The sequence below is a fragment of the Nostoc paludosum FACHB-159 genome, assembly GCF_014698835.1.
Taxonomy (GTDB): Bacteria; Cyanobacteriota; Cyanobacteriia; order Cyanobacteriales; family Nostocaceae; genus Nostoc; species Nostoc paludosum.
The window spans coordinates 1-57,671 of record NZ_JACJTU010000037.1; the positions used below are offsets into that span (position 1 = coordinate 1).

The 57,671-nt window shown below is 39.4% G+C and carries 43 protein-coding genes (1 of these 43 running past the window's edge); 10 read left to right on the top strand and 33 right to left on the bottom strand.

The window, feature by feature from the left end:
• The first annotated feature begins 153 nt into the window (after nucleotides 1–153).
• A complete protein-coding gene (locus H6H03_RS27970; RefSeq protein ID WP_190958322.1) occupies nucleotides 154–1,869 on the top strand; it encodes a serine/threonine protein kinase in 1,716 nt (571 codons plus the stop codon).
• A gap of 423 nt (nucleotides 1,870–2,292) precedes the next feature.
• Here the strand turns inward: H6H03_RS27970 and H6H03_RS27975 are convergent, their stop codons facing one another.
• From H6H03_RS27975 to H6H03_RS27985, 3 genes are all read right to left on the bottom strand, one after another.
• Nucleotides 2,293–3,243: a Tll0287-like domain-containing protein gene (locus H6H03_RS27975; RefSeq protein WP_190958323.1), complete on the bottom strand. Its 951-nt coding sequence runs from the start codon at nucleotides 3,241–3,243 to the stop codon at nucleotides 2,293–2,295.
• Nucleotides 3,244–3,399: 156 nt separating this feature from the next.
• Nucleotides 3,400–5,586, bottom strand: coding sequence for a COG1470 family protein (locus tag H6H03_RS27980; RefSeq protein ID WP_190958324.1), 2,187 nt, complete (start codon nucleotides 5,584–5,586; stop codon nucleotides 3,400–3,402).
• A gap of 18 nt (nucleotides 5,587–5,604) precedes the next feature.
• The gene (locus H6H03_RS27985) at nucleotides 5,605–7,797 is read right to left on the bottom strand and encodes a hypothetical protein (RefSeq protein ID WP_190958325.1); all 2,193 of its coding nucleotides are present in this window, start codon (nucleotides 7,795–7,797) and stop codon (nucleotides 5,605–5,607) included.
• A gap of 250 nt (nucleotides 7,798–8,047) precedes the next feature.
• Between H6H03_RS27985 and H6H03_RS27990 the strand changes: the two genes are divergently transcribed.
• Nucleotides 8,048–8,677, top strand: coding sequence for a DUF4255 domain-containing protein (locus tag H6H03_RS27990; protein ID WP_190958326.1), 630 nt, complete (start codon nucleotides 8,048–8,050; stop codon nucleotides 8,675–8,677).
• Nucleotides 8,678–8,915: 238 nt separating this feature from the next.
• On the opposite strand, the gene H6H03_RS27995 is transcribed toward H6H03_RS27990, so the two are convergent.
• Nucleotides 8,916–10,922 carry an ATP-binding protein gene (locus tag H6H03_RS27995; protein ID WP_190958327.1) on the bottom strand — a complete coding sequence of 669 codons (2,007 nt, stop codon included), beginning with the start codon at nucleotides 10,920–10,922 and terminating at the stop codon, nucleotides 8,916–8,918.
• Nucleotides 10,923–10,985: 63 nt separating this feature from the next.
• Nucleotides 10,986–11,957: an FHA domain-containing protein gene (locus tag H6H03_RS28000; RefSeq protein ID WP_190958328.1), complete on the bottom strand. Its 972-nt coding sequence runs from the start codon at nucleotides 11,955–11,957 to the stop codon at nucleotides 10,986–10,988.
• Between the two features lie 282 nt (nucleotides 11,958–12,239).
• Between H6H03_RS28000 and H6H03_RS28005 the strand changes: the two genes are divergently transcribed.
• Together H6H03_RS28005 and H6H03_RS28010 are read left to right on the top strand one after the other, a co-directional pair.
• Nucleotides 12,240–14,192, top strand: a complete 1,953-nt coding sequence (locus H6H03_RS28005) for a hypothetical protein (protein ID WP_190958329.1) — start codon at nucleotides 12,240–12,242, stop codon at nucleotides 14,190–14,192.
• Nucleotides 14,193–14,214: 22 nt separating this feature from the next.
• Nucleotides 14,215–14,688: a YbjN domain-containing protein gene (locus H6H03_RS28010; protein WP_190958330.1), complete on the top strand. Its 474-nt coding sequence runs from the start codon at nucleotides 14,215–14,217 to the stop codon at nucleotides 14,686–14,688.
• 203 nt (nucleotides 14,689–14,891) lie between these two features.
• Here the strand turns inward: H6H03_RS28010 and H6H03_RS41490 are convergent, their stop codons facing one another.
• Together H6H03_RS41490 and H6H03_RS28015 are read right to left on the bottom strand one after the other, a co-directional pair.
• A complete protein-coding gene (locus H6H03_RS41490; protein WP_277926188.1) occupies nucleotides 14,892–15,014 on the bottom strand; it encodes a hypothetical protein in 123 nt (40 codons plus the stop codon).
• 14 nt (nucleotides 15,015–15,028) lie between these two features.
• Nucleotides 15,029–15,898: a lipase family protein gene (locus H6H03_RS28015; protein ID WP_190958331.1), complete on the bottom strand. Its 870-nt coding sequence runs from the start codon at nucleotides 15,896–15,898 to the stop codon at nucleotides 15,029–15,031.
• A 625-nt stretch (nucleotides 15,899–16,523) separates the two neighbouring features.
• Here H6H03_RS28015 and H6H03_RS28020 point away from each other — a divergent pair.
• Nucleotides 16,524–18,179, top strand: a complete 1,656-nt coding sequence (locus tag H6H03_RS28020) for an eCIS core domain-containing protein (RefSeq protein ID WP_190958332.1) — start codon at nucleotides 16,524–16,526, stop codon at nucleotides 18,177–18,179.
• Between the two features lie 155 nt (nucleotides 18,180–18,334).
• On the opposite strand, the gene H6H03_RS28025 is transcribed toward H6H03_RS28020, so the two are convergent.
• The 13 genes from H6H03_RS28025 to H6H03_RS28085 all read right to left on the bottom strand — a co-directional run bounded on the left by H6H03_RS28025 (nucleotide 18,335) and on the right by H6H03_RS28085 (nucleotide 35,653).
• A complete protein-coding gene (locus H6H03_RS28025) occupies nucleotides 18,335–19,537 on the bottom strand; it encodes a DUF4159 domain-containing protein (protein ID WP_190958333.1) in 1,203 nt (400 codons plus the stop codon).
• A gap of 82 nt (nucleotides 19,538–19,619) precedes the next feature.
• Complete coding sequence (locus tag H6H03_RS28030) at nucleotides 19,620–20,657, bottom strand: phage tail protein (RefSeq protein ID WP_190958334.1); 1,038 nt, start codon at nucleotides 20,655–20,657, stop codon at nucleotides 19,620–19,622.
• 157 nt (nucleotides 20,658–20,814) lie between these two features.
• The gene (locus tag H6H03_RS28035; protein WP_190958335.1) at nucleotides 20,815–23,016 is read right to left on the bottom strand and encodes a putative baseplate assembly protein; all 2,202 of its coding nucleotides are present in this window, start codon (nucleotides 23,014–23,016) and stop codon (nucleotides 20,815–20,817) included.
• A gap of 2 nt (nucleotides 23,017–23,018) precedes the next feature.
• On the bottom strand, nucleotides 23,019–23,426 hold the full coding sequence (locus H6H03_RS28040; protein WP_190958336.1) for a GPW/gp25 family protein: 408 nt from the start codon (nucleotides 23,424–23,426) through the stop codon (nucleotides 23,019–23,021).
• 165 nt (nucleotides 23,427–23,591) lie between these two features.
• Entirely contained in the window at nucleotides 23,592–25,580 is a 1,989-nt protein-coding gene (locus H6H03_RS28045) for a VgrG-related protein (protein WP_190958337.1), read from the bottom strand.
• Nucleotides 25,581–25,611: 31 nt separating this feature from the next.
• Nucleotides 25,612–26,187, bottom strand: coding sequence for a CIS tube protein (locus H6H03_RS28050; protein WP_190958338.1), 576 nt, complete (start codon nucleotides 26,185–26,187; stop codon nucleotides 25,612–25,614).
• A 36-nt stretch (nucleotides 26,188–26,223) separates the two neighbouring features.
• Nucleotides 26,224–29,976, bottom strand: coding sequence for a hypothetical protein (locus H6H03_RS28055; RefSeq protein ID WP_190958339.1), 3,753 nt, complete (start codon nucleotides 29,974–29,976; stop codon nucleotides 26,224–26,226).
• Between the two features lie 196 nt (nucleotides 29,977–30,172).
• The gene (locus H6H03_RS28060) at nucleotides 30,173–30,700 is read right to left on the bottom strand and encodes a phage tail protein (RefSeq protein WP_190958340.1); all 528 of its coding nucleotides are present in this window, start codon (nucleotides 30,698–30,700) and stop codon (nucleotides 30,173–30,175) included.
• Nucleotides 30,700–30,870, bottom strand: a complete 171-nt coding sequence (locus H6H03_RS28065) for a hypothetical protein (protein WP_190958341.1) — start codon at nucleotides 30,868–30,870, stop codon at nucleotides 30,700–30,702. The genes H6H03_RS28060 and H6H03_RS28065 overlap by 1 nt, the downstream gene beginning before the upstream one ends.
• Nucleotides 30,871–30,999: 129 nt before the next feature.
• Nucleotides 31,000–31,461 carry an FHA domain-containing protein gene (locus H6H03_RS28070; protein ID WP_242058020.1) on the bottom strand — a complete coding sequence of 154 codons (462 nt, stop codon included), beginning with the start codon at nucleotides 31,459–31,461 and terminating at the stop codon, nucleotides 31,000–31,002.
• A 55-nt stretch (nucleotides 31,462–31,516) separates the two neighbouring features.
• Complete coding sequence (locus tag H6H03_RS41830; protein WP_190958343.1) at nucleotides 31,517–33,631, bottom strand: substrate-binding domain-containing protein; 2,115 nt, start codon at nucleotides 33,629–33,631, stop codon at nucleotides 31,517–31,519.
• 149 nt (nucleotides 33,632–33,780) lie between these two features.
• Complete coding sequence (locus H6H03_RS28080) at nucleotides 33,781–34,458, bottom strand: LuxR C-terminal-related transcriptional regulator (RefSeq protein ID WP_190958344.1); 678 nt, start codon at nucleotides 34,456–34,458, stop codon at nucleotides 33,781–33,783.
• Between the two features lie 55 nt (nucleotides 34,459–34,513).
• Entirely contained in the window at nucleotides 34,514–35,653 is a 1,140-nt protein-coding gene (locus H6H03_RS28085) for a sensor histidine kinase (RefSeq protein ID WP_190958345.1), read from the bottom strand.
• A gap of 718 nt (nucleotides 35,654–36,371) precedes the next feature.
• On the opposite strand from H6H03_RS28085, the gene H6H03_RS28090 reads away from it, so the two are divergent.
• Nucleotides 36,372–37,697, top strand: a complete 1,326-nt coding sequence (locus H6H03_RS28090) for an ABC transporter ATP-binding protein (RefSeq protein WP_190958346.1) — start codon at nucleotides 36,372–36,374, stop codon at nucleotides 37,695–37,697.
• An 80-nt stretch (nucleotides 37,698–37,777) separates the two neighbouring features.
• Nucleotides 37,778–39,517, top strand: a complete 1,740-nt coding sequence (locus tag H6H03_RS28095; protein WP_190958347.1) for an ABC transporter permease — start codon at nucleotides 37,778–37,780, stop codon at nucleotides 39,515–39,517.
• 280 nt (nucleotides 39,518–39,797) lie between these two features.
• On the opposite strand, the gene H6H03_RS28100 is transcribed toward H6H03_RS28095, so the two are convergent.
• The 10 genes from H6H03_RS28100 to H6H03_RS28145 all read right to left on the bottom strand — a co-directional run bounded on the left by H6H03_RS28100 (nucleotide 39,798) and on the right by H6H03_RS28145 (nucleotide 52,852).
• Nucleotides 39,798–42,884: an ATP-binding protein gene (locus H6H03_RS28100; RefSeq protein WP_190958348.1), complete on the bottom strand. Its 3,087-nt coding sequence runs from the start codon at nucleotides 42,882–42,884 to the stop codon at nucleotides 39,798–39,800.
• Nucleotides 42,881–46,516 carry a WD40 domain-containing protein gene (locus H6H03_RS28105; protein ID WP_190958349.1) on the bottom strand — a complete coding sequence of 1,212 codons (3,636 nt, stop codon included), beginning with the start codon at nucleotides 46,514–46,516 and terminating at the stop codon, nucleotides 42,881–42,883. Before H6H03_RS28105 ends, H6H03_RS28100 begins: the two co-directional genes overlap by 4 nt.
• An 85-nt stretch (nucleotides 46,517–46,601) precedes the next feature.
• Nucleotides 46,602–46,985, bottom strand: a complete 384-nt coding sequence (locus H6H03_RS28110; protein ID WP_190958350.1) for a DUF1634 domain-containing protein — start codon at nucleotides 46,983–46,985, stop codon at nucleotides 46,602–46,604.
• A gap of 1 nt (nucleotide 46,986) precedes the next feature.
• Nucleotides 46,987–47,823 carry a sulfite exporter TauE/SafE family protein gene (locus H6H03_RS28115; RefSeq protein WP_190958351.1) on the bottom strand — a complete coding sequence of 279 codons (837 nt, stop codon included), beginning with the start codon at nucleotides 47,821–47,823 and terminating at the stop codon, nucleotides 46,987–46,989.
• A gap of 81 nt (nucleotides 47,824–47,904) precedes the next feature.
• The gene (locus H6H03_RS28120) at nucleotides 47,905–48,282 is read right to left on the bottom strand and encodes a sulfite exporter TauE/SafE family protein (RefSeq protein WP_190958352.1); all 378 of its coding nucleotides are present in this window, start codon (nucleotides 48,280–48,282) and stop codon (nucleotides 47,905–47,907) included.
• A gap of 17 nt (nucleotides 48,283–48,299) precedes the next feature.
• Nucleotides 48,300–49,298: an RpoD/SigA family RNA polymerase sigma factor gene (locus H6H03_RS28125; protein ID WP_190958353.1), complete on the bottom strand. Its 999-nt coding sequence runs from the start codon at nucleotides 49,296–49,298 to the stop codon at nucleotides 48,300–48,302.
• Between the two features lie 176 nt (nucleotides 49,299–49,474).
• A complete protein-coding gene (gene lepB / locus H6H03_RS28130; RefSeq protein WP_190958354.1) occupies nucleotides 49,475–50,068 on the bottom strand; it encodes a signal peptidase I in 594 nt (197 codons plus the stop codon).
• Nucleotides 50,069–50,086: 18 nt separating this feature from the next.
• Nucleotides 50,087–50,587, bottom strand: coding sequence for a DUF3172 domain-containing protein (locus H6H03_RS28135; RefSeq protein ID WP_190958355.1), 501 nt, complete (start codon nucleotides 50,585–50,587; stop codon nucleotides 50,087–50,089).
• A gap of 60 nt (nucleotides 50,588–50,647) precedes the next feature.
• The gene (locus H6H03_RS28140) at nucleotides 50,648–51,412 is read right to left on the bottom strand and encodes a DUF5673 domain-containing protein (RefSeq protein ID WP_190958356.1); all 765 of its coding nucleotides are present in this window, start codon (nucleotides 51,410–51,412) and stop codon (nucleotides 50,648–50,650) included.
• Between the two features lie 180 nt (nucleotides 51,413–51,592).
• The gene (locus H6H03_RS28145; RefSeq protein WP_190958357.1) at nucleotides 51,593–52,852 is read right to left on the bottom strand and encodes an HhoA/HhoB/HtrA family serine endopeptidase; all 1,260 of its coding nucleotides are present in this window, start codon (nucleotides 52,850–52,852) and stop codon (nucleotides 51,593–51,595) included.
• A gap of 520 nt (nucleotides 52,853–53,372) precedes the next feature.
• On the opposite strand from H6H03_RS28145, the gene H6H03_RS28150 reads away from it, so the two are divergent.
• Nucleotides 53,373–54,446 (top strand): hybrid sensor histidine kinase/response regulator, encoded by a 1,074-nt coding sequence (locus H6H03_RS28150; RefSeq protein WP_190958358.1) that lies wholly within the window; start codon nucleotides 53,373–53,375, stop codon nucleotides 54,444–54,446.
• A gap of 360 nt (nucleotides 54,447–54,806) precedes the next feature.
• Nucleotides 54,807–55,286 (top strand): hypothetical protein, encoded by a 480-nt coding sequence (locus tag H6H03_RS28155; protein ID WP_190958359.1) that lies wholly within the window; start codon nucleotides 54,807–54,809, stop codon nucleotides 55,284–55,286.
• Nucleotides 55,287–55,312: 26 nt separating this feature from the next.
• Here the strand turns inward: H6H03_RS28155 and H6H03_RS28160 are convergent, their stop codons facing one another.
• Nucleotides 55,313–55,483 carry a hypothetical protein gene (locus H6H03_RS28160; protein ID WP_190958360.1) on the bottom strand — a complete coding sequence of 57 codons (171 nt, stop codon included), beginning with the start codon at nucleotides 55,481–55,483 and terminating at the stop codon, nucleotides 55,313–55,315.
• A gap of 5 nt (nucleotides 55,484–55,488) precedes the next feature.
• Between H6H03_RS28160 and H6H03_RS28165 the strand changes: the two genes are divergently transcribed.
• The gene (locus H6H03_RS28165) at nucleotides 55,489–55,953 is read left to right on the top strand and encodes a hypothetical protein (RefSeq protein ID WP_190958361.1); all 465 of its coding nucleotides are present in this window, start codon (nucleotides 55,489–55,491) and stop codon (nucleotides 55,951–55,953) included.
• Nucleotides 55,954–56,212: 259 nt separating this feature from the next.
• Here H6H03_RS28165 and H6H03_RS28170 read toward each other — a convergent pair whose 3' ends face one another.
• Both H6H03_RS28170 and H6H03_RS28175 read right to left on the bottom strand, forming a co-directional pair.
• On the bottom strand, nucleotides 56,213–57,223 hold the full coding sequence (locus H6H03_RS28170) for an FUSC family protein (RefSeq protein ID WP_242065750.1): 1,011 nt from the start codon (nucleotides 57,221–57,223) through the stop codon (nucleotides 56,213–56,215).
• Nucleotides 57,224–57,410: 187 nt separating this feature from the next.
• A protein-coding gene (locus tag H6H03_RS28175; RefSeq protein WP_190958363.1) for a TMEM175 family protein crosses the window boundary here: on the bottom strand, nucleotides 57,411–57,671 show its end. The gene runs 366 nt beyond the window's last position; only the last 261 of its 627 coding nucleotides appear in the window; its start codon lies beyond the right edge, outside the window; it ends in the stop codon at nucleotides 57,411–57,413.

The window sequence follows — 57,671 nt, forward strand, 5'->3', positions numbered from 1 at the left end:
CAAGGTAGGTCTGTTATTGATTTTTTTGCACAGGCTCTAATTGCTGATTCTGATAATTCTCTGTCTCGCCCTTCTTTACTTCCTCAATATTAGACCTGAATCCTTACACAAAATTTAATAGATAAATACATTAGAAAATACATAAGTCTTGAAATGAAAAACTCTTCTAAATCAGATTCTTGGATTGGTCGTTTAATAGGCGATCGCCAGCGTTATCGACTAGACAAACGGTTAGGCGCAGGCGGTATGGGCGACGTTTTTCTGGCAATGGATACTTTACTCGGCCAGCAAGTGGCTTTAAAGTTGCTGAAAGATAATTTAGCCAACTCCAGCGAATTGAGAAAGCGTTTTGAACGCGAGGTAGCCGTATGTGCAGCACTCAGAAGCGACCACATTGTGCAAGTCAGCGACTATGGCGTTACGAGTGAAGGTTATCCCTTCTTTGTGATGGAGTATCTACGCGGCCAGAGTCTCGGACAACTACTACGGTCTGAAAATAGGCTATCTGTGGAACGAATACTCGCCATTACAACTCAGGTTTGTGATGGTTTGCGTGCAGCTCATGAGGGTGTAACTCTATGGCGCAATAACGCTACAATCAGCGAACATATCACGGTGGTTCATCGGGATCTCAAGCCAGACAATATCTTTTTAGTACCGACAACTTTGGGAGAGTTAGTTAAAATTCTCGACTTTGGCATTGCTAAAATCCGCGAAGATACTGCGGAACATACTAAATTAACTAATATGTTTTTAGGCACGTATCATTATGCAGCACCTGAACAATTGGAAGTCAAAGCAAATATTGATGGGCGTGCAGATATTTACAGTTTGGGCATTATTCTTTATGAAATGTTCAGTGGTGTAGATCCCTTTGGTTTAGGTTTAAGTTCTCAAAAAATAAGCGAAATTTCCTGGGCTTTAGCACATACTTCTAAGCCTCCAGTACCACTGCGATCGCTACCTGGATTGTCACCAATATCGCCAGAAATAGAAGCAGTAGTAATGCGATGTCTACAAAAATCACCTAATGAGAGATTTACTAATGTACAGGAGTTCAAGTTGGCTCTACAAAATGCTGTTGCTCAATTAGGTATTACTGATTTAACTATAGCTCAAGATTTACAAACTTATGCACAAATATCCAACGAGCAAACTAGAATTAAACCATCATCTTTTCAACAAATATCTACAGAAAAAACAGTTAGGCGACCGTTTCATTTTAGGCCAGTAAGTGAGGATAAAACTGTTAAGCATTCAATTAATTTTATTCAACATATAGATAACGAAACAATCCAACAGCCATTTGTCGCTCGGCAGGATATCGAAGACGGGACAATTCAGCAATCTCTACCTTCTGAAACAGATTTTGAGGACAAAACAGTTAGACGACCGCTACAGCCTGTTGAACAAAGTATTGCAGAGGAGATTTTATCGCTGGAAAAAGAGACAATTAGCGAGATTCTTGCTGAAGTTATTGGCCCAATTGCTAATACTTTGATTCAAGAAGTTATGGTGCGATCGCCTAATACTCAAGAACTGTTAGAAAACTTAATGCTTTATCTTTCTGCAAAACAACGAAATGAGTTTGAGAATAAGGCTATATTGTGGAGCAAAAAACATTCTATTCATACTCCAACTTGGTCAAATCATCCCTATGTTCTAAATAATTCAGTTATTAATGCTAGTTTCCTACGTCAATGTGAAGAAAGGTTAGCTGATATTATTGGCCCAATAGCAGGTTCGTTAATTCAAGCAGTTCTAACATCTCATCCGCAAATTTCTCATCAGGAATTAGTGATGATTTTAGCTAGAGAAATTCCCGATGAAAAAAAAGCTAATAACTTTTACCAGCAAATGTTTAATTAACTATAAGTAGTTTATTATTTATAAATAGAGATACAGCACATTGCAGCTTGGTGAGGTACAGATAATCGTAGGGGCGCATAGCTATGCATAGGTGTCAACTTAAGCTAGAAATAGCTTCGGTGTTGGCTTCCTCACCCGCCAGAGAATAAATTAAGAGGCTAATAGCTCAAGTCTACTTCAGTAGACTCAAAATCTTGGGGGATATTTAGTCATCAAAAGATTACTTCTGCTATAAGCATTGAACTTCAGTTCCTTGCGGGACATCAGTTCTACGTTAAGTTGACACTAATGATAGCTATGCGCCCCTACCCATGTACTTCATTTAAGTGAAATATGCTGTATTTGTAATTAAATGATGTTCGTAAATGTAGGGGAGTATAGTTAACTGTGCGCCTCTACATTTACGAACCAAAATATTTAGTATTATTCGTGCTTTCGGTTCTTCTGTTCCAGCAGCCTCATGGCGATTTCTAAACTTGATTTCATTCTATTGAATGATGCTGCAAGCGTACCAATCTCATCATTGGTTTTCTGCTCAAAATCAGTATTGATTTTGCCAGTACTAACTGCTTGAGCAAGCTTAGATATTTTTATAATTGGTTTAATTACAGCCTTTTTAAGCAACATATTTATGGCAACGATTACCAGGGTAAATATACCAGTTTGTACTCCCATCGCTAACCACCAGTAATGATTTGCAGTGCGAAGAATTTTCTCTGCCGGAACATAAATCATTTGAGCAAAAATAGTTTTGTGGAGCTGCCAACCAAAACCATTTTTATCTCCGTAGATAGCTAATTGGCTTTTAGGAGCTTTATCTGGAGTTGAATGGCATTGTAAACAGCTGGGATTATCTAAAGTCAGTCGTCGAGCAATATAAAATGTTCTGCCTGTAGGTAAAGAACGAAAGCCTGAATATGTTAAAGTTTCTGGGTTGTTGCTAAATACATTAATCAGTTGGCTTTCAAAACTATCAGCTATATCTAACTTATTCGTAGGATTGAGAGCTGCTTCTTTATAAACAAAGTCCTTATATTGTTCGTTAGTCCGAATGTTCTCGAAAACAGCCCTTGCGGAAAAGGATGCAACTGTTTCTGGAATGAAGGCTGGACTGCTATCTAATTTAGACTCTAGAAGAGGAATAATATTATTTGTGGTGTAGTTTCTTACAGAGTCCATTGATTGTAAGAAATCATCTGCTTGGGTGATAACAGCGACCTGCGCTCTTTGATTTAGTATATTTGATAAAATAGCGCCACTAATAACAATACTTCCTAAGAAAACCAGCATTAAAAGTAAAGTAAATTTGTTAGCTAGTTTAAGATTATCTTGAAGCAATTTAATTTTTTTAACTAATTTCTGATTTTTTAGCATATTATTTCCTTGGTTCAACCAAAACTTTTGATGTCTTCTATAAAAGAAAACGTGAATTAATTTTTTCAGAAAATTGGAAGATATCTGTATATAGATTATTAAGGTTAATGATTTAAAACAATTAGCCGGAGGTCGAGTTAATTCACCTAATTAAGGTTAATTGTTCGTATTAGGAGTTAATGGTACTTGGAAATTGCCAGAACCAGGAGTAGGATTATTAACTTTGAGAGAAAATCCTCTAGAATCCTTATTGCCAAACTTATCAGTTGCTAACAGTTGAATTGATGATGGTAAGGCTTGATTTGCTGTCAGCACTTTCGACCCTGAAAGCGGGACGCTACCAAAAGGATCGAGTTCCACGCTAGCATCTTGACCTTCTACTTTCCATTGCAGAGTTACAGGTTGGTCGGGTTGAAGGACTATGTTTGGTTCTTGACTACCGTTAATTGTGAAAGAAATAATCTTCAGTGGTTTAGGTAAGATACTAATCGTAGACTGGGCTGAATCAGAATTAGGTTGCTTGCCAGGATTAGAAGAGAAAGCTTTTAACTCAAATGTGTATTGTCCAGGTTCGGAAATACTTAAAGGAATATTTTTACATGATAAAACTTGATTTTCTGAATGACATAGTTTCTCGAGTTGATGAGGAGTGTAGCTTGCTAAAACATTTTCCGTTCCATTATCTGCTTTACTGACAACTTGCAACTGAGATAGTTGTTCGGGGTTTTGAATTTGCCAAGTCAAATTCATGGTTTGGCCTGACATATATTGATTCTTATCTAGTTGAAAGTTAACTACTTTTGGGTCTGGTTTTTCTTTGATTGCTACTTTAATATTTGCTGATGTTATAGCTTTATCTTGACTGCGATCGAAGACTTGTAACGTAAAAGTATAATCACCTGGTTGTGTAACCCCAGTATCGTAATTAAAACAAGATAATGAGCTTTGCTGAATTTGGCATTCATTTTTTAACGTGTTAGGGATACCCTTATTGAAGTCAAACTTTTGAGGCGCAGTAGGCACAGGGCCAGTATTATCTATTTCTATTTGGGAAATTTGGTTAGGGTTGCGAATTTTCCAATCTAAACGGACTTCATCTCCTTGAAGATAATTGATACTATCTGAGACAAAATAAACTAATTTTGGAGGGGTAGGCGGTTTAAAGAATAACAGCCATACCACAAAAGCTAAACTTCCTAAACATCCTAAAATTGTCAGCAGGATAGGAATAAATTGCCACCAAGGACGAGCATTCCATATTAAAGTGCCTTCTGGTAATTTATCCGATAACAGTAGGTCTTGTTTATCTTGGAGGACAATAACAAAATTGAGTGGAAGCCCTTTACCAAATAATGGTCGTCGCCACCAAGGTTTAGGGGTTACTTTCAAGTTAACTTTAAAGCTTTTATGAGGTAGTAAACGAATTTTAGCAGGGTCGCATTTATATCTAAATAGTTGTTCTTCTTCTCGGCTTTTGATGCTAACTTTTAATTCTCGTGGCGTGTTGCCTTGGTTGGTTAATTTGATTTGATATTCACCAGAACTATTGCTGACTTTTCCTCTTAAGGTAATTAATTCGACATCTAATTTATGTACTGGAGGAATTTGGATATATATTAAATCGAGTAGCACTAAATCAGGAGAATTAGCAGAATGTAAGCGAATCGTTGGTGAGTAATTACCTGCAAAGGTGTCTATTGGAGGGTGAAATTTCAGCGAAATACGTTCTTGAGAATTAGGATTTAGTTCTAGCCCATTGAGATTTGATAGTAAACCAGGGCCTTCTACTCCTGTTGCTCCATAACGTATTGTGTACCATTGTTCTTCTAAATCTGGAATTGTCAGGCGGAAGCGGTCAACTCGATCTGAACGGTTGTCAACTTTAACTTCTACTTGTAAAGCTTCTTTAGGTTTAATGATGGCTGGATTTCTAGGATTTGTTGTAGGTTTGAGGGAAAATGTAGGATCGTTAACCCGAACTGCGGTATGCTCTTTGAGCATTACTTTTAATTGGCGGGGGAACTGTATGGGTGTATCTTCGGGGAAATGTTCTGGAGCATCTACGACTAGGGTGTAATCATAAGTTCCAGGTAGAGCATCAATTGGGATATTAAACTCAAATGTTAATTCGCTATTTTGTTGCGGCCCTAGTGCTAAACGTTCTCTAGGAGAAGTACACCACTGTTGTAAAGTGTCGGATGCTTCATCAAAAAATACATCAATGACAGCACCTTGAGAGCTTTGATTGGTGATAACAACATAAACCTCAAGGGTTTCTCCAGGCATCCCGAATTGCATCCCTGGTGGATCTATAATCACGGAAATGGGGCTAGGTTTTTGCATATTATTGAACCTCTATATCTAGCGGTAAAGTTTGACTCGAAACGCATCATCACCACTAACAACTATGGTTCCTTGAACATCTTTGGTGACATCGATAGTGTTGATTTGAGAAGAACCTTGATAAGCCACTTGACCGTTTGGTGCTTGTGTACGATCTAGTTTTTGTTCGGCAGTTAACGGCCAAATGACAATTTTGCCATCATCGCCAGCACTCACCAGTTTGTTACCATCGACTGTGAAGGCAATACTCCGCACGGAGGTATTGGCTGCACGCCAGCGATCGCGCAATTCACATTGTTGTTGAGTTAGGCTATTGTTGACTGAGGTTTGTGTCTGCGGTGTTTGACACTTATCTAAATCCCACAAAGAAATAAAACCATCAGAGTCTGAGGTTGCCAATATATGAGAACCAGGAGCAAAATCCAGGCTCCAAATGTAATCGCCATCTCCACCATTTAATTCCGGTGTTGATAGTTGTCTTTGGTTATCTTCCAAGTTATTTGGGTTCATTAAGATAACACGCTTAAAATTGCCAGCCGTTACTAAAATAGTTTCATCCTCACTGAGAGCCAAGGCACGTATTGGATATTTGAGGTCTTTGCCTAAATCAGTAACTTGGGGGTTAGACTCAAAGTTAGTACCTGGCCCGGATCTTTTCCACAACCGGAGTTTTCCGCTACCGTGACCGCTAAATAAGTTCAGAGAATTTTCGGTAAAAACCAGAGCAAAAACGCGATCGCTTGTTTGGTCGTTGGGGTCGCGCAGACTATTTTCGCGATCGTGTGTCCGCACATTCCAGAATTGAATCTCTCCATCTTCTAAACCAGCAGCAATGCGATCGTCATCTTTTGGCATAAATCGTAAAGTCCTCACAGGTTGACCAATAACTGCTAACAAACCCTCAGGATTTGGTACTTTATCATTACAAGCACGATTCACAGGACTTGCAGCCGTTCCTTTCGGGTTTAGACGGTTCCCATCAACAGACCAAATACGGATTGTGCAATCATCTGAACCACTCACCACCGAGAAAGCATCGCCACTAAAGCGAACAGAGTTTACGATGTCTGTATGTCCAATAGGTTCGGGAATAAGTAGGAATAATATTAATGCTGCTAATAATGCTAATAAAGCCAAAAATAACCACAGTGGAACTATAGGTAAAACTTTTAAATCAAGAGTTTGGGTAGAGGGATCTGTACTTCCTAAACGCTGGTCTGCAAGTAAAGTTCTAGCTTCCAAGCGCAAAGTTTTTGCCAATCCCACCCAAGGACGTTTCGTTGTCACATTCAGAAGAGCTTTTGTTGTTTCTCCAATAGTTAAATCGACATTTTCTGGAACTACTTGATAAGTGCATCTTCGTCTATCTCTCCCTTGAAGTTCCACATCGACCTGTTGATAGAGATTGCTAGTATTCTTAAAAAATAGTTCAAATAATGCTGTTTTAGACTTGCGATCGGGCAACCATTTTTTATGATTTGGAAGCGTCTGTTTTTGTGGCGTGACAGTAAAACCAACATAACCCACTGGTAAAATTTCTAAAATACCTTCTACTGAAATTGCTGGACTGTTGCGACTACTTGCCTTGACAACAAAGGGATAATCATCGCTAGGCGCTTGAGTCATGGCTGGCGGTTGACATAGAAAAGAAATCTCTTCCTGTCCCCCTGGTTCTAAAAGCAATCTTCTTTCTGTACTACCAATTATCCAAGAAGAGTTAAGACCTTCAAAACGAACTACAGTTTCAACTTCAATTGGACTCAAGTTTCGCACCCGTGCTGGTATTTCAACAGAATTACGAGGGTAAACTTGAAACCGCCGCACAGGTAGTTCTACACTTAATAATGTAGATATCTTACCTGGCTGAATAATCAGACGCACCAACAGCTTGCGCTCTTCCCGTAGCTGGGGTGAAAAGATTCTCACCGTGAGGTTTATCGTACCTACAAATGCAGGTATAGGTGCATCAAAAATTTCAACTTTAAATTCAGTAACACCACCAGGAGGTTTAGCTGCTGCAACTTCTGGTGTAAGACGATACCATTGGGAGCCTGAACTCCGACTAGCTCCAGCCGCTAAAATTTCTAATTGAAAAGCAGCAAACTGCTCGCCATCATTAATCACTGTGACAACAAATGCAGCTGGTGAACCACCTGGTTTAAAAGTAAGGCTTTGGCTAGAAAGGCTAGCGTTAATAATACGGTTTTCCATACACCATCTGAGTACGAACAGCAGTTTAACTATGAGTGCTGTTCTTACTTTATGTTGTCATTTTGAGTAGCTTAAGTTTATAGCCATTAGTCGCTTTTTTTCTATTTTTGAGCGAGCTATTATTGAAAATATTTGATTTAATCTCTATTTTTAATAAAAAATATTTTGGCAAAAAATAAATATTTGTTCGTTAAATAAAACTTTTAATCTTGGATTTTTACAAATTTCTAATAGCTTGAGGATGATAATCATGAGTAGTACATTTGCTATAGCAACTGTAACCGCAGTACTGAAAAATGTAATTGAAAATGGTCTAACCACTGACCCAATCACAGCTAATATAGGGGACGTACTTGTAACAGCTATCTCACCCGATCGCATGGCTGTGGAAGCAGATGAGCGTTGCCAGATTAACCTGTTTCTTTATCAAGTAATGCAAAACCGCAATGCTGACTGGACATCTGGAGAACTTAAACAGCGTATCACTCAATCTCAGAGAGAACAACACTATACAAATCCGCCTTTAGCACTCGATCTCCAGTATTTAATAACAGTTTATGGAGCTAAAGATTTTCAAACAGAACTGCTGCTTGGATATGTAATGCAATTATTTTATGACATCCCAATCTTGACACAAGATATTATCCAAACTGCCTTACATAATACTTTAACAATTAATACTTCTGGCGTTTTATCACCAATGCTCACTGCTACATCTGTTCCTGTTGTAGCCGAACAAATTGCTCAAATAAAAATTAAGCCAGAGTTTTCTAATATGGAAGAAACTTCAAAGCTATGGTCTATCTTACAAACCCAGTATCGCCCATCAATTAGCTACCAAGCATCGATGGTATTGATTAAGAGCCGCAATACAATCTGAATCCCCTTTTAAACGGAACCTTCTAGCTTGAAAATAAGGCAGAGGGCAGGTGGCAGAAGGCAGAAGGAAGGATTAAGATTTTCATCCTTGGTTGTGCCAAAACCTGGCGTGAACGGCTGACTTGAAAGAGCAGGGGGAGCAGGGGAAGAAAGATACTTTCATACTTGGTGGTGAAACTTGTTTCATTGGGTCTGCCCTCTGCCCTCAGCATAGCTGCCTTCTTCAATTCTGCTTCTACTTATAACCATCCACGAATTTCAGCATCAGTTAGCGTTTTTTCTAATTTAAAATATTCACTTTGAGCAGCACTTAATAAATGCTTCATCATTATTGGTTCTCCTGCCTCCGCAGCATTAAAGGCGGCATTTAACGCAATATTGCGGATATTTCCACCTGCTAGATTAAGCTGGGAAAGCTTTTCAAAATCCAAGCCTTGGGTCGGTATTTTTTGAGGGAAAATACACCTCCAAATTTCTGCGCGTGATTTGACATCAGGAAAAGGAAAAGAAATCACAAACCGCAAGCGGCGCATAAAAGCCTGATCTAGAGAATTTTTGAGGTTAGTAGTCAAAATTGCTAAACCTTGATATGCTTCCATGCGTTGTAGTAAATAGCTGACTTCGACATTAGCATGGCGGTCATGACTATCTTTAACCTCAGAACGTTTACCAAATAAAGCATCAGCTTCATCAAACAATAAAATCGCACCACCCGCCTCAGCAGCATCAAAAATCCGCCGCAGGTTTTTCTCAGTTTCGCCGATATATTTACTCACAACTGCGCTCAAATCGATACGGTAAAGGTCTAGCCGTAATTCTTTGGCTATTACTTCTGCTGCCATTGTTTTACCAGTACCAGGAGAGCCTGCAAATAAGGCGCTAACGCCTAAACCACGATTTCCTTTACCAGCAAATCCCCATTCCCAGTAGACTTTTGCTCGTTGCCTAACTTGAGCAATTAGATCTCGCAGAATCTTTTTCTGTAATTCTGGCAATACTAAGTCATCCCAGTTAGCACTTGCATTGATATGCTGTGCCAAATCATCAAGTTGAGGACGTGCCATTGTCCGACAAATATCCCATAACTGATGAGAAAGTTCCGAGTAATTTGTAGGGGTAGTTTGAGAATTGGTTTGTTGATTTTGAACTCGCAAACAAGCAGACTGAATAGCAAGAGTATTGAGGTTGAACTGAGATACTAACACCGGAATTTGTTCTTTGAGTTCAGGTGTAGTAGTGCTAAGGCAAGAGTGCCAAATATTTTGTTGTTCTTCAGGGCTAAGTTTTTCTACTTCAAAAGTTATTAAAGGACGGCGTGGTGAATATAATCTATCTTCTGTAGAAATAATTAATGGAGTATGGATGTTTTGAATTAACTGTAAAATCGCTGTATTCAGTCCTGATTCTGCTAGATTTAATTGTTCGCAATCTATTAGAAGAAGATCGTTTGTTAAAGCAACTTGCCGTTCCCATCTGCGGATAAAGTTGTTGATATCGGTGGAATCTGTGGGCAAATTACGCGCAGAGATGATTTTGAGCGATCGCTCTATCATCTGACAAGCAATATTCGCGATCGCCCATTTATCGCTAACTTCTAAACCACACAGTTGCACTACAGGTAATGTAGATGCTACTTCTGTTCGCAACCAGATAGCTGCTATTCGTTCAGCTATATTTTGATGTGAAGATTGTAAAGGTAAATCGCTGTTCGTCTCTTGTATTGGCTGGATTAAGTGTATGAGCCGTTCGTCTTGATACGGTTCGCCCAGCAAATAAAGCAAAATACTATTGTCTATCTGCAAGCGACACTTAGTTATTTCTTGATTAGTCGCGACTTGAACCAATTGCCAATATTGCAGAGGAGACATAGGTAAAAGCACACTACCAGAAGCATTTGCGAATAAACGCATCGCTAAACCAAAACTTGGATAAGCTAAATGCTCATCTCCTTCAGCTTTGGCGCAAAGTTGAGAAAAATAAGGTAAAAGAGCCTGAGCAACACACAGCAGTAAAATTTGACACTCAAATAATGACAGAGAAAATGTATTACAAAGATATTTCAACGCTGGAGAATTATTAATTGTGGCGCTGACATTAGCAAGGATAGATGGGATATCAACACTAGATGCTGTATCTTGCTCTTGGCGATCGCTATAATCAATAACAGCTTGCTCAATTGCAGATATAGCAGCTTCTAGGTATTGGATGTTGGTTTTGTCTTCAACAAATGCAGGGTGAGGATTCATCTTATTTTGGGGTTGGGACGCATTGTAGGGGCGTACAGCGAGCTGTGCGCTCCTAGCGTGGCATTATTTTTTCAAACTGATATTACTGGGTTCTCGATCTGCAAGTGAGGTTTGAGAATTTGCAATATCTGACTGATTCTGCACCTCATCTGGAGACATAACTGCGTCAGTAGTACCATTATCTTTTTCCAAAGAGTGATTAATTTCCTGATGAGATTTGGAAGTTGTTATCTCTTTCCAAGCAGCTTGAGCAGCAGATCCCAGACGGCTTTTGAGTTCTAAAGCTCCTTTTGCAGCCACAGAACCTAAACGGGTTCCCACCTGTGAAACACTCTTGACAGCCACAGAACCTAAACGGGTGCTGATAGTTGCAGTACCTTGAGAAAGCGATCGCCAATACTTATCTGCTTCTTTTTCCAGTTCTTCTGGATCGATGAGTTTGTTATTTTCAATTGATTCACGAGCTTTACTTACTGCTTTAATGTATGTATCTCGTGTCCAGTCTCCAGTAGCTTTAATATCTGTCAAGATGCGTTTATTAATTGCTGCAAGTAAAGCCTGAGTTTGCAACTTTGGATCTGCTGGTTCAAGAATTTCTAGATTTGGGGTGACTTTAACTAAAACACCAGCTTTCTCACTAGCATCTACTTTATCGGGATACAAAGAGGAAAATGCAGTTGCATCCATATCTCTAACGACTGTTCCATCTTCAATAAGATCGCTGGTTTCTTGAATAAAAAGAATGAATTCTCCAGCTTGAATTACATCTCCAGGCTTCAAGAGATAAGTTTTATTGGGTTCAACAATTTCATCGTTAACCTTAGAGCCATTTGTACTGCCAAGGTCAATGTAAAAAATTTCACCATTTTGGCGAAAAAACTTACCATGTACGCGGCTGACATCGGCACTATCTAAGACTAGAGCAGAATCAGGCGATCGGCCGATTAAACATACATCCTCATCAGTGAATAGCTCTTCAAAATCTAATTCAATTCCCCGGATTTTTGTTTGCGAATTAAAAACTTTAACTTTCATGGCTTTTACCCTAATATTGGTTTTAAATACTCAGCAAGTGAATATAAATCCGCATACTATTTATGCAATATTCACTCTCGTTTAACCGATTAAACATGGTTAATTCCGTATAGTAATATTTTCAATTTTTCATATATTTTAGCTATTTGTCATTGGACAAACGTCTATTTTTGATTTTAATAAAAATATTTGAGTAAAATTCAACTTTTGGTTAATAGTTGATTTAGCAATATCTTTGTAAGATTGTGCTAGAGCAATTCAGGAATTAAACCGAATTACTATATGGCTTATAAACGATTGCAAAAATCAGCTAAATCTGCCTCTATCCAGAGAAGACAATTTTATTCACCAAGTATTGACGAGCTAATACAAGCAGATTTACAGACTTCTTCTCGAAAAGCAATTTCTACTATCCCTAGTCAACCACAGAGAGACGCTATCTATAGAAGTATTTTCGGCAATTTGGCAAAGGAACCATCAATTCACGAACGAGATAATAATTACCGACAAGAAGCTGATGGAACAGCAGCACAAGTTGTTAACCAGACAAATACATCCAACAGCCAAACTTTACAGCGATTTAATATCGATATACAGCAATCTCAGAAAACACCAAAAATACACTTAATTAAGAACATTATCCACAAAACATTCGGGACAGATTTCTCTACTACTGCTACGCCAGAACAGCAACAACAACTAGCAGAACAGGGTTTGACACCAGAAATGGCAACCAAGGTAGCGCAAGCAATTAGTAACTTTGAGCGAAAAAAAGCTGAAATAATAGCAAAATTAAAAGTTGAGAGAATAGCAAAATTTCAAAGATATGGATATCCTATCCAAGAAGCTCGATTACGAGCTGAAAAAGATATTCTTGAGAAAGAAAGCTTCCAAGAATTAGAGAATGAAGCTTTTCAAGAACTGCCACCAGAATATAGACCAACTCCTATAGATGTTAAAAGTAAGCTTCTACATGATATTAAAAAACAATTTTCAATTGAAAATAAATATGAGAATAAACTAACTTATACTAATAACTTTACTCCTCCGAAATCTACAAGTGAAAAATTAAAAGGATATATCAAAACAAGTGGGAGTATCCTAAAACCTGTGGCGGAAGTCGGTGGTGTTATTTCCAAGGAATTTGCCAGCAGTGACGGTGCAGCTAAAGTATTTAATGGTGTATCAAACGGTATTGATGTATTAACACATATTACTGATACTGGGTATGCGATCGCCAAAGTAGTGGAAGGAGCCAAAAAATGGGCTAATAAAAGTGATGTAGCCATTAAAAAACAAGGCAAAGAACAAGTAATTGAGGGAGGCATTGAGTTTAAAGATAATCTAATTGCAGCAACATTAGATGCGATGTATTTAGCTAAAAGCATTGGTAGTAAAAATTTAGGTAATACGCTTGATGTTACAGCTATTCCGCTTTTAAACATTGCTATAAATGCTAATCTTTTAAAGAAAAATGCTGATGAAATGGATACAGCAACTGACCAAGCTCATGCAAATGACTTGCTACACAAAGAAGCTAAATACCAAAAACATTCTCTTGAAAATGCTGTTGGACTCATAGGTAAGAGAATGACGCATATAGCAATTAGAAAAGCTGTTGATGTTGTAATTAATGTCATAAATATAGTTGGAGATACCCTCAAACTTGGAGGTATTACTACTGTAGCTGGAATGGTAATTAAATATTTTGGTACTGCAATCAATGTGGCCAAGAAGCTAGGAGAACAACTTGTCGATAGTTATCAAGCTGGTAAAGCTCAAGAAGCTGCATTCAACACTAGAGTTAATGCTGTGGGTAATGAGGACGCGATATTTCAGAGACATCCAAAATTTGCTGCTGCTGCGATAGTAGTTATGGCTAAACAATCAGATAAATTAGCGATAAAGATGCTGAAAACAATGGGAATTGATGAATCTGATATTAGGAGAAAATCTGCCAAACAGTTACGAGAGCAAATTTTAAATATTTCGCATCTTAAGGAAGAGGGTAAAACCCTAACACAACAGGGTCAAGAGAAATTTGACAATACAAAGAGAATTATTAAAAATAAAATTAAGGTTAGTATACCGATAATCAAAGATTCAGCTATAAAACTCACTAAAACAGTACCAGGTCAATTGGTAAATGTAGCCAAATCAGTTAAGAAGTTCGCATTAATAGATAGTGAAAGTGCTGCAATTATTTCTCAAATGATACGCTCGTCTGTTTTGTAATAATAAAAGAGGGAAATTAATTATGGGCAAAATTTTTGAGGCAATGTCCAATTTTTTTAAAGGAGATGGATGGCCTATTCACCAAATTGATACAGAACTTGCGTATAGTATGACATTTCAAGGAGAGAATGGGAAGTGGACTTGTATTGCTCAAGCTGTTGAAGAAAAGGAAGTGTTTATCTTTTATTCAATTTGTCCAATCAATACTCCAGAAAATAAGTATTCACAAATGGCTGAATTAATCACCCGTGCTAACTATGGGTTGCTTATTGGTAATTTTGAAATGAGTTTTGCAGATGGTGATACCCGTTTGAAAACCAGCATAGATATTGAGGGTACTTCTACTCTGGAAATTGTTATTCAACAATTAGTTTATATGAATGTGCTGACAATGGATAATTATTTGCCAGCAATGATGAAAGTTATCTATACGGATGTGTTACCAGCACAGGCGATCGCACAAGTAGAAGAGTCCTTAGAGTTAGTCATGTTGTAAACATTTGTCAAGGCAATTGGTTAAAGGAAAAGGCATAATTCAAACCTTTTCCCAGCCCAGATTCACAGATGAAGAGTGTTTATCCAAATCATATTGCTTTTTAGCTTGCGGATTGTTTTAGTCGTCGATAAGGCAGCCCCAATCAAACAAGTTTCATCGCCAAAAATGAAAGTATCTTTCTCCCCCTGCTTTTCCCGAATTTCTCACACATAGGTGGGGAGTGTGGGGAGAAAGAGAATTAATGCTTCTCTATCCTCCCACACCTCCCACACCTCCCACACCCCCGGATTTCTCACTTGTGAGAAATCCGGGTTTTTCAACCCCATCTTCAGCCGTGCTGTCAGGGGCAGCATTCCGGGTGCAATAGGTTGGTATTGTCCAGCAAGTAAAGATATGTCTCCAGATCGTGCCAGCAGGACAGGCAGTGCTTGGTGAGGTGGTCGGAGTTGACTGGGTACTCAGACGCTACATGGGCGTAGCCTGCGAACATAGGCGGCAGCGTCGGAACAATGTCGGGGCGGTTGACGACGCGCCATGAATCTGGGATCAGCGTGTCGAATTGGCCGGCAAAATTCTTGTCACCAATCAGGGGGCTAGCAAACGTCAGGGCGCTGACACTGTTGGGGATGCCTTTAAGGGTGACGGCGGCGTGCATTGCCAGCAGTGCCGCCATTGCTCCCCCCAGGCTATGCCCGGTAATGGTCAGGGTCTTGCCCTTCACCAGTTCCTGGAGTGTGTCTATCAAGCGGGGTGACTTGTCGGTCTTACCAGTTGTGCAGCTGAAATACAGCGATGTGATTCCGTACTCAGTCGAACCCATGCAAACATCCTGACCCGACGGATCTGCGATCGCAAACTTTGTTTTCTGCAAATCGCCGTCATGGAACCACTCAAACCCATTTTGCGTTCCACGAAAGGCAACAATTATGTCATTCTTCTGCATGGAGACGGCGATTAGCCCGATGGGTTTTTCTGTGTTGAACAGTCCGTCTAAAGATTTTGCCAGCGCGTCCCGTCGGGATTGCGGCGTGGCGGGATCGAAAAGCGAGTCGTTGGCATAAATTTGGCTTTGCAGTTGGTAATCACCCGGTAGGGCATTAGTGGCGAAGTCAGCCCGGTTATCCTCCGCTACATCGTACAGCTGATAGGCGACCGCAATGGTCTTGCCGAGTTCAACTGCTCGTGACACGTCAAAGCGATCGATTGCCATGATAATCCTCCATTACGATTAAATCATTCCTCATTTGAAACTTTGAATTAAGAAAGCGAATAAATTAAGAGTCCTTGAACCGCCTCACTCAGTTAACTCTCAATAATTTTTGATGTATGCTTTGGGCAACAACTTTCTAACTTAGATTAGTTTTAAATACTCAGAACTCAGACAAGTGAATACAAGTACGCGAACATTTATACAATAATTACTGTTGGCTAAATCAAAAAATCTGGTTAATAGCGTATAGTAATATTTTCAGTATTCCACATAATATAATTATTTACTATTGCCTAAAAGTATATTTTTAAGTTTGCTATTTTGAATTAAAAATATATTTTAGTAAAATTAAACTTTTAGTTAATAGCTAATTGATTTATTTATTAGTATTATTGTGCTAGAGCTATAAAGTTTGATATGCAACCAATATCAAGATTAAGGTCTAGAAAAACAGCAAGTACTTGACTTCATAAATATTTGCTTCTAAGTTTGGACTTTAGAAACCAAACTAACTTACACATTATTCAAGGTATTTTCAGCTGATACTAATACCTGAATTTTGTGGAAATTTCACTGCATTTAATTACCAAAATAAGCAATTGACTTCTAAACAAAGCTGTGGTTTATGGTTTATAAAAAAGTACAAAAACCTCTCGGAGATTGCTCAATTCAGAAGAAACAGTCTCAAATTAATCCGTCGGCTATCACTCGGCAAGAACAAACAGATTCATCATCAGCAAAGGTAACAAATACTAATATTCCTAGCCAAGCCCAGAGAGATGTCATTAGAAGAAGCATTTTTGACGCAGGAGTAAAAACAGTTCAGACCAAGCTGATGATTGGGCAACCTGGAGATAAATACGAACAAGAAGCAGATCGAGTTGCAGCACAAGTAGTCAATCAAATGAATTCACCTGCTTCAGTACAACCAGCTTTAAACGAAAATATTCAAGAAAACAAACTACAAATGAAGCCGTCAATACAGCTTCAGGCTGATGGAGGTGATGTTACCGCTACACCCGATCTAGAAAGTGCGATCGCCCAGGCACGAGGCGGTGGGCAATCCCTTGCTGACAACATTAGAGAACCAATGGAGCAGGCATTCGGGGCTGATTTTAGCGGGGTTAAGGTTCACACGGACGCTCAGTCCGATCGGTTGAATCAGTCGATACAGGCAAAGGCGTTCACAACAGGAGAGGATGTGTTCTTTCGCCAAGGTGCTTATGAACCAAGTAGCCGTGGGGGACAAGAGTTAATTGCTCATGAGTTAACCCATGTGATACAGCAAGGGAGTAGAGTGCAACGACTACAAAGAGATGAGACAGGCGAGGCGGCCTCATCACGATCCAAGGAAAAACCGGCAAGACCAAGGTACAAAGAGGGTGAAGTTCTTATAATTCCACCGACAAATGTTGCAATGGGTGAGGAAATAGACTCTTACCGGAGCATTGTTACACGTATGTTGGATAGGATTGCTCGGCTATTACTAATTCCAGAAATAAAAGAACCGAATAACGTTAAGAAGGTAAAACCAAAAGATAAGTTTGCAATTAAAACTCCCCATATTGCCGCAGTTAACCTGGGAGGCAACATACATTTAGCAGGTAACAGCGGAGATAAATCTGTCAGGCCATTGCACGCCCAAGAAGGTATCAAACGAATTCTAGAAATTGTCAATGCAGGGCCAGAAACCTCAAAATGGAAAGGTTCCAGTAAAAGGACTCGAAGGGATTTATCTAAACTCTTAGGTCTAATCGAGGGTAAGTATCATCAGGGAGAAGTTAGAAGTACTGAGTTAGAAGAGATTGCAACAGCCTTAAAAGGAAATTTGGATAAGTGGCATCAGGTGGATCGTAAAGAGGATGGCGGTGGAAGTGTACATGGCGAAATGGCTTTACATAAGCCAATATCGGACTATGCTAAGGAAAACTCACAGGAAAACAACACAAACAAAACATACATTCCTGTCGCTGGGGTAAAGCGGGACTGCTTATTTTGCCATTGGGCCCATGACATTCTGAATCAATATGTATATGCAGAACTCGGCTATGAGGTATTGACAGCAGGGACTCATGGTGTACCATTTCCGGGTTGGAAAGCACCGCAAGAACTAATGGAGAATAAAGAGGCGCTTAATGCTTTCAAGCAGAGGTTGGAATCAATCAAGCAGGAAGGAAGTATCTGGAAGATGGATAATCAGGGCGTAGTAAATCATGAAGGCGAACTTGCAAAACTTGAAAATCAGCATGACCCTTATGAATCGGACTCTGAATATGAGTAAAATGTCCGACAAAAAAAGTTGAAACGCTTGCAGTGCGATCGCAAACTAATTCCTTTAGTGATGACTGCGATCGCAGCATATACAAAATCTTGATAACACATGAACTAGTAGGGGCGTACAGCTGTACGCCCCTACCCAATATATATGTTATGTTGCTACCACTGAGCTAAATAATCTTCTTGTTGCAAACCAAATAACTGCCGCCGTTTCCAAGCATACTGCAAAATATTAATGCCTAATTCCTGAGCAGTGCGAATGACAACTCTGGATAAGCTCAACTCTTGATCTGGCCCCCAACATGAACCTAAATCACCAACAGCTAAAATAATTCCTCCCCCGATTGAAAGATGCATAACTTGTTGATTAATCATTGGTAAAGCAGCGAATAAAAATGGTTTGGTTCTCAGGGGATGATTGCGCCGCAATTCTTCTAAAGGTTTTAAAGGATAACCTAACTGTTGAGCTATAATTTGAGTGCTTTCTATTAAACTTATAGCATTAAGTGGAGTATCAACTAAAAGCACTCCACCCTTATCTAGATAAAATTTTAAAGCTTCAAATTCTCTACTATTTAAAGAGAGTGCTTCTTTACCAGTTAAATATAGTAAGTCATATTCTTGAATATTTTCTTCTAAAGAAATCTGACCTACATCATCAGCACCTCGTAAAGAGGGATGAAGAACTTCTACAGCTTGCAACAAATAAGAAAGATTAAAAAATGTGCGTGCATATTCGGAATCGCTGTGAGCGACCAAAGCCATACGCACGATCGCTTGAGGGCGAGATTGAGCTTGAAGGCGATAACGCAAATCTATATTGTTATAGCCGGGAAAAAAGACATCACTTGGTAAACTAATCGATACGGGGCCTGGTTGTAAAAATATCCGACAAAGTTCTATTTCTGTAGCTTCTGGTCGTTGACGCTTTTCGTCTATGCGAAAAGTTTCTTGCATAAAATCATTATTTTGCTCATCACGACGCAGTTGTTCGGGATCTACATAACTAGCTACCAGATAAATCATCACAGGTTCCGAATCAGGTACTTCTGTAGCGATGCGAAAAGGAATGGAATTTGGGACAACAATCACATTACCAGCCACATCGATCGCAATTCCTGGTTGAATTTCTACCCAGCGATGATCTCGATATTCAGCTTTTACAGAGGATGGAGCCAGAATAGCTCTCACACCTAAGCCACAGACAACACCAGGCTGATTTAACGATTGATAGTGAGCATTTTGGCGTTGTCGATGGTATTCATGGGCTTTACGCCAGCGATCGGCAGTAATTAATAAACCATCTGAGGCTTGAAGGCGGTTTAATGGTTGAATGGGTGGTGTAGGAAATGGATGAGTCATAAGGCTAATTCGTAATTTGTAATTCGTAATTCGTAATTAAAGAAACTAGGTCAAGTCTACAGGTGAAATTTTCAGGCTTGGATTATTGGAAATTTTCTATAAATAAGTCATAGGTGCTAAATGCAGGTTTCTCTTGCTCAATAATTTGTCGTACTAATATTTCATCTATATTCTTGAGGCGATCGGAACGTAACCTGACATTAAAGTGATAAGGTTGTCCTCCTCCTAAAACTGCATCTTCTCCTAATTTTGCTGAATCTAATACAAAACCTCGACTAAAAGGTTCTGTAATGCTGATATGTTTATTAGTTTCTTGAGGTATATGGTCATCTAATGGCAAACCTGTATAAAGATGTAAGTAAAGGCGTAAACCTTTACGAGTTCCTCGCCAGCGATAAAGTTCTATAGCACGGCGAATTAAGCGACGTTGTTGAGCAATATCCCATACAGGATCTAAAGGCCAAGCTACCCAATGAGCCAAGAAAGGTAATAAAGCGTGTGGTGCTGTTAAAGAGTCTAAATTAGCCCACATGACATTAAAACTTTCAACCATCGGCTCAACAGTTTCTTCAAATATTTTGATGAAGCGGCCAATAAAATCAACTTCTCGATATATGATTGGCAAAAAATTTATATAGCGGCTATGAGGACGAATATATAAATTAAATTCTTCTTCCTGAATTTGTTCTTTCTCAGTTCCGGGGTCGATATAGACATAAACTCTACTGTGAAAATTGAGAACTAAACGGTCTTTGTTTTCAGGATTAATAGCTTGTTGGTCTTCAAAATAATTAGCAGGAATTGAGAAATACAGTACTGCATCCATTTGCGCTCCAGGTGCAATCTTACTATCCTCGGTAACGACTTGACACCATTCGCTAGGAAAGTTACCTTCAACTTTTAAAATTAGTCGCAAATTTCGCTGCGCGAGGTTTTTAACTTGCACAACTATTTCACTCGGTTCTCCAGGATGAACAAGTAAACTCTTTTGTGCGATCGATTCTGTAGCTATACCATCAGGAGCAAGCCAAGTTGATTCTCGATCTGGTACAGCTTCAGGAATCCGCATAGGAGTTAGTTGAATACTGACTAGAGGAGTGCTGAAGAGAGTTTGTAGCATAGCATTAAATTAATTCGTAATTCGTAATTCGTAATTCGTAATTTGTAATTTTTAGAGGTCTATAGCAGTCGCCAAGTGAGTGAAGACATCAACTAGTCATAATAAAACCTTGATACTAAAGGGTTTTTGCACCTGTTCCCTGCTATATCTTTCAGTTTCAGGGAGTAAGCAAGGTGATATCATGACCTGAACGTAGTTTGTTATCAGCCCAGGAACAGATTAATCCTTGTAAGCCTGGGTCAATATAAGATTGTGACTCTTTTTGTCGAATCCAAGTCTGACCTTGCTTGTGTATGGGAAAAAGCAAGACCGGGCCTAAATAACGCACGCCAGGGGTTTGCTGAAGTAATGCAATGATGTCTGAAGGATAAACAGGTCGTCCAAAAGGCCAGCCTTTACCTTCTGGGCCTCCAGTGATGGGATTGAGGTATCGATACAGTGCGATGCGTAGATTAAATAAAATCTCTTGTTGAGCGTTGGGATGGTTGTAAGCTGCTTCCAGTGCAACTTGCGCTCTGACGGAAACGCCTGTATATTCCGGTTCGCTCAATTGCACTTGCACTCCTAATAAACGCCTATCATCTAAATACCGCAAGATTTTTTGTTTGAGTGCGTCTTCTAAAACTAGCTGTTCTGGTGCTATGCCCACGCCTTGAACGATCGCATCTGTATTTGCGTCTGGTACAACGAGCAAACGTACTGTCCCGGCGGCGCGAGATGAATCTGGTGGTAAGCAACGAACTCTGGCGATCGCCCCGGTGCTGGCTTGGAGTGTCAAAGTTTCAAAGTCTTCGACGGTAACAGCGCGATCGCGGGTGCGTAATATTTGCGGCGCTCTTAAAACGGCTTGTTCTAAGGTTTCTGCATCAGTACCATTATGTGCGGCTCGATGGTTCGTTACCCTGGTTACATAGGGTATAGCAGTCCTGAGAAACCTAAGCGTACCACTTTGAACGTTACCTTTTCGTCCACCACCAAGGCGATAAGCAACTATTTTAATTTCCGATCCTGGCGGTGGGACTGCTCCATATTGATTCTCTAGTGATGTCTCAGAATTAATGTTGTTATATGTTTGCCAATCTTCTCGTGTAGGCTGTTGTATTCTTGAGCGAATCTGTGTGTGGCGTTTGAGAGAGTCAGGTTCTCGAATTAAAGGGCCAAACTGAATTTTACCAGTGAGGGAATCAATAGTGTAGTGGGGGTCATTCAGACTAGAATCAGCAAAATCTCTTACTTCTTGCCACTTTTGCGGCAAGCCATTAGGAGGTGTTACTAAAATATACTCATCTTCTTGACGCTCTAAAATCGGTGCGGTTTGTAATTGAAATGTTTGGCCTGGTTTGCCGTTACTAATCCCTAAACGTTCGTTGCGGATAATGATATTGTGACTGGCGCTGACCGTGCCGCCAATTGTCCCTACAGATAAACCAATAATGCGTGGAGAATAGGTGTAACCGGGTTGGTTGTTGTCTGGAGTTGTGAAAACACAGCGCAGCCACCTTCCTCGATAGGTGTTAAAGTTGGTTGTCGGCCAGTTTTGCGGCAGATGCAGAACTACATCTGCTCCTTGAGAGGGATTGCGACCTTGTTGAGCTATTTCATAAAAACTGAAGCCGCGAGTTTCATCATCTGTTTCTTGCAATAATACCGGTTGCCAAACTTCACCATCCCATGCTTCCCAACGCCGGGGAGGTCGATTAGGGTTAATACCTGTAGATGTGGCGGCGGCTCCTTTAAAGGTAATTCGCAAGACATTTCCTTCTAGAGGTTCTTCTGGGTCTAGGACTAGATAAAAACAATTCCCTGGTTTTGGTTGCTCCTCAAATAGTAGTTGTTCTCTACCTTCCCAATTACCATTGGATTGACGAGTCCACTGACTGGTAAAGCGATCGCGCAAAGTTTGAGGATGGTCTTCCAAGGTTTGAGAGGTTAAAAAGTTCCGCAAACTAGGTTTGCCAATTAGCAAAGCGCGATCGGTGGTAAAAACTATGGCTTCCGTTGTTTCTGTTCGTTCTGTAGCTACTTCCACCCCAGCCGGAATTGTGTAAGTTTCATCTAAATCTGTGCTTAAGTAAAAAGTCAAGTCTGTTTGTGCTGGTGCTGGAGACTGGAGACGAATACCCAATAATTCTAAAAAAGCTACATAATTTTTACGAGGTACGCGGTTGAATCTGAGCAACATTTGGTCAGTTAACCAAGCAAAAAGCTCAATGAGCGTAATCCCAGGGTCACTAATATTGTGGTCTGTCCACTCTGGACAGTAGCGCGGGATTCGCAGGATACACTCTTCTACTAACTCATCAAAGGTGCGATCGTCCAAGTTAGAGGAAGGCAATTTGGGGAGAAAATCAAATTCCATAATTATCCCGCCATTGAATTTAAGTAAAAAGGATAAACAAAACTGTAAATATCAGGAGCCTCTTTAAGACGATAATTAATAATGATGTCTACTCGCCCTCGTATCGGATCTGGGTCAGTTTGCACTTCATCAATAATGATGCGCGGTTCCCATTTTTGTAGAGCTTCTAAGACATATAAACGCATCTGTATTAGGGTGTCAGTATTCATAGGTGCAAACGCTAATTCTGATAAGCGTGAACCAAAATTAGGACGATATAAACGTTCGCCTAAACTAGTGCGTAATATAATCCAAATAGATTCTCTAACCTTTTGTGCTTCTGTGCTTAATGTTATTCCACCTTGCACATTTGGTCTTAATGGAAAAGCCCAACCTCTGCCTAAATAATCTTGTTGTTGACTATTAAACATATTGACTATTTAACGTCTATAACATTCAGAATAATAGAGTTATTTATGTATGCCTATTGGTCGCAGGTCGAAAATATATGATGTATGTTTAATGTGTTGCGATCGGCGTAGGGGCGCACAGCTAGCTGTGCGCCCCTACATGGATATGGTATTAATGTGCAGATTTCACACTACTGGTATGGCATTGGCGGTGACAAAACCTTCCATAGAAATTGATGCAGCCATCATATTAATTTCCGATGCTTCCATAGTGATGGCAAGACTGGATATATTAACTTCACTTGCTTCTACACTGACAGCGCCCGTTGCATTGATGTTGACATCGGCTCCTGCTTGAATACTAATCATGCCAGTTGTTTGTAAAGTTACTATCATTACCTCATCATTAAGGGTTAAATTTTGACCAGAGGTTGTTTGAACTTCAATTGATTGTAGAGGCTTGTCATTTAAGTGGACTTGATGACCTCCAGAAGATGTAATTCTGATACCTTGTGCAGTTGTGGCATCATCCAAACGCACTTTATGACCCCCAGAGGTTTCAATTTCTATGAATTGGTCATCTGGGCTACTATCTTGATCGTTCAAACGTATATGATGCCCACCAGATGTATAAATATAGATGCCATCTTTACTATTATTTTCGTTACTACCGCCTCCATCGTCTTCTACAAATTCAACAGTGTGACCTGTGCGAGTTCTAATTGTACGTAGCCTGACTTTACCTTTGTTAATGGTGTCTTCTACTTTTTCAGGTGTTTTATCTTTACCATTCCAAACACCTCCAATAATGAAAGGACGATGAATATTCCCATGTTCAAAACCAACTAAAACTTCGTCATCTATTTCCGGTAAACAATAAAATCCTCGATTATTAGCAGCACCTAAACCTACTACTCTCGCCCAGTAACTACTATGTTCTTCTGTCAAGGTGGGAAATTTAACTTTAACTCTACCCATACCTTGTGGGTCGTTATTATCAGTCACAATACCTACTAAGAATGTTTGACCAGGCTGTAAGTGTGTTGGTGGTGATAGGGTTTTGAGTAAACTGCGATCGCGTAAACCTCGTACACTAAATTCGGTTGTATAAACTAGGTTTTTATACGTGTGGCGTGTTTCGGTGATATGATATTCTCCGTTGTAGCGATCGCCCATTCCCTCCAGTTTTATCACCTTTCCAGCGCGAATTTCTGGATTACCGTTGGCTTTCCCATCTGCATGGACAAATTCTCCCCCCAATTCATTACACAAAGCTTGTGCCATCATCTCTGCGTCTTTGGGGTTGTAAACGGGTTGGTCTACAACTATCATCTTCGGGGGTTGATTACTCAAGTTAAAATCGGTACTGGTGCTACTACCTTTACCGCTACCAGTTTCGGTAATAACTGTTTCAGAATTTGCTGTTGAGGTAATCAATTTTTTTTGCGTATAGTCCCAACAGCGCACTTCCACATTATTCACTTGTTGAGCAGTTGTAACACGCGGATAAAAGCTGTTAATGTCTATTAACCATTTTAGGTTTAAAGAAGCATCTTTTTCCGGTTTATGAAAGTGGAGTTTATTATCTTGAATATAAAGCAAAAAACCAATTAGCGCCGCTCGTTTCTGGAGGAATTCCATATTGGTCTGGTTTTCTTGAAAAATATATTCATGAGTTTCCCCACTTTCTTCTATTTTACCAAGTTGTATACTTACCTCAGATGCAACTTTACGAACAATATCGCTATCAGTTTGATTTAAAAATGAGCGATTGTACCGGCCACGATGTAGCCGATGAGAAACATCATAACCACGAATCAGAATGTGAGCGTCAGATGTTTCTTGAAAATATGCCTCAAGTGCTGTAACTTCACTCTCGATTAAATACTCTTTGTCATAATGCTTGAAGTCTTTATCTAAAGTTGTGCTATTAGAAAAGCCTATTTTGATTTTATCGCCAATCTTAAAATAGTTATCATAACGCCAAGGCGTATTAGCATTACTACCTGAAAGATATGTATTGTTAATTAACAATGTAAACATTGAAGGCAAATGCAGGCTTTCCTCTACAATTACCTCTAATACATCATTCATCAATTCTTGTGGCGCATCCGTACCATTAATTTGTAGCTGTAATTGAGAAAGATAAAGACCAGGTTTCGTTTGAGTTGGCATAGGTTTAATTAAAAATTGAAACAGAGATAATTTATTCTATGGGAGCTAAATTCTGAGATTGACCTGTTCTCCTGTCTGCACCAATGGAAGCCGTTTGCTCAATTACGCCAGGAGAATCAGAGGGATCGACTTCTAATAAATCCAAGTCTACTAATGCTCGCAAAGGTGTACCATCGCTGTGAAACATCGTGAAAGTATAAGATAATCTAGTAACAACGCAATGAAAATACTTTTCTTGCCATTGTAAGTAATAAACTGGTGGACGTTCATTAGCATTAGATACAGGAGTAACACATTTTTTTAGAAGGTCAATATAATAAGTTAACGGTTTTTTACCTTGGTGGCTTGAATTTTTAGTTTCGTATGTATCAAATATCAGGTTATGAAGTTCAAAAGTAAAAGGTTTAAGTCCTGCAAAATAAACTTTAGGTAATAGAGAAGTTCCGCGATTACCTATTTGATATTCCCAATTGTTATCTCTTGAAAAATGAATTTCTTTGGGATTGAACATAAATTCAATCGTGTTGGTGCTGTCATCTACACAAACTAGCTTTGCTTTTACAAGATTATTTTGTGTTTGATTATTTTGCATTTGCGAACTAGCCATTGAATAATTACTCCTAATAATTGAATTTAGAAAAATTTACCAGGGCAAACGACCTGAAAAAATACCGTGGCGCTCTTGCTCATTTTCCAGGCGACGGCGCAAAACTTGATAGACACTCTGAGCAAGTTTTTCAAACTCGACAGGGTTAGTATTATTTATTTGAAGTGTTTTTGAGGAATTATTTTCTATAATTTCCGTTTTCGGTATCACATCAGTATTAAGAAGATTTTCATTTTGAAGAATATTTTTAGATTGAATTAGATTATTACCATACATTTTGGGCGTTGTTGATGGGATACAAGCTACTGGATGCTGTTTATGATATCCTTCATTATGGGAACTAGACTTATTGAAAATGTGAGAATTTCTATAGTTCTCTGTTTTATTTATTAATTCTTTTGACCATTGAGAAGGTAAAGCAGCTTCTTGAAGCGATGATTTAGTAGTAGAAGCGGCTTTCCGAAAGATTAGAGGAGTTAATGAATAATTAGTTGAACTTTGGTTTGATTGATTTGTTTCCTGACGATTGGAATCTGGTTTTAAAGAATCGAAAGTTAAGATACTCTGGCTTTTTGTTTGGGAACCTAAAGCAGAAGATACTAAAGAACCTAAACTTTTTGTTGAATCAATATCTGAATTCTGGCGTTGTACTGAATTATCTTTTGAAGCTTTAACTTGAGTTGTAATTTTTCTAGAGATGAAATTATCTGGTAATTTATCAGAACTTAAATTGGCTAAAGTTCCACTACTGTTGATGTGCTTCAGCAAAGTGAGGTTTTTCTGTGCATCTTCAGCATTAACCACAAACTCACCAGGAGTAAGCATCGCAGGTACAGTATCCGACGGCGCTATCTTTTGTTTATTTAAATTATTGGAAGTTGTAACTTGTCCGCCTGTAGCATAGCCTTTAGGTGGTAATGGACTATCAAATATCATATTTTTTGATACTTCTATTTGAGAAGGTTCTTTCGCAATTATCGTACTATTATCAACTAGTTCATTAGATTGGCTTTGGGTAACTGTAGAAGTGTCTGCACTAATATCTAATTGCTGTATCTCAGGTGTTGAAGATGTTTTAATTATTACTGGGGTATTAGTGAAACTGTTCAATTTTACAGATGGTTGTTGAGTATCTGTTTGTATGAGTGGTGTATGCGATTGTGTTACGTCACTGCGTGTATTGGGATGTTCAGTTAGCTTATTTACTTGTGTAGGAGTATCCTGAGCAGGCGATGGTGTTATTACTTGAGGCTGGATATTTTGGGATGAAGTCTCAAAAGTGCGATCGCTCTCCAATGTTTGAGAATAAGATACTGACTGTGGTACTGTCATCTCAGTCTCAGCAGGAGATATTTTTGTTTGAGGAGATGAAGTTTCAAAAATGCGATCGCTCTCCAATGTTTGAGAATAAGATACTGACTGTGGTGCTATCGTCTCAGTTTCAGCAGGAGATATTTTTGTTTGAGGAGATGAGATTTCATTAGTGCGATCGCTCTCCAACTTTTGAGGATGAGATACTGACTGTGATACTGTCATTCCAGTTTCAGCAGGAGATGTTTTTGTTAGAGGAGATGAAGTTTCAAAAATGCGATCGCTCTCCAACTTTTGAGGATGAGATACTGACTGTGGTACTGTCATTCCAGTTTCAGTAGGAGATGTTTTTGTTAGAGGAGATGAAGTTTCAAAAATGCGTTCGCTCTCCAACTTTTGAGGATGAGATACTGACTGTGATACTGTCATTCCAGTTTCAACAGTAGATGTTTTTGTTAGAGGAGATGAAGTTTCAAAAATGCGATCGCTCTCCAACTTTTGAGGATGAGATACTGACTGTGCAACAGGAGATATTTTTGTTTGAGGAGATGAGATTTCACTAGTGCGATCGCTCTCCAATGTTTGAGAATAAGATACTGACTGTGGTGCTATTATCTCAGTTTCAGCAGGAGAGTTTTTTGTTTGAGGAGATGAGATTTCACTAGTGCGATCGCTCTCCAATGTTTGAGAATAAGATACTGACTGTGGTACTGTCATCTCAGTTTCAACAGGAGATATTTTTGTTTGAGGAGATGAGATTTCACTAGTATAATCGCTCTCCAATATTTGAGGATGAGATACTGACTGTGGCGTTGTCATCTCAGTCTCAGCAGGAGATATTTCTGTTTGAGGAGATGAAGTTTCAAAAATGCGATCGCTCTCCAACTTTTGAGGATGAGATACTGACTGTGCAACAGGAGATATTTTTGTTTGAGGAGATGAGATTTCACTAGTGCGATCGCTCTCCAATGTTTGAGAATAAGATACTGACTGTGGTGCTATCATCTCAGTTTCAACAGGAGATGTTTTTGTTAGAGGAGATGAAGTTTCAAAAATGCGATCGCTTTCCAATGTTTGAGAATAAGATACTGACTGTGCTGCTATCATCTCAGTTTCAACAGGAGATATTTTTGTTTGAGGAGATGAAGTTTCAAAAATGCGATCGCTCCCCAATGTTTGAGAATAAGATACTGACTGTGGTGCTATCATCTCAGTTTCAACAGGAGATGTTTTTGTTAGAGGAGATGAAGTTTCAAAAATGCGTTCGCTCTCCAATGTTTGAGGATGAGATACTGACTGTGGTGCTATCATCTCAGTTTCAGCAGGAGATATTTTTGTTTGAGGAGATGAGATTTCATTAGTGCGATCGCTCTCTAATATTTGAGGATGAGATACTGACTGTGGTACTGTCATCTCAGTTTCAGCAGGAGAGTTTTTTGTTTGAGGAGATGAAGTTTCAAAAATGCGATCGCTCTCCAATGTTTGACGATGAGATACTGACTGTGGTGCTATCATCTCAGTTTCAGCAGGAGATGTTTTTGTTTGAGGAGATGAGATTTCACTAGTGCGATCGCTCCCCAATATTTGAGGATAAGATACTGACTGTGGTGCTATTATCTCAGTTTCAGCAGGAGATATTTTTGTTAGAGGAGATGAAGTTTCAATAATGCGATCGCTCTCCAATGTTTGAGGATGAGATATTGGTTGTGGTACTGTCATCTCAGTTTCAGCAGGAGAGTTTTTTGTTTGAGGAGATGAAGTTTCAATAATGCGATCGCTCCTTTGAGTTTGAGATACCGACTGTGGCGCTACCGTCTCAGTCTCAGCAGTAGATCCTATTGATTTTGTTGTTTGAGGTTGCTGATTTTGCAATGATGCGTTGTTCAAATTCTGGAGATGAGAGATTGACTGTGGCGTTGTCATCTCAGTCTCATCAACAGACACCGCTGATATTGGTGAAACTTTTTTGCGTCTTGATGTTTTTTGTACGAGGGTTTTATCAACAGATACACTCGTAGGTTCAATTGTGGTGTTGACTAATTCAACGGGGTTATTCTGTGTAGATAGTTGTTGTACTGTGTCTGAGTTGATTTCTGGTAGTGATATATCAGAACTGCGATCGGCTTTTAAATCTTCTGATTTAGATGCAATTGTCAGGGATGCTTGATTGGATGCTTTAGTATTAGCAGAAATATTGACTATACTTGTATGTTCTAGATTTTTAGGAGTAGCTTTTGCTATTTTTTTAGATTTAGATTTTTTCGTATTGGATTTTTTTGTATTGGGCTGGGATTGTTTTTTGGGAGAACTAGCAAAATTTCTAGAATCTTGATTAAAACTACTAGTATTAACTTGAGCTACAAAATTTTTATTTTCATTTATTGTAGATGCTTCATATATATTTTGTGGAATATTAGTTTCTTCTTTTATCAATGAACTACTTGTAGATACTGGCAATATTTCTAATAAGCCATTCATTGAAGTAGATTCAAAGAAACTTAAAGTCGATCCTTGAGCAGAAGTCAAAGGATGTATTCGGTTTAACAATAAAGACGGAAGCAAAGGTTTTGTATGTATTAAAAGACTAGATGGAAATAAAGGAGATTGAATCCCAAGTGGAGGTTTAGTAATTTGCATAAGTATTACCAATTAAGGATGTTAATTAAGTGAAGAGTTACGAGCTAGGGAAGAATTGTTTTTCATTACGTGTTGTGCGATTACCGCCTCCTGCATCTTGTCCAACGCTTAAACCTTCAAACGACATAGTTAATTCTTCTATAGCAACGCTGCTTCCATCAGCTTGAAAATCAGATGCTTTCCAGGCTGTGGGAATAGCACCAATGAGTGTCCAGCTTTGCATGATGTCGCCGGCTTGATTGAAGACAAGAATATTCACATTACAACGAGTAGTTTCTTGCTGCTCATCAAATATTTCACATAACCAATTAAAAAAACTTCGATCGTTTGTAATTCCTCTTTTAAAAGTTATATCTGAAAAAGTTGTATGGCCTAAGAAAACACGTTGTTGATTATTCACGCCTCCTTCGTGGTAAATTTGTTTCTCAATTTGTACGCTTGGCCCCGAGCATTCAGTGAAAGATGCCATTATCGAGCTATCTATTTCTATATAGAAATGATTGGAAGTGACAAAATTTAAACTATGTTGAGTATATTTATCATCTATATTAGAATTTTGAAACATTATAATCTCCTTTCTCTACAATAATTTGTAATACGTTCTTGCTGATGATGCATATCTTCTAGAAAAATTTCGTAAACGCGATCGCTAAGTTGTTTCAATAGCCAAGGGTTATTGATGTAGTCTTCTAGTTTAGGTATTTCATTCTTGAAGATTGTATTAGTATTTTTCATCTTTGTTAAGAAAATCTATATGTCCTTAAGTGGGTCAATCTGATATTTTTAGTGTATTTATGCAATAGATAAATTGGAATTAGCCAAAGGTAAAAACAGATAATTTTGTATTTGGTGTACTTACTATTTTTAAGTTAAATTAACTGTAAAACATATCAGCTTTTCTTGACCGAATTCTAATGAATCATTGTGATTGAGGCGGTAAGGAGTACCGCGAGTAAGAAAATTACCGTTTAAATAAGTGCCATTCCGGCTTTGATTATCAATTAACATATATGCGTTTTGAGACTTATCCCAGTAAATTTTTGCATGGGAGCGAGAAAGCACTTTCTCATTGGCAATACCAGTTAGGTCAATTTCTGGCGTATATTTGTTGGTAAAATTTCGTCTACCAATGTAACCATCTTCTCCTAACAGCAGAAATTCTTTTCCAGAGGTATGAATTAGCCTGAGATTTGGTCGAGGGGAAGATATTAGAGGTGATAGTGAAGAAGTGGAGGCTTGAATAACAGCAGGTTGCTCGACTGAAGCAGGCTGGTTATCAGCAGTTGGAGTAGAGACAACTACATTACCCAAAGATGTGCCGCACATAGGGCAAACCTTAACATTATTGGGTAAAGTACGGTTAAAATACTCGCAATTTGGGTTAGGACAACGATTTACAGTCATTGGAAATTAAGTATTTATCGGGTATAGGTTTTAAAGGAACGACTCCTGCTTTGCCAAGCAAACATTGACCTTGGCGAGTAGTTAATATATCAGCGAATTTACTCCCAGCAGGAGGCAAAGAGTTATCTTTTGGATACACAACAACGAGAGGATAAGCTAATGGATAGCTTCCAGAAACAAAAGTTTGGACATCCAAATGGTTGTTTTTATCACATATATTGTCTGAGGGGCTGATTGGTATACCGTTGAGGCGAAAGAGAACTTGACTAGCAGGTTTATTTCCATCTACTAGAGCTAAGGGATAGCCCGCACATTGATTCCAAGTTTTGCTGAGAATTCCATAACTAATAATACCAACCTGTCCTGTATCAAATGCAGTGATGATTTGCTGCTGAGTTTGTTCGGTGGGTTGTGTAGTGACTTTTGCTTGGTATAAAGCAATTTGTTGGGGGTCGTCTTTTAATACTATTTTTTCAAATTGACGTACTGCTTCCGGTTCTGTAGGTGCGTATGGTTTGATGGGTAAATTCGGGCCGCCAAGTTGTTGCCAATTATTAATTTCACCTGTATAAATTTGGCGTAGTTGCTCTAGGCTAATTTGTCCGTTAAGAGCTTTGGGAAGATTTTGGTCTTTTTTACTAAAGGCTACATACACAAGTAAACCATCATAAGCAACCTGGCGATCGCTAAAGTTATTGCTAACATCATCGACTAAGCTAGTTATCGCAAACTGAGCTTTACCTGTCGTTAATTCTTCTAGAGATTGACTAGCAGTTTGTATATTAGTTGAAGATACAGGCTGATAGTTGAATTGAGCATTAACATCTGCTTTAGGATGCGTCAATAAATCTTCTAAACTACTATCACTTGTGGGACGAAACTTTAAAATATTACTCCATGTTCCATTTTGCTCGCTAGTGTAAATAAAATTTCCTGGAGGTACACCGTTAACGTCAGAGAAAGTAGGAACAAGATGATAAAATTCGCCCGTATCATCCTGTATTGCTGAGCCACGCATCAAGAAAAAAAATATTCCTCCTCCAAAAAGTAAGAAAGTAAAAAGTGCTAATAATAAAAATATGATTCTTCGGAAACTTTTGTCTTTTCCATCTGGTGTAATTACTGTTGTTAAACTCAGCGCCTGATTTTCTTGAGGAAGTTGTAGTAAAGCTTGCCGAGCAGTTTCAGCATTCTTGAAAGGCAGTTCTATTCCTAGTAAGCGATAAATAAAATTCTTTAAGTCTGGATCTGAATCAGGCCATTGCTTTTCATCTCTGGGGTTGAGATTTTGCGATCGCCCTGTCCAAAGATAAAAAGCAACTCGTCCTACATCTTCTAAGTCCTGTATAGGATTAATAATTCCGCGTTGGAAAATAGACGGTGGGGTAAATAAATCTTCCCAAAGAGCCAAATCGCAAAGATATATAGTAGAGTTCTGCTGATTGTTTGGGACAATTAAAAAACTATTTAAACTCAGATTTCCATGAACCAAACCCTGCTGAATTTGGCCTGAAACAAGTCGTAGTTTTTGAGTATGGAGAAACTGTAATGTTTGTAAGGCTTGGTTTAGTACCTCGCGTACTTGATAAGCAGTCATAGCACCTTTTTGTGTAAGGTACTCGCTTAAAGTTTGAGAGGCTTCTAAATTACCTAAAGTAACAGTGTAACAGCGTTGTGCTAAGGGATCGGCGATCGCTTCCCAAGGGCTAATTAAGCGAAAGTCTTGCACTCTACCATCTGCTGGACTCACCCCAGCCACACGTGTGAAAGTATCTTGGCGTTGATTTGCTTCTTCGGAATTAAACGAATGATTGGGTAGCAGATATTCTTTAATAACAACAGGTTCGTTATTACTTAGTTGGATTCCTAAATACAAACGCCCCATACCTCTAGAGCCGAGAAAGCGAGTGATTTGATAAGTACCTCGGCTACCTTTAATCTCAGCTTTTTCAGGTAAAAGAGCAGGAAAACCACATTCTAAACAAAATTTAGCTTTGGGAAACTCTTTGAGTGTTTGCTCGAGGCGATCGCATGATAGGGGCGTATTACGAGAACAAAAGTATTCTTTATAAACAGGCTCAGTTACAGACACATGAAATACTCCTCAAAAAAAGATAAAGACTTCCTACTCATACCAATTTGCAATCAAATGTAGTATTTCTCCCCTGCTCCCCCTGCTTGCCCAAACTAATATTTTTGAACACAACTCGGTATCACCACTCCCCCTTCCTTTGTTGAAGCTTAAGCTTGAATTAAACCAAACTTGAAAGCAGTAATAACAGCTTGCGTCCGACTTGTAACTTGCAATTTTTCAAAAATCTTTGTTAAGTGAGCTTTGACAGTCGCTACCGTAATAAATAAACGTTTAGCGATTTCTTCATTAGAATCACCTTTGACTAACCAGTGCAGAACTTCTTGTTCTCGTTCTGTGAGATTGAGTTTTTGGCGTGTTTGCACGACAGCATCCGCATCAGCCCAGAATTTACGGAAAAAGCTGCTGGCAACTTCTGTCGGTAAATACACTTCTGATTTGAGTACGGTGGCGATCGCATCGCATAATTGAGTAGCTACGCGATTTTTAAATACATAACCTGTGGCTCCAGCTTGCATTGCTTGAAAGATTGCATCGTCTTCTTGGTGAGCAGACAAAACTAAAACTTTACCCAGAAAAGACATTTCTTTGAGGCGAATGAGAGTAGCAATACCATTACCGGAAGCTAATTCTAAATCCAGAAGAATCAAGGCTGGTTGTTTTTGATGAGCAAGGCTAACAGCTTGCTCGGTTGTTGCAGCTTCAGCTACAACTTCTAAAGGTAACTGTCCCTTTTTACTATAATGACTTATAAAAGTTTGTATTCCTTGACGAAAGCGTTTATTGTCATCTACAAGCAGAACTGGTAGTTTTTGATTAATAGTCATGGCAAGACACTCCTATAAAATTTGTCAGTGTTTATTTTTCCTACTTTTCGATGCTCTAATAAGAACGAGGCAAGCTGATATAAAATTGCGCTCCGCCTTGTGGCGAATTAGCTGCCCAAAGGCTTCCATGATGATCGAGAACAATTTTTTTAGCAATAGTTAAACCAAGCCCTGTACCTCCCGAACGACGAGAATAAAAAGGAGTAAATATTTTATTTAGGTCATCTGTAGATAGACCTGGGCCTCTATCGGAAATCTGAATTAATACTTCACTTTGGAAGATTTGCCAACTACAATTAATAGTTCCTGAAATTGGGCTGAAGTGGACGGCATTGCTCAATAAATTATCAAAAACTTGCTTCATTTGCAACCGATCCATTGGTAATATATCAGAAGTTTCTGAATAAGCTATTTTTAGCTTCTTTTGCAAAATTAAAGGTTTTAATCCCTGAATACTTTCAGCGACCAACGATTTTAAATCGTGAGGAGCAACTCTTAATTTCGTCTTTTGGCTACAATAAATCAATTCAGTTAAATTAGTATCTAAATCATGAATAGTTTCACGAATAATAGCAGCTTGTTCTTGCCAAGGAGTATCTGTTAATTCCAGATATAAATTTTCTGCATAAAGACCAATCATCCCTAAAGGTTGCCGCAGCTGATGTCCTGCGCGTTGGAGTACGTGTTCAAGCAGTTGAATTTCAGCTTTTTGCCGTTGTGTTTCTAGGTAAATATCTAAATACTTGCTGACTAACATTGCAGTTCGCTTTACCTCCTCTTGCAAATTTAAAGGCAAAGGTTGGCGAGCAAGTATAAGAATATATTCAGGGTTGCTATTTCTATAACCTAAAGGGCAAACATAACAACTTGATGATGTAAAAGATGATATATCAATTTCATTAAGTGTAAAACTTGGAGGAAAGTCCACTAGCCATGATTCTGAATTCAAATATGCTAACGTTTTTTGTGAAAGATATTGACTTTGGGGCTGATGGCTAACTTCTTGATGGTTTCCTATGGATGGATCGTAGTAGACAATCCGACCCCAATAAATAGAATATTTATTTGTTAAACTTTCAATTTGTAGCTGGCAAAAGCTTTGTAACTCTGATGGACTAGAAGATGGGAAACTAAGATTAGAGTTTTGGGTAAATTTGTTTAAAACTTTAGCTGTCTTTTCTTTTATAACTTGCATAATGGCTCCCATGAATTGAAATGCAAAGATGGTTTTGAATTAGTTGATTATTGCTCGTTTATCTTCCCCTGCCTGAATATATAAATTTCCTGAACTCAAGGGTATTGAGTTATGGGTAATTTAGTAACTCAACACCGCTAATATTGAGTTTCCTGTTTGCCAGCAGATTTGAGGGTGAAGAAAGATAAGTTATCCACGAAGATAAGAAAATGTTTTTTCTGTGGCGTTTCTAATTGAGGCGATATATAGGAATCCGGTTTGTTTGATTTGGAGAATTTATTTGTGTAGACAGGGAGTAGGGAATGGGGAGTAGGGAGTAGGACAGAAGCCTTGTCTGGATGTACTGATTTTTTTCACGCAATCAAATGTGAGTCCTATAGATAGTACATTTATACAAATCAGTTTTGATTTCTGAATCGCTCGTAGAGAGAGGGAACGGGAAATGGGGAGCAGATAAAAAGGAATACTAGCTTCGCAAAAATCAAATAGGATTCCTATATAAATATAGATTGCTCGATTTTGGGACACAATAGGCTTTAGTATCGACTATTAATTCTGCGCTAACTTTTTTCATAACTTAACTATCTTCACCCCATGTCGCCTTGTTTAATTAGAAGCTAAAAGACGACTAAACAACTAGGAAAGGGTTAGATCGGTGTTAACTGAAAGATAACCTCAACATGAGATTCTATTTAATTATTTCTTCACAAGGAGAATCATGGTATTGAACAAAGTAACAGAACACCTGATTGCTCTCAAAAGTGTCAGAAAATCTTACCAGCAACCCAACGGACAGGAAATTGTCATTTTGGAAAATATCAATCTTGAGCTACGTCCGGGGGAAATAGTTGCATTGCTGGGGCCTTCTGGTTCGGGAAAATCTACTTTAATGCGGATAGTTGCTGGATTAATCTCTCCCAGTAAAGGTGAAGTTTTGTATCATGAGCGTCCTCTAGTTGGATTAAATCCTGGGGTAGCAATTGTTTTTCAAAGCTTTGCTCTGTATCCTTGGTTAAGCGTATTAGAGAATGTGGAACTGGGTTTAAAAGCTAAGGGAGAACCGCTAGAATCTAGACGGCAAAAAGCCCTGAAGATGATTGATATTATTGGTTTAGATGGATTTGAAAACGCCTATCCTAAGGAACTTTCTGGGGGAATGCGCCAGCGTGTGGGATTTGCTAGGGCTTTGGCGGTAGAACCGGAACTGTTATGTATGGATGAGCCGTTTTCGGCGTTGGACGTGCTGACAGCAGAAAACTTGCGATTTGAGTTACTAGATTTGTGGTTAGAACGACGCATACCCACTAAAGCAGTTCTCATTGTTACACATGGTATTGAAGAAGCGGTGATTATGGCCGATCGCATTATTGTTCTAGGACGCAATCCTGGGAGAATCCGTGCTGACTTACCTGTAACTTTACCTCACTACCGCGATCGCAAACATCCCAGTTTTCAAGCCTTAGTAGATCGAGTTTATACAATTATCACTAACCCAGATTTAGATAAAATTGACACACCTGCAACTCCCTCCGTACAAGCTGCAACACCACAAGCGAGATATCAGTCTTTACCGGCTGTACGCATTGGTTCAATTGCTGGTTTATTGGAATTATTAGAAGACCGTCAAGAAAAAGATTTATATCGGCTTGCCCAAGAATTACAACTAGAAGTAGATGATATTTTACCAATTGTAGAAGCTGCAAAATTAATGGATTTTGTAGAACTGGCAGAAGGCGATATTAGCTTAAAACCAATCGCCCAAGAATTTATCAATGGCGGTATTGATGAACGAAAACAAATTGTGCGAGCGCAACTCTTAACTCACATTCGCCTAGTACAACAAATTTATCGTCTTCTGGAAGCAAAACAAAATCAACGCATTCCTGAAGAATTAGTTTTAGATATCCTAGAAACTCACTTTAGCCCCAAAGAAGCCGAGCAACAATTAGAAACCGTTGTTGATTGGGGTCGTTACGCTGAGATATACGGCTACGATGAACCATCCGGACAAATATTTTTAGAACAAGCTGTTGTTAGTCATTAGTCATTAGTCATTAGTCATTAGTCATTAGTTATTAGTCATTAGTTATTAGTCATTAGTTATTCTCCCCACTCACCAATTTTATGACTCGACCCCTCACTCCTGCTAACAAAACTCTCGAAAGGAACAATTGGACTTGGCAAGATGGATTGTTAATTTTATCAATCGTTTCTTTGATTGTGCTAATTATCAGAACTGGTTCGCAATTTACTGGAAATTTTCAACCTGAACTGACAATTTCTACAAATATCAATGCTTTACCAGGATATACAGCCCAAACCTTGATTCGCATGGGGCTGGCTTACTTTTTATCGCTAATTTTTACATTACTCTATGCCTATACTGCTTATCACTCCCGAATTGCAGAACGGATTTTAATTCCGATGTTAGATATTTTGCAATCGATTCCAGTACTATCTTTTTTACCAGGTGTAGTATTGGCTCTGATTGCTTTGTTTCCGGGTGAAAGAATTGGTGTAGAACTAGCAGCTATTTTACTAATTTTTACTGGAATGACTTGGAACATGACTTTTAGTTTTTACCAATCTCTCCAAAGTATTCCGCGAGAATTATTAGAAGCAGCGCAAGTTTATCGGCTCAATCTTTGGCAACGTTTTTGGACATTAGAGTTACCATCTGGTGCGATTGGTTTAGTTTGGAATAGTGTAATGTCGGTAGCTGGAGGCTGGTTTTTTCTAATTGCGATCGAGTCATTTACTTTAGGAAATCAAGATTTTCGCTTACCAGGGTTAGGCTCTTTTTTAGGTACAGCAGCCAACAAGGGAGATTTTATCGCTATATTTTGGGGCTTGGCGGTGCTAATTGGCGTGATTGTCGTAACTGATTTTTTTGTGTGGCGACCTTTGATTGCTTGGGCAGAAAAATTTAAGTTGGAGATGGTAGAGACAGAAAATGTACCTCAATCTTCAGTATTAAATATTATTAGGCGATCGCCTACTTTACGCGCAATTAGCGAAAAGGTTATTCAGCCATTACAATCAGCGATAGACAACGGTTTAATTCGCTCATTCCCCGTGCGTTCTGTACCTGTCAACGCCAAAGGTAGTCTGAATTTAGGGAATTTGTTCAATTGGGTATTTGTTAGTGGCTTCACCTTAATTGTCCTGTGGGGTACTTGGGAAGCTGTGCTACTTTTACGGACTTTGGGTTGGGATGATTGGCTACAGGTAATCAAAGGTGCTGCTTTGACGGCGTTACGGGTAGTTATTGCTTTAATATTATCCCTGTTGTGGACTGTACCTGTGGGAGTGGCTATTGGCCGCAATCGGCGGTTGGCTCAAATATTGCAACCATTGGTACAAATCGCTGCTTCTGTGCCGGCTACAGCTTTATTTCCGGTGCTGCTATTGGGTTTAACTCGTATTGCTGGCGGCTTGCAAATTGGTGCGATCGCTCTAATGATGTTAGGAACAATGTGGTATATCTTATTCAATGTTATTGCTGGGGCGCAATCGATTCCTTCAGACCTCATTGAAGCTGCTTGGGTATATAAACTTTCCCTTTTACAACGTTGGCAAACCTTAATTTTACCCGCCATCTTTCCTTACTTAATTACCGGAATTATTACCGCCGTTGGTGGTGCTTGGAATGCCAGTATTGTCAGCGAATACGTCACATTTCAAGGGCGAGTAATTAGCACTTCTGGGTTGGGTGCAACAATTTCTAATGCCACAGCTACAGGCAATTTCTCTCTGTTATTAGCTTCAACTGTGGTAATGTCTTTATTAGTTGTGTTAACTAATCGTTTGGTTTGGCGACCCCTCTACAATCTAGCTCAAGAGAGATATCAATTATTGATATAAGTAGGGACACACAGCTAATAAAAATTCAAAATTCACGCATTAATAAACTTTAGCAGAATCTAGGTTTTGGGTTTTGAATCTGTTGCTTGATTTTAGAGAATTGGTATAATATCAAGTCTGCTTAATTACTTATAAATCCAGAAACACCCCACCCGCCTTACGGCACCCTCCCCTTGGCAAGGGGAGGGTTGGGGAGGGGTAACGCGAGGACTCTAATTATAACTAATCATCCGAACTTGATATAATAGGCATTCAGCAGTATTTCCTATTCCCTGTTCCCTTACTTCAGAACATATTTTTCAATTTCTGCAACTAACTCTTTTAAACTTACAGGCTTGGCCATATAACTATCTACACCCACAGCCATGATTTGTTCTTTATCCGATCGCATGGCAAAGGAAGTTAGAGCAATAATTGGTATATGGGCAATATCTAGGTCTGCGCGAATTTGGCGGGTTGCTTCTAAACCATCCATTTCTGGCATTTGCACATCCATAAGAATTAACTTTGGGTGCTGGGTTTTGGCAATTTCTATTGCTTCTTGTCCATTGTTTGCCAACACAATCTCATAGCCATAAGCTTCTAAATATTGGGTAATAGTTAATACATTAGCTTCGTTATCTTCTGCTAGGAGAATCAATGGTCTAGAAGAGATATTTCTACTCTCTACAATTTCTCTACTCTGAATCTCAGTTTCTTCTACAACTTCGCTAGTTTGTTTTTCAGGTTCCTTCCACGGTAGCGAAACTGTAAATCGGCTACCTTTATTTACTTCACTTTCAACAGCTATACTACCGCCATGTAGCTCGGCAATTCGTTTAACTAAAGACAGCCCTAAACCAGTGCCAGCATAACGACGAGTATAGGAATTTTCTACTTGGACAAAGGGTTGAAATAAATTTGACAAGTTTTCTTGTGTAATTCCAATACCAGTATCTATTACACTAAATTGAATTGTATTAACTTTATTGGTAATTGGATCTATTTGGGTTGCCACTTCTAATCTCACTTCGCCACCGTCGGGTGTAAATTTCACAGCATTACTCAACAAATTAATCAATAATTGTCGTATTCGTCGCTCATCTACTTGAATTTTTCCTATATTGTCGGCTATTTGGGAGTTGAGGCGGATATTTTTCTTGAATGCTTGCTGTTTTACAAAAGTGAGACTAGATTCGCACAATCCTTTGACAGAGGTAGGAGACAGTTCTAGTTCCATCTTGCCTGATTCAATTTTGGCAAGGTCGAGAATATCGTTAATTAATGCTAGTAGGTGCTTACCACTATTTTCTAGGGTAGTTAAAGACTTGTGTTGTTCTTCCGTTACCGGGCCGCACACTTCATCTTGCAGGGCTTCGGTAATTCCTAAAATCGAGTTGAGGGGAGTCCGCAATTCGTGACTCATATTCGCTAGGAAAGTGCTTTTAGCGAGGTTGGCAACTTCCGCGGCTTCTTTGGCTTGGCGTAAAGCCACTTCTGCGCGTTGGCGTTCGCATACTTCCAGTGTCAACGCCACAAAGTCGGTAATGGAACCAGCAAAATTTTGTTCGCTTAGTTTCCACTGGCAGGTGATACCAACCTGTTCGTGAAATACCATTCCCACTACTTCACCACCAACCCAGATTGGTGCATCCATTAAAGAAACAATGTTATTTGGTGCTAATTGTTCGTGCCAAAATTCTTGTACTCGTGAGTCGTTACGAGTGTCGCTAACAGTAATTGTCCGGGCGCTGGCTACTGCTGCAAAATATACAGGATATTCAGCTCGGCTGCGTTCTAATCCTGCGGAATGTCTATTGTGGCTGCGTTCGTAGAGGTCTACACATTGGAGTTTGCTGCGATCGCTACTATAAAGCCAAATGCTGACTCGTTCTACTTCTAAGGCTTGGGCAGCTTTCTCTGTAATAAAATGAAATGCTGTCTCTAAATCTCCTGTGGAAATTGCTCGATGTTTGGCGAGTTGGGCTAATGCTTGACTGTGCTGGCGTAGTTGCTGCTCGTTTTGGGTACGTTCGCGAATTTCTTGCTGTAATTCTTGGGTTCGCTGTTCTACGCGCAGTTCTAATTCTTCAAAGGAGGCTCGTAACTGTTGGGACATCTGATTAAAAGACTGACCCAAAACTTCCAGTTCGGCAATGCCTTCTACAACGACTACTGATTCTGCATCGTTCCTAAAACTACCATCCGCAGCGGTTTCTGCCAAGGCTTTGGCGGCTCTACTGAGGCGCAGAACGGGTTGAGCAATCCAGCGAGTTGTGAGAATCCCTAATATCGTAGCTAATAGGAAGGCTGCCAAGCAGAGGAAAATAGTGATTTGCGTGTGGCGGTTGATTTGCTCCATGAAGTCAGATTCTGGGATGACTACTGCAATCAACCAATCGATATTTGTTTCATCATTAAATGGCTGGATTTCTAAAAATTGCCGTTTACCAGCGACAGAAAATTCTAATTCTTGTAAACTACTGATTTGATTTAAATTATTGAATTTTTTGGCTAAATATTTCGATGTGGCTTGAGTTAAGGAATTAATACTTTCGGATGCGGTTAATCTTACAGTTCTACCATTTTTGATCGCAAATGGTTGTTCGCCTGTGGAAGATGCTACCAGTAATCCAGAGCGCTCGATAATAAAAATTTGTCCTGTTTTACCTACTTTGAGATTGCTTAAATGTTTGCCAATATCTGATAAATGCGACAGTGTAGTATTAACTCCCAACAGCTGACCTTGGGAATTGTAAATAGGTATAGAGGCGCTAATACGTAGAGCTTTTTCTGTTAGTGGTGCGTAGATTTGACTAAAACTGAATTGCCGTTGCTTAACTGCTGTTTGATAAAAAGGACGCGATCGCGGGTCGAAATTTTTGACTATTTCTGATAGTTGAGTGCGTTTATCTTTATTATCAATTTTGTAACTATAAAGGTTGTAATTGCTTAATCTACCTGACTTTTTCACCAAAAATTCATCATTATTCAGTTTTTCTACCGATAGGTATTCTCGTTGTTGGTTACTAATAGCAATGTCAACAGCAGTCGGAAAGATTTCCAATTGGTGCATTAAATATGGTTCCCAAGCAGAGATATCCTGCATATTTAACAGTCCAAATTGCAAGGCATTTTTGTTGCCATTTAGTATCTGATGGGGAGTAGATAAAAATGTCTGTAAGTCTTGTCTAACTTGGTTGGCAATCTGCCGACGTAACTCGCTGGCTACTTCATTGACTGCGGTCTGCCCGTTACGGAAAGACAAGTATCCTGTTAATCCCACTGCTAAGGAGATTTGTAGTAAAAATGGTACGACGAGAACGCGACCGAGTGGAACATTCTTCACTAAGCTGGAAAGCCAACTTTGCCCAGGATTTTGATTCATTTGCTATCTGCTCCCAGTGCTTTGAGTGTTGTGCGTTGCGCCTCTGTTAAGCCAGTTGCCCCGGTAATATTCATCCCTTCGTAGGGTCTATTGGCTCTGAATATTCGCAGATTCTCGCCAGTATGAATACTCCATAATCGGATAGTTTCGTCTGCACTGCTACTAGCCAAAGTTTCCCCATCGGGGCTAAAAACTACAGATAATACTTGAGCGTTATGTCCGCGCCATGTCTTCAGGCATTGAACGCTACTCATAGCCCAAAGTTTCAGGGTGCAGTCGGCGCTACCACTAGCAAGGGTGCGCCCATCGTGGCTGAAGCTGATGGTTAAGACTTGATTGGTATGTTCTTGCAGGGTTCTCAAATTTTTACCTGTCTCTACATCCCAAAGTTTGAGGGTGCGATCGCCGCTACCACTGGCAAGGGTGCGCCCATCTGGACTAAAAGTTACAGATAATACTGCGTTGGTATGTCCATGTAAAATTTGCAGACATTCACCAGTCCTCAAGTTCCAAATTCCGATCGTTTGGTCGGCGCTGGCTGTGGCGAGAATTTCCCCATCAGGACTGAAAGCCACGGACAAGACTGCATTGGTATGTTCTGAGAAAATATCAAGGCATTCTCCTGTTTGTGCATCCCAAATTCTTGCAGTCCGATCTGCGCTACCACTGGCAAGTATTTGTCCGTTAGGACTAAAAGTTACTGAATAAACTGTTTCCTGGTGTTCGGTCAAGGTTTTGAGGCATTCTCCGTTTTCTATGTTCCATAATTTGATACTTCGGTCGGTGCTACTACTAGCTAAGATCGGCGTTGTTAAGGGGGGCATGGGATGTAGTGCGATCGCCAGAATATGATTTGTATGCCCTGCCAATACTTTGATACACTGCCCTGTCTTAGTATCCCACAGTCGAATTAATCGGTCTTGGCTACCGCTAGCAAGGATTTGACCAGTGTTATCAAAACCGATCGCTGATATTTGGTTAGTATATCCCTGTAGCGTTCTGATACATTGTCCTGTAGTAGTATCCCATAGTCTAATTACTTGGTCATCTCCACCACTAGCTAGGATTGCACTATCAGCATTAAATACTACAGTCCGTACCCAATTTTCATGACCTGACAAGACACGCAGACGTTTTCCAGTGGCAAGATCCCACAGGCTGATGGTTTGGTCGGCACTGCCACTAGCAATAATTAATCCATCGGAACTAAAACTGACTGATAAAATCGAATTGCTATGCCCTGCTAAAGTGCTAATACACTGCCCCGTTTCTACATCCCAAAGTTTAACTGTATTGTCGTCGCTACCACTGGCTAAAATTTTCTTGTCGCTCCAAGTAAGACACTGGATATCTGCACGATGACCGTAGAAACTATGAAGACATTTACCTGTCTGTGTATTCCACAATCTGATGGGTTCATCGCCGCCTGCTGTGGCCAAGAGTTCGCCGTCTAGACTCAATGCAGCCACCTGAATCTGATTGCTTTGGTCTTGTAGCGCGATTAGAGATTTTCCTGTGTTGAGATCCCACAGACTGAGAGTTTGATTTCTGCCTCGACTGATAAGAATGCTACCTGTGGAATTACAAGCGATCGCCAACACTTGGCTAGTATATCGTTGTATATTTCTGACAGTTTGCCCGGTATTTAGATCCCAAAACTGAATGCTTTGGTCTGCACTATGACTAATCAAAGTTTGACCGTCAAGGCTGAAACACAGAGATTGTACTGCAAGGGCGTTACCCTTCAAACTCAAATGCAACTGACCATCTGCAACACGCCACAGATGCACCTCGCCATTATCATCTCCCGTTGCCAAAAATTCTCCGTCTGGACTAAAGGCCGCTGATAAAACGCTGCCAAAAATTTGTCTAAAAACGCATTTAGAGAAATGAGCATTGGTAAAGTTAACGCGGTGTAAATTGATTCCTCTGAGGTCGGCTTGCCAAATCAGCGCATGAGAAAAGTCATAATCCCTGAAGTCAATTTCTAAATGATGGAGCAGATTAAGAATATTTCCCGCTAAATAACCCGATTCTAAGGATGCTTGCTCGCGTTGTCTAGCCAAAATTTGCATTAATTGTTGGGCGATCGCTTTTTTGCTACCCAATTGACGCAGCAGTTCTGCAATAACAGGCTTGACAATTAAACGTATTTGTGAATCTTGAATATAATCTTTCGCCGTTGCTTTCAGAAGCGCATGGGTTATGGGTAGATATGCAGATTTGTGCGCCTCTGCAACAATTTCCGCAGACATCTGTTCTATAAACTGCTCTGTTACATACTCCATAATTACGGGTTGTTGCGTAAACCCGATAATGCTCTGTTCCATCAAAGAACGCCGGAGTATCGATTCCACCGCTTCTAGGAGTTGGTGTTTGAGTAACTGGGGGTAAATATCATCTGCCAATTCATACAGCGAAACACCTTCGCGGTTAATTGCTAACCAATACATCACGCTTTTTTCAGTTTCAGTCAGGCGTTCAAACTGCTGATTGAGCAATGCGCGGATGCTATTGAAACTTGAGATACCTGTTGCGAGAAATGCTGCAACATCGCCGGTAAATAAATCCTTAATTGCGGTGGCGACAATCTTCAAAGCCAGGGGATTACCACTGTATAAATCAATTAATTGCTGGCTTTCCTGCTGGGATACAGATAAACCCTTAATTGTGAGAATTTCCTGAGCTTCTGCATTTAGCCCCGTTAATTGTAGCGATCGCACAGGTAAAGTTTCTCCAGCCAAAGCAGCAATTTCATCTGGCTTTTCCCGGCTGGTAATTAGCAAACAACTTTGGTGTGCAACTTCGCCTACACGCCGCAGTAGTTCGCCATATCCTTCGTACTCTGGCTGAAAACTGCCCGCATAGCTGCCATCCTGCATCAAAGTTTCCCAATTATCCAACACCAACAAACAGCGATGCTGGCGCAGATATTCTATCAATTTGGAGATTTTACCTGCCGTTGTACTTGGTAATTCTATGGTCTGCTGTGAAGATAAAACTTTCAGTACATCATCTAGCAACTCCGGTAACAAAGGCGCATTGCGTAGACTTCGCCATATTAAAAACTCAAACTGGTCTTGAATTTGCTCTGCCAGTTTAGTTACCAAAGTTGTCTTACCAATTCCACCATTACCTAAAAGTGCAACCAATCGACAGCGATCGCTCAACACCCATTGCTGTAAATTCGATATTTCCGCCAATCGCCCACAAAACAAAGTAACATCAACCGCCTCACCCCAATCTTTAATCGCTGCTGAGGAAGTAATTTTTTCCTCTGCTCCCCTGCTCCCCTGCTCCCCTGCTCCCCCTGCTCCCCCTGCTTCAAGAACTCCCTCTGCTCCTCCTAACTCCAGAACTCTCCTTGCACCCGTGTAGTCTTCAAGTTCTAGTTGTAAATTTACTGCTTTAAATACAAGCGCGATCGAATCTTTGTCAACGCCTTGACACCGTAAAATTTTCCGAATTGTAGCTGGATGCAAACCTTGGCCTTCAACTAATTGAGAACGCCGCACCAATTCCTGAACAGCATAGCGTTCAATTTCTAGCTGAAGCATCCGATTTTGCAGTTTTGCCTGTCCTTTGGGACTAAGAACTACCCCTCGAACTCGCTGTCCTGTAGGCAAATCCATTGCTCTTACTCAGGCGGGTCAAATGCAATATACCACTTCTTTGCAAAAGCAGATAGGGGTGTACAAATCTACATTTCTATATTTATTAATTTCCAGTAAGACCGATCGCCAAACCTAGAAGGACAATTATGGTAATCATAGTATACAAACTATCTCGCTGTCGCATAAAAGCTAATAGGGAAAATGCAACTCTAGCAACAGGCGTAATTATTAATAAAAGTAATCCTAGTTGAATGATGCCAAGGCGACGGCCGGAAAAGGCTGCTGTGGCAACTCCTTCAGGACTACTAAAATATGGGGGTTCACCATGAAATATTTGATAATTAGGAGTCTCATAACCATGACGAACTAAGTACAAAACTCCGCCCAAAAAAACTACACAAGTAGCGAGGAATACCCCATATCTTAAAAGATTGCCAACTAATCTTTCAAATTGTCTTTCGCTCAAATTCCTTTTATTAGATAACATTTTAAATCCTCCCTGTGAATCCGTTAAAAATCATTTGTATGCCTAAGAGCGAAATGACTAAACTGAAAATAGTTCTTAAAACTCCTACTTTGGTTCTAACTAATATCTTTGCTCCTAATAATGCTCCTAATACTACGCCCAACATTACAGGCATTGCTAAACCAGGATCGATGTAACCTCTTTTTAAGTAAACTCCTGCACTAGCGGCTGCTGTCACCCCAATCATAAAATTACTGGTGGTGGTAGAAACCTTAAAAGGAATCTGCATAAATCGATCCATTGCTAATACTTTGAGTGCGCCAGAACCAATTCCCAATAAACCAGAAAGCATACCAGCAACAAACATCAAACTAAAACCCGCTTTTACAGCATGGACGTTATAAGCCTGTTCTCCTTCGGGTGTTGGGTAAGTGCTATTTAAGCGCAAACGAGTTGCTAAAGCATCGGGAGGTTTGTTGTCTTGATGTTCCGAGTGGGATAGATGTGAGAGGTAGGCGCTGTAAAGTAAAATCAAGCCGAACGCCACAGCTATGATTTTAGTAGGAGTGTAAGCGGCAACGATCGCACCAGCGATCGCGCCAAATGTAGTAGCCACTTCTAAGAACATCCCCAAGCGAAGATTTGTATAACCTTCTTTGACATAAGCTGAAGCCGCACCTGAAGATGTTGCAATTACAGATACCAAAGATGCACCAATGGCATAACGAATATCAACATGAAACACCAAAGTTAATAGAGGGACTAACACCACTCCACCACCTAAACCTGTCAACGCTCCTAAAAATCCCGCAGTTGCAGAACCCAGCCAAACTAATAAGGTAAATTCTAGAATATTCAAGCAATACCACCTTCGTTTTTCAGGATAAACTACACTGTTTGACGAAATTTTTTAGGGGCGCAAAAATATGCGCCCTTATGATTACAACGATTCAGGATGAGATAGGAATAAAATCCTCGCTGCACTAATCAGCAACAAAAATGCAAAAACTTTGTTGAAAATCTCATTTGGTAAACTCAGACCAATTTTGGCCCCAAACCATCCGCCAAAAATAAACCCTAAGCACAATATTGCGGCTACTTTAATATCTACATCACCCTGCTTATAGTATGTCCATGCTGCTAATAAATCTACTGGCAGTGCTAATAATGCTAGGGTAGTTCCTTGTGCTAAATGTTGAGAAAATCCTAAGAAAAGCATCAAAGCTGGCAGAATGACAAGACCGCCACCGATACCTATCATTCCACTAATTATACCTGCTACTAATCCTAAGATGAGGCAAAGTAAAACTGTATTCATAACTACCTCTTTGAGTATTAACTAGCAAGATAAATACTAATTTCCTCCTTATTTTGCCGGAGGACTTTTAGGGCTTGTTGCTCTATTTGTCTGATTCGTTCTCGGCTAACACCCATGCGCTGACCAATTTGTGATAAAGAAAGTTCGTGACCATCTTCTAAACCAAAACGGAGAGTTAATACTTCTCGCTGTTGGGGAGACAATTTTGCTAATAATTTTTGCAGGTCTTGTTGGAGAGATTCTTCAACAATATAACTTTCTGGAGACAGTCCCGTATCTTCTAGAATGTCTTGTAATTCTGAATCTTGATGTAAACCAATTCGCGTTTCTAGAGACATAGTTTTACGGCTAAGCTGCAAACAATCTCTAACTTCTTTAGGTGTTAAGGATAAGGCTGTGGCGATTTCATCAGTTGTAGGAACTCGCCCTAATTTTTGCGATAATTCTCTCTGGACGCGCTTAATTTTATTCAATCTTTCAAACACATGAATTGGTAAGCGAATAGTGCGACTTTGTTGGGCGATCGCTCGTGTAATTCCTTGGCGTATCCACCAGTAAGCATAAGTAGATAACTTGTAACCCCGTTCTGGGTCAAATTTTTCAATTCCACGTTCTAAAGCTAAATTTCCCTCTTGAATCAAATCCAAAAATTCTAAATTTCGTTGTTGATACTTCTTCGCTATTGAAACCACTAATCGCAAATTAGCCGCAATCATTTTTTGCTTGGCTCGTTGTCCTTGATTTAGTTGTTGCTGCAAATTGAGCATACTTATATTCAGATAATCAGCCCATTCTTGTAATATCGGTTCGCGTTTTAATTGCACAGCTAATTCTTTTTTTGCATTTAATAACTGCATCATCTGTTTTACTTGTTTTGCCAAAATAATTTCTTGCTCGTGAGTTAATAAAGGTACTTTTCCTATTTCTTGTAAATAAGTGTACATATTATCCCTAACAGCTAGAGATTTCTGATTGTTACTGCCAGTTTCATCAGTAAAGAACATTAAGCTAGTCATGGTAATTAAATCCTTGAAAATTAATAAGTGGGTTGTATTTGTTGCGATCCAAATAGTTGTTATGGGTTAATTTTTGGAGGTATATATCTCAAAATAAACCCGTAGCCTAATAACAAGCACATTACAAACAGAAACTCAATTAATACAATGATTGTAAGCATAATATCTGCGGGTTGCTAATTTTTTATAGAAGCTGAAGTGTAAACAGGTGTATTTAATTCTCCTGCGCTACTGAAAGGGAAAAAGCGAAAAACAGCTTTTCCAATAATGTTTTGACGTGGAACAAAACCCCAATAATGGCTATCAAAACTATTATTGCGATTGTCACCTAAAACTAGATAAGAATTTGCTGGCACAATCACTGGCCCCCATCGATAATTCGGTTTGGCTTCGATGTATTTTTCCTTTAAAGGTGAGCCATTAATATCAACTTGTCCATTTTTTACCTCTACCTTTTCTCCTGGTAATCCAATGACGCGCTTAATAAAAGCTTCGTGATAATTGTCTTCTCCCAGGGTTTTAGTAGGATTAAAAACTACTATGTCACCTCTGTGAGGGGAGCTGAAATCATAGCTAATCTTATCTATAATTAAACGGTCATTAGGTTGGATAGTTGGCTCCATTGACCCTGAAGGTACATAACGAGCTTCAGCAACGAAAGTACGAATCCCTAAAGCTAAAATCAAGCTTAAGCCAACAGTTTTTATTCCTTCTATCCAAACATTTGCATAACTAGATGAGCCTGTTTTTTCTTGATGAACTGTAGACATAATTTATCAAGCCATTCATTATTGAAATTTTGTAAGATTTTGCCCTTGAGAAGCGAATAAATTACCAGCAGCATCATTTGGATAAACACAAGAAACTTGTGGAGAATCTTCCAGCTTCCCAGTATAAGCAAATGTATTCAAGCTATTTTTACAATTGCTTGTCTGTTGAGATGTTATGAGATTTCTTTGTTGTAAAATTGCCCAATCGCTAGTACGTAAAACACATCCAGGCTGCATACGCGGTTGTGTCACGTAAACTTTAAAAGGGTTGAGAGTCAGAAAAATACGGGTGTCTGTGACAATCGCACTTGCACCATACTGGACACAAACATTTGCATCAGGCGCGGCACTATCAATATAGACACTACTGGCAATATTCTCTGGATTAGAGTTAGCAACACTAGTTAAACTGACACCAATGAAAATTCCTAACAGTAAGGCGGCGCTAAGAAGAGCTATTATCATTGTATTGAGGCGAAAAGGTTGGGTTTTATGGGGTGATCGCGTATTCTGTTGCATAACTTAAACCTGTAATAACTGCTCAAAAATCATTTTTGGCGATGAAATATAAAACTTATTTCAATTCAGATGTGATAAGTCTGTAGGCAAGATGAGATGTTGGCTACCGTGATTGTTGAGATATTGAGCTAGTATTTGCTCGACAGCATACTTCTGAGCTAAAGGAATTGTTACTCGCCAATATGTTTTAACAAGAGGGAAATGTGCCTGAAAGCTAACTATCAAGATATTATTCTTCGTTTTTTCCCATCTGTAAGATTTTATGTCTTCCCATTTTACTAATGAAAACATATAACAAATACCGTTTTCTCGTAATTCAAACTCACTGAAATAACGCGAAATCAAGATAATGACAGAAGACCAGAGCAGGATGATCTCAGCTACATAACTATTATTCAGATTGTTAGAGATTGAATTGCTGTTAAATGCTTCCCGAATAAATAAAGCAGAGTACAAAATTGCAAAGATTATACTCAGCAAAATCAACCAAGCTAGGCGTTTATTCTTGAACGCTGTCCTAACATTTAGCAGATAATAACCTGCTTGTTGTTTACGCCAATACCAAGTAGATATATATATCAGATAGCCCAAGAAACACACTGCGTAAATTCCCAGCAATATTAACCAGCTATACCTTGTTAATTGCGGAATGAATAATATAGCAGAAACTAACAAAATCCAGATAAGAGCGTATAGTATTTCTCTGGTGGCGTCTTGTTTCCCGACCAGACGACGAGTCAGTTGATATCTAATTGCTAGGAAAACAACTAACACAATTGTTGACACAGCTAGCGAAGCAATATGAGTGAATCCAAAAGTATTCATAGCTTTGTTCTCCACCTGAATAGGCGAAAATATGAGTTATATCGTGTCTAGTAAAAGACTTATCATTAAGACCGCAGGGGGGCAGAGGGGCAGGGAAGCAGGGGAGAAGGTTCTGCATTTTCTGCACAGTTCTATCGAATCACAAGTAATAAGCCGGACATGATATTAAAGAAGATTGTTTTATTTGTTATTTGCAGGTAACACCTTCGGTTGCAAATTCAAATTGAGGGTTTGTCCATTTCGCAGAACTTGTACTTGGAGGTTACCGCCATCTGGGGTGTTTTCTACAGCTTGTTGCAGTTGTTCGGTGTTATCAATTGGTTGGTTATTGACTTTGACAATCACATCACCTGCACGGATTCCACCTTTATTAGCTGGTGATTTTCGAGCAACTTTAACTACTAACACGCCTTGAGATTGCTCGACACTAATAGGAGAATTGGGATCGTCGTTAATCTGTTGTTTGACTTCTGGTGTAAGCGCAATCATCTGAATACCGAGATAAGGATGATTAACTTTGCCTGTGGCGATTAATTGGGCGGCGATTTTTTTGGCAGTGTTAATCGGAACTGCAAAACCCAAACCTTCCGTATTCTCAATAATTGCTGTGTTAATACCAATTACTTGGCCAGAAGCATTCAGTAACGGGCCGCCAGAGTTACCAGGGTTGATTGGTGCATCAGTTTGGATATAGTCAACACGTTCGTTAGGCATTCCTACCTGAGAACTAGAACGACCGATCGCACTAATAATGCCGTGAGTAACTGTATTATTTAAACCAAGGGGATTACCAATGGCGATCGCCCACGCTCCCGGTTGTAACTCATTAGAATTGCCCAATTTTACTGTCGGCAAATTATCAGCTTTGATTCTTACCACAGCAACATCTGTCACTGGGTCGATACCCATAACTTTACCTTTAAAAGTACGTCCATCCTTGAGGGTGACACTCACCGTATCAGCACCGTTGACTACATGAGCATTGGTGAGAATTTCACCATGAGGATCGATAATGAAACCAGAACCAATACCCCGTTCAATCTCTTGAGATGGCACTTGTGGCAATTTATAGCCAAAAAATTGCTGAATTAGAGGATCGTCTAAAATACCAGCAGCTGGATTTTTGATAGTGCGTGTAGAATCAATTCGGACTACCGCAGAGCCGACTTCACGAACTACATTAGTGATAAAGTTAGGATTTCGATCTATCGCTAAGTTTGCAGATGGTTGAGTGGCTGTTGCGTCTAAGAAAGGTTGCAGTGCTGGAGGTAAAGGTTGTGAATGCGGTAACAAACGCAGACTTATGAATGTAACTCCTGCGCCTGCTAAGATTAGCCCTAAATAAGATAAAGGTTTTTTCCATTGATGATGCTGTGGTTGCTCAACTTGCGGCACTGGTGAATTGGTACTGTCTTCAAAATCGTGGTTTACTGTCTTCATAACCCAAAACTCCTAATAAATAAGGCAGGAGGCAGCAGGCAGGAGGCACAAGGAAAGAGATTTGACTTGTTTGTTTTGCCCTTCCCGCAGGTGCGCCTTCGTTGCAGACTCATGTAAATCAATGTTTTTCGTTTTGCTTAATTACAAGTTTCGGGTTTTGGCAAACGGTTTTGGGTGAAGATGGATAACTTAGGGAGAATTTAAGGTTATCAGTAGTTATGCAAAATAAATTAGTTAAGAAAGGGAACAGAAACAGCTAACAGTTAAGGAATACAGCGATTTGAGTCGTATTGAAAAAGCATAAATATTTTTGCGTAATTATTTATGTACGCTCTTCAATAATTAAAGGTTTCCTGGTATTCGCTTTACCTAGCCCTTGTGCCATGTACAAATATTACAGTGGTCATTTTTATTTAGCGATGACTGCGATGGGCTACGCCTGGGCGAAGTTTCTTCCTGCATTATTCACGATCGCATTCTTTCATACAAGTTCAGTTTATTAAAGTACTTAATAAATTCTATGGAACGCAAACATTCTGTATGGGTGGTGGACGACGAACCGAATGGCTTTGAAGTGATTGAGTTGTTACTACGGCGGGAAGGATATCATCTCACCTACTTCAGCAGTGGTAAAGATGTCCTCAATGAGTTGGCATCTAGCTTACCTGATGTGATTCTGTTAGATGTGATGATGCCAGAAATCGATGGGATTGAAACTTGTCGCCGCATCAAGGCCAATTCTAACTACAAACCAATTCCCATCATTATTGTGACAGCTTTAGACTCCAAAGAAGACTTAGCGCGATCGCTTGCAGCTGGCGCTGATGATTTCCTCACCAAGCCGATAAATGGAGTGGAGTTACGAGCGCGTGTCCGTTCTATGTTACGAATCAAACAACAATACGACGCACTGCAAGCCAGCGTAAATCTGCGGCGAGATTTATCTAAACTTGTGGTGGAAGATATACGTCAACCAATGTCTACTGTATTACTAGGCAGTCATTTATTACTACAAAGTAATCTGGATGCAAAAGACAAAGAACGCGCCGAAATGGTACACGCAGCCGGACTAGAAATTGATAGCATCATTAACGGTTTACTGCGGTTAGCCAAAATGGAATCTGGCAAACTAATATTAAATCCAGTGGAAGTAGACCTTAATGAACTCGTAGAAGTAGTAGTTGAAAATTTTCAGGCAATTACAAACTCTAAACAAATCCAACTGATTGCTAAATTACCCCAGCAAGGGCGCTGGTTGACTATTGATGCTGAGTTATTTCATCGTTTGTTTGATAATCTCATTTCTAATGCAATTCAATCATCACCTACACATGGCATAATTACACTAGAAATTAATTATCCAGAAGAATCTGTGAGGAAAGCAATTATTCGTGTCACAGATGAAGGTGTAGGCATTAGTAAAAATTTACAGCAATCTATTTTTACTCAATATGAATCTGGCAGCTTAATTAGCGGTACTTCTCAAATTGGTTTAAACTTGGCATTTTGTAAAATGGTAGCTGAAGCGCATGGCGGCATCATTACAATAGAGGATAATCAGCCACAAGGTGCAGTTGTGATTGTGGAAATTTAATCCTTATGTTTCAATGGGGCGCACATCTGTGTGTCCCTAATGATATAAATTATTAAGAAAGGCAGAGGGCAGAAGAGATTTATCCCTACTCTGATTGCGCGAACCGTCTGGGCGGCACTTGGGAACAAGGGTTTAAAACCACCACCAAATTTCCAATTTAGTGGCTCTTGTCATGGTTGGTTTTGAATCCCCATCTGTTGCGTCAGCTTCCCGCTTTCTTACGAAACCTTCTGCCTTCTGCCTTCTTCAATCACTAACTTTTCAATAACTTATCTATCTTCACCCCGAATTAACTTTTCAAAACTGACACTAGAAATGAAAGTCAATTCGTCGAGCTATTTAATAGCCTCTCTCAAAATTATGGTCACCAATAAAATCACTGCAATTGGTCTTTTAACGGGATTACTAACAATTTCTTTAGGTCACGGCATTGCTTTAGCTGATATTCCCGGAAATCATCCTTACTACCTCCATGCACGTAGCGATTTACGCAAATCTGAATCGCTGCTGGAAACTTCTGATGAATTTAACGTTACTCAAGAAACAAAAACTGCCGACCGATATCTTCATAATGCTATTCAAGATGTTGAAGTAGCAAGTAATTTGGACGGCAAGAATATAAACAATTATCCACCAATAGATACTTCACTCCAGCATCGGGATAAGTTCCAAGCGATTTATCAATTGTTAAATAGCGCTAATCAGGATATATCTAGAGAAGAAGATAATAATTTTGTTCTGAGTTGGCGGAACAAGGCTGAATTTGATATTAATCAAGCCAAACATTTTACAGCCATCGCTGCTGCTAGAGATGCAGTTGATGATTTAAGCGGTTATTAAGTTTTAAAAGGAAACAGGGAAATTTTTTAATTAATAATCGGATTTGTATCAGGATTTATTGACGCACAGTGTAAGTAATCTTGTTGCAAATATTTGATTTCTCTATCAATCAATTGAGGTGCTTGTATCTTTTTTCTCCCTGTTCCCTCTTTTTGCCCCCAAAGGGCTGCATTCACTTTCACAATATCATCATCCAATAATTATGATTCACCATATTTCTATTGCAGCGAAAAATCCACTTCGTGTTGCCAATGCTTTAGCAGAACTTTGGTATGGTACTGTCTATTCATTCAGCCCGATTTCAGGCGGGTATATTGTGAGGGATTTCGATGAGCATGGTACAGCCATTGAAATCTATCCATTGGGGACTAAATTGGCTCCTACGACGGGAAATCGAGATGTTGTCCAAAATTCAATTTCTTCTAAATTCTCCCCTTTCCATGCGGCAATTTCTGTTCCTGTAGAGCAAGAGCGGATTGAGGAAATTGCTAGGCAAGAAGGATGGTTTGCACAACTGTGCGATCGCGGCCCTTTCAAAGTTATTGAATTTTGGGTTGAGAATCAATTACTCCTGGAATTATTACCACCTAAGCTTACTGCTCAATATCTAGAATTTACTCAGCCACAAAACACCAATAAATTTTTTGGTACTCCAGTTACAGCCTAATTAGTAAATTAAAAACTAAGTGTTATCTCTAAAAAAAAGGGATAACACTTTTTCTCTTTATAAGTAGCCAATCATAAAGTGCTAATAACATTAACGAAGGCAGGGGGCAGAGGCAGGAGACGGTTTTTGTAACGAGGATTTATACCCCATTCCAAAAACTTTTCGCCTTAAAAGGCTGTCTTCGTAGCGGAACTAAGTCCGGTTTTAGACCCAATTGTTTCGATAAGTTTTCAAACTTGTTCCCTATTACCTGCATCAATTAGGAATTACTATAATTGAGCATAGCTGTCATTCTTTGTAACTTTCTACCTACTTCTTCTATTGTGTAAAAAAAGGTGAAAAAGCGCAGTAATTCATCCATTGAATAATTTGCTTGCTGAATTTTTTGCAGTTGGTTTAGTTGTTGCGTTGCATTAGCAAGCGCAATTTCTATCTCTGGCAAAGATAGATGAGAGTGGGGGGATTTAACAGCTGTTGCCAAACTTAGCATCGCGTTTTGAGTTTCCTGTGCTAATTGAGTAATTTGGGGCGAGAGAATCTGCCAGAAATTATCTTGTTTCCTCGCAAGTACAGTATGTTCCATAGTTAATATGTGTTCCCAAATTCTGCGAATCAAGAATTCCCAAGCTTCATTTACCCGTGTGTCTATTGGTTCATTGGTTTGTCCTTGTCTGACTTCCTGCCACAACTCTCGTTCTGCCAATAGTGAATTAATAATACTTAGTTTCAATACATCTACACTAGGGCGATCGTAATTGCCTGTCAGAGCGCAGTCTACAACTAATCTGTAAAATTCCTCTAAATGCACCAGCGTTTGAGAGACATAACGCCTCAATTCTGTGCCAGCACGAGCCGGAAAAATCAAATTGTTCACCACTAATGCTACAGCAATACCCAGGAAAGTTTCTAAATATCTATGCCAAGCATAAATCCAAGGAGATTGGCTGTGGCTTAAAATTACAATCGCTGCAATATACCCTGCTAGTTTCGCTGCTTCATTGAATTTAAAGTAGGAAGCGAAAAATACTGTGAGGAAAACACACACGGCTAATGATAATGAATTACTACCTAAAGCGATCGCAAAAATCGCTCCTGCCACAGCACCGATAGTTGTGCCAATTAATCGCTGAATACCAAGCTTCAGCGTACTACCGTGGGTAGATGACATGACAATAATTGCTGCTATGACTGCATAAAATGGATATTCCCAACGCAACCCTTGAGCAATAATCAAAGAGATAGCAGATGCGATCGCCATTTTGAATGCCATTTTACTTAGTAGTATCGTTGACATTCCTTTGGGCGTAGCAGCCCAAGTTATTAATTTGGAAATAATTCGGTTTTTGACTGGGCTAGCTTCAGACGGGATTCTATTATATGACTTTGCCATGAATATCGTAGTTAAACTAGCTTATTGGTCATTAAGTGTAGGGTGTACAACTTACTGTGCGCCTCTATTAACTTACCAGCTTTTTTGCGAAGATTGGTGTAAAAGGCATCATGAAAAAGGGTAACTGCGACCACTGAGGGCTAAAAAAAGACCAAACGATTGACCAACTAATCAGTCCAAAGTTAATTAAACTTTCGGCGTTACCTATGCGTTTGCGCCATGCAGGATCGATTCCTGTTTCAAGAAATTTATGATTAATAGCGTAATACCGATTGATGAGAAATAACAAATTCAATACTAAAAGATGCCCATCAAAAAATAGCACTGA

Coding starts and splice junctions, on each gene's coding strand:
- H6H03_RS27970 (WP_190958322.1), top strand. CDS start 154: ATGAAAAACTCTTCTAAATCAGATTCTTGGATTGGTCGTTTAATAGGC.
- H6H03_RS27975 (WP_190958323.1), bottom strand. CDS start 3,243: ATGCTAAAAAATCAGAAATTAGTTAAAAAAATTAAATTGCTTCAAGAT.
- H6H03_RS27980 (WP_190958324.1), bottom strand. CDS start 5,586: ATGCAAAAACCTAGCCCCATTTCCGTGATTATAGATCCACCAGGGATG.
- H6H03_RS27985 (WP_190958325.1), bottom strand. CDS start 7,797: ATGGAAAACCGTATTATTAACGCTAGCCTTTCTAGCCAAAGCCTTACT.
- H6H03_RS27990 (WP_190958326.1), top strand. CDS start 8,048: ATGAGTAGTACATTTGCTATAGCAACTGTAACCGCAGTACTGAAAAAT.
- H6H03_RS27995 (WP_190958327.1), bottom strand. CDS start 10,922: ATGAATCCTCACCCTGCATTTGTTGAAGACAAAACCAACATCCAATAC.
- H6H03_RS28000 (WP_190958328.1), bottom strand. CDS start 11,957: ATGAAAGTTAAAGTTTTTAATTCGCAAACAAAAATCCGGGGAATTGAA.
- H6H03_RS28005 (WP_190958329.1), top strand. CDS start 12,240: ATGGCTTATAAACGATTGCAAAAATCAGCTAAATCTGCCTCTATCCAG.
- H6H03_RS28010 (WP_190958330.1), top strand. CDS start 14,215: ATGGGCAAAATTTTTGAGGCAATGTCCAATTTTTTTAAAGGAGATGGA.
- H6H03_RS41490 (WP_277926188.1), bottom strand. CDS start 15,014: ATGGGGTTGAAAAACCCGGATTTCTCACAAGTGAGAAATCCGGGGGTG.
- H6H03_RS28015 (WP_190958331.1), bottom strand. CDS start 15,898: ATGGCAATCGATCGCTTTGACGTGTCACGAGCAGTTGAACTCGGCAAG.
- H6H03_RS28020 (WP_190958332.1), top strand. CDS start 16,524: ATGGTTTATAAAAAAGTACAAAAACCTCTCGGAGATTGCTCAATTCAG.
- H6H03_RS28025 (WP_190958333.1), bottom strand. CDS start 19,537: ATGACTCATCCATTTCCTACACCACCCATTCAACCATTAAACCGCCTT.
- H6H03_RS28030 (WP_190958334.1), bottom strand. CDS start 20,657: ATGCTACAAACTCTCTTCAGCACTCCTCTAGTCAGTATTCAACTAACT.
- H6H03_RS28035 (WP_190958335.1), bottom strand. CDS start 23,016: ATGGAATTTGATTTTCTCCCCAAATTGCCTTCCTCTAACTTGGACGAT.
- H6H03_RS28040 (WP_190958336.1), bottom strand. CDS start 23,426: ATGTTTAATAGTCAACAACAAGATTATTTAGGCAGAGGTTGGGCTTTT.
- H6H03_RS28045 (WP_190958337.1), bottom strand. CDS start 25,580: ATGCCAACTCAAACGAAACCTGGTCTTTATCTTTCTCAATTACAGCTA.
- H6H03_RS28050 (WP_190958338.1), bottom strand. CDS start 26,187: ATGGCTAGTTCGCAAATGCAAAATAATCAAACACAAAATAATCTTGTA.
- H6H03_RS28055 (WP_190958339.1), bottom strand. CDS start 29,976: ATGAATGGCTTATTAGAAATATTGCCAGTATCTACAAGTAGTTCATTG.
- H6H03_RS28060 (WP_190958340.1), bottom strand. CDS start 30,700: ATGTTTCAAAATTCTAATATAGATGATAAATATACTCAACATAGTTTA.
- H6H03_RS28065 (WP_190958341.1), bottom strand. CDS start 30,870: ATGAAAAATACTAATACAATCTTCAAGAATGAAATACCTAAACTAGAA.
- H6H03_RS28070 (WP_242058020.1), bottom strand. CDS start 31,461: ATGTGCGGCACATCTTTGGGTAATGTAGTTGTCTCTACTCCAACTGCT.
- H6H03_RS28080 (WP_190958344.1), bottom strand. CDS start 34,458: ATGACTATTAATCAAAAACTACCAGTTCTGCTTGTAGATGACAATAAA.
- H6H03_RS28085 (WP_190958345.1), bottom strand. CDS start 35,653: ATGCAAGTTATAAAAGAAAAGACAGCTAAAGTTTTAAACAAATTTACC.
- H6H03_RS28090 (WP_190958346.1), top strand. CDS start 36,372: ATGGTATTGAACAAAGTAACAGAACACCTGATTGCTCTCAAAAGTGTC.
- H6H03_RS28095 (WP_190958347.1), top strand. CDS start 37,778: ATGACTCGACCCCTCACTCCTGCTAACAAAACTCTCGAAAGGAACAAT.
- H6H03_RS28100 (WP_190958348.1), bottom strand. CDS start 42,884: ATGAATCAAAATCCTGGGCAAAGTTGGCTTTCCAGCTTAGTGAAGAAT.
- H6H03_RS28105 (WP_190958349.1), bottom strand. CDS start 46,516: ATGGATTTGCCTACAGGACAGCGAGTTCGAGGGGTAGTTCTTAGTCCC.
- H6H03_RS28110 (WP_190958350.1), bottom strand. CDS start 46,985: ATGTTATCTAATAAAAGGAATTTGAGCGAAAGACAATTTGAAAGATTA.
- H6H03_RS28120 (WP_190958352.1), bottom strand. CDS start 48,282: ATGAATACAGTTTTACTTTGCCTCATCTTAGGATTAGTAGCAGGTATA.
- H6H03_RS28125 (WP_190958353.1), bottom strand. CDS start 49,298: ATGACTAGCTTAATGTTCTTTACTGATGAAACTGGCAGTAACAATCAG.
- lepB (WP_190958354.1), bottom strand. CDS start 50,068: ATGTCTACAGTTCATCAAGAAAAAACAGGCTCATCTAGTTATGCAAAT.
- H6H03_RS28135 (WP_190958355.1), bottom strand. CDS start 50,587: ATGCAACAGAATACGCGATCACCCCATAAAACCCAACCTTTTCGCCTC.
- H6H03_RS28140 (WP_190958356.1), bottom strand. CDS start 51,412: ATGAATACTTTTGGATTCACTCATATTGCTTCGCTAGCTGTGTCAACA.
- H6H03_RS28145 (WP_190958357.1), bottom strand. CDS start 52,852: ATGAAGACAGTAAACCACGATTTTGAAGACAGTACCAATTCACCAGTG.
- H6H03_RS28150 (WP_190958358.1), top strand. CDS start 53,373: ATGGAACGCAAACATTCTGTATGGGTGGTGGACGACGAACCGAATGGC.
- H6H03_RS28155 (WP_190958359.1), top strand. CDS start 54,807: ATGGTCACCAATAAAATCACTGCAATTGGTCTTTTAACGGGATTACTA.
- H6H03_RS28165 (WP_190958361.1), top strand. CDS start 55,489: ATGATTCACCATATTTCTATTGCAGCGAAAAATCCACTTCGTGTTGCC.
- H6H03_RS28170 (WP_242065750.1), bottom strand. CDS start 57,223: ATGGCATTCAAAATGGCGATCGCATCTGCTATCTCTTTGATTATTGCT.